Source organism: Legionella tucsonensis, from assembly GCF_001468035.1.
GTDB lineage: Bacteria > Pseudomonadota > Gammaproteobacteria > Legionellales > Legionellaceae > Legionella > Legionella tucsonensis.
The window spans coordinates 2,015,574-2,073,244 of sequence record NZ_LNZA01000001.1 but is presented as its reverse complement, the minus strand read 5'-3'; the positions used below and the strand labels follow the sequence as shown (position 1 = coordinate 2,073,244).

Here is a 57,671-nt window from a genome sequence, read left to right as displayed (position 1 = left end):
CCCTTTCCTCCTTTGAAGTCAAAAAAAACAGGATACATATGGCCTATAACCGCAGCCAAAGCAGTAAATCCTACGGTCGCAGGGCCTGCACCCAAGATTTTAGCAATGAGCACAGGAATAGTACCTTTCAGTAGATCGGCAATCATAACCATGGCCGCATATTGTTTTCCTGCAATACGCAAGACATTAGTAGCACCGGGATTTTTTGAACCTTCTGTACGTGGATCGGGCAAAGAGCAAGCCTTGCAGACAATGACTGCAGAGCAGATAGATCCCATTAAATAAGCAAGAACTACCAAGAATATAAATAATATCACCGATTGCTCCTTTTTCGAATAATAACTTATTATCAATTAATCTTTATTTACAAGCAAGAGCCCCGAAATTTAGGCGTTTAATTAGGGTAAGCGATTTATTGAGCTTACAAATATAAGGCTTGCAAATCGTTGGTGTAACGTCGGCCAAAAGCAGTTACTTGCCAGTATGTATCAGTGAGGGTAATTAGGTTTTTATGCTCTGCTGTTTTGAGTTTAGGGAGTAAATAATTCAATGGCAAGCCCGTAGTTTGCGTAAAAAGTTCTAACGGGATGACTTGCTCTAATCGCGTGGTGTTGAGCATAAATTCAAAAAGAAGATCTTGGGGTTCTACCATCTCTATATTTGCTAAAAAAGGTTTGTCTGGGTCGAGATATTCTTTAGGCTGACGTTGTTTGCGTGTTCTTAGTATTCCATTTCGGGTGGTGATTTTGCCATGAGCACCTGCCCCTATACCCAGGTAATCACCAAATAACCAGTAATTTAAATTATGCTGAGCTTGTCGCGCAGGTTTGGCAAAGGCGGAAATTTCATAGCGTTCAAAACCGGACTCTTTAAGTAAAGCGAGTCCTTTTTCTTCCAGATGCCAGGCTTCATCTTCAGAAGGTAATGGAGGCTTTTCTTTGTAAAATACTGTATTGGGCTCTATGGTTAATTGGTACCAAGATAAATGTTCTGGTTGGTGCGCAATGGCAGTACGCAAATCATCGAGTCCTTGAGCTATGCTTTGCTTGGGTAAACTGTGCATGATATCCAGATTTAAGTTGTTAAAACCGGCAGTACGTGCAGAGTCGATAGCACGATGAGCCTGTTGTGCGTCATGGATGCGACCCAGTGTGCGAAGATGTTCCGGATTAAAGCTTTGAATGCCTAAGGAAAGCCGGTTAATACCGATTTGTCGATACTCAGTAAAGCGTTGCTGTTCTACAGTACCTGGATTTGCCTCCATAGTGATTTCAATATCTTGGGCAAAGGGCAAAAGATACTTTAGTTCAGTGAATAAGATATCGTAGGCATGAGCAGAAAGAAGACTCGGAGTCCCTCCGCCAATAAAAATAGAGCAAATTTCACGGGATTTAACATGCTGCAAATCGGCTTTTAAATCAGCAATCAGTGCTTGAACATAATTTTGTTCTGGTAAAATCTCAGGACTTTTATGGGAATTAAAATCACAGTAAGGGCATTTGCGAATGCACCATGGAATGTGAATGTACAACGATAAAGGAATCATTACTCTTTTTAGACTGGCTTGTTTGGGAATGCAATAGTATCATGTTGGGAGTTTTCTAACAAAAAATGTAATCATTCATGTTGTGCTCTTCCCGCTTAGCGAGAGAGAATTTTCGATGATTACCTGAAAAACAAGAGGAAATCACATGGCAAATAAACGAGTTAGGGTTGCTGTTACTGGAGCAGCTGGACAAATTGGTTATGCATTATTATTTCGGATTGCTTCGGGACAAATGTTTGGTCTAAATACTGAAGTGGAATTAAATTTACTTGAGCTTGAAGCGGCACTTCCTTCTCTGGAAGGGGTTGCTATGGAGCTTGACGATTGTGCCTTCCCCTTATTGAAGCGTGTGGTTTGTACTTCAGATATGAATAAGGCAATGGATGGAATAAACTGGGCATTATTGGTAGGTTCTGTACCTCGCAAGCAAGGCATGGAACGTTCTGATTTATTGCAAATTAATGGCGGAATATTCACTAAACAAGGCCAGACAATTAATGATTATGCAAGCGATGATGTGCGCGTATTTGTTGTCGGTAATCCATGTAATACAAACTGCTTAATCGCTATGAATAACGCTAAAGACATACCTAATGATCGTTTTTATGCTATGACTACGTTGGATGAATTAAGATCACGTACTCAATTGGCTAAAAAAGCAGGGGTTGATATTACTGCAGTCACGCAAATGACAATTTGGGGAAATCATTCTTCTACTCAGTATCCTGATTTTTATAATGCGAAAATCAATGGAGTTTCTGCAGCTAAGGCTATTGATGAGTCTTGGTTGAAAGACACATTTGTCTCGACTGTACAACAGCGTGGCGCTGCAGTAATTAAAGCTCGTGGTTCTTCTTCTGCTGCTTCAGCTGCCAATGCCATTATCACAGGTGTAAATCATTTAGTTACTGATACTCCTGCAGGAGAGTCATTCTCAATGTGCCGTAGTTCTAAAGGCGAGTATGGTGTGGATGAAGGTTTAATCTTCTCTTTTCCTTGTCGGCATGAACACGGTGAATTAAAAGTAGTTGAAGGCTTGTCTTTTAACGCTTATGGCCGTGAAATGTTTGACAGAACTTTAGATGAGTTAAGACAAGAACGTGATACAGTGAAGTCTTTAGGCTTGTTAGATTGAGGATGATTTCTTTATGCAGCCCTGGGTGACGTGTCTGCGGAACCCGGGTTCACGTGTAAACTCGTTAATCATGGGTTCTGGCTTTATTGATACCTATTGATTAAATTTGTGGCTTCGAATACTCATCTTCTACAAATAAAGGATATGCTTGACGATTTTTATATTGTTCACTTTGGTATATTTGAAAAAACTCAGAGCTATCTAAAATTGCTTTGGCTTCAGAATTACGTAAAAGTGTAGAAATTCCGCACCCATGAGTTAATATTACATTCAGTCTAGCTACGAGCTGTTCTACCTGGACGAATGGATCTGGATGCTCTTGCAGTAATTCCGGCAAATAGTGGATTATTGCTTGAGCTATTTGTTTATGAGTTAAATGCAAAATTAAACGCGAACTGGAAATCTCGATAAAATTTTCCTTGGATTCTAGAATCAAGTGCAATAAAAACTCTGGGTGATTTTGCAAGTGAGTCGTTAATTTATCGCTAAATCCATCATATTCACTATATGCAATTAACATAGCTATGATGCCATTCTCTTGCTGCATAAAAGCTTTTTTGGATATAGATTTTAACCAGGAGATAAATTCTTCACCTTGCTGATCACCAAATTGGAATCTTGGTGAAACTTTAGGATGAGTGAGATACTTGTCCCAATTAATGGCGGGCATTTGGTGTTGTGAAGCTAGAGCATCAACCGAACTTTTTATAGGCTCAAAATTAATCCGCCACTTTTCAAAGAGATATAATGCTGCGCCTAATGCTTTTACCAGTCCAATAAACGTAGTTTTTTCACTGTGTTGCCGATAATTGTCTAGCGCTTCCTTGAGCCCCTGAATTTCAGAGTAGATATATTTTCCGTTACTTCTTGGTTTTACCAAATGGAAAACGGATTCAACGGCGTTTGATAGCGCAGAAAAAGGGTCATCCATAGATTCTTCCTCAGCAGGAACAGGCCCTTCTTTAAAAGTAGATTATAAAAAAAGAAAATGCCAAGAGTTTTTACATATTGGCCTCAATAAAATTGAATTTTGCAAAAAAAGCGCTTTATATTGGGTGTTTTCTGGGTGCAATGCAACATAATTTGGGCTTTATTATTGCTCGGGAAAATATGACGAATTAGTGGTGTTGTGCGTATGCTGTAACGTGATTGTTACGAGTAATCCTGATACAATAAGTCTGTTATTTTCTCCGGGTGTGTTGGGATGCCGTCTTTCAAAGTGAGCTGTGTGGTTACTGTTGCCATTGTATTATGGGCTTCAGCATTCGTTGGGATACGCATTGGATTAGCCGCCTATTCCCCAGGAGCACTTGCTCTTTTACGCTTTATGATTGCTTCACTGTGTATGCTGATCATCTACTATAGCCTAGGCATTAAAAAACGAGTGGCTTGGAAAGATCGGTTGCAATTACTTCTTACTGGCATGGCTGGCATAGGTATTTATAATATTTGTTTAAATTATGGCGAGCTGAGTGTTTCTGCTGGTATAGCCAGTTTTATTCTTGGGTTAATGCCAGTGTTGACTGTCATTTTATCATTGATTTTTTTACAGGAAAAACTGGCGCGAGGTGTATGGGTTGGTATCATTATCAGTATATTGGGTCTGGCTTTATTGGCGATTGACAACAACTCAGAGCCTGGAATGCAGCAGGGAATTTTAGCGATTTTGGTTTCTGCTTTGATGGGTGCTATTTTAACAATTATTCAAAAACAATTCGTAAGCGTGTATCATCCTGTTGCGATTATCGCTTGGGTAATGTGGGGCGGAACTTTATTGTTATCTGTATTTTTCCCCGATATGCTTCAGCAAATTCAAGTTGCAGATTTTCAAACTACGGCGGCAGTTGTTTATATGGGTATTTTTCCAGCCGCGCTTGCCTATTTGGCATGGGCTTATGTGCTGAAATACTTACCGGCATCTAATGCATCAATCATGCTTTATGCTCTTCCCATTGTATCAACATTCATGGGATTTCTCTTGCTAGATGAACAACCCTCCTTACTTTCACTTGTTGGATGTTGCATTACTTTGGCGGGTGCTTTTATTGCCAATCGCTTTCAGATGCGCCTTACTTTTGTTCAAAAAGAACGGCTTTCTAATTGAGCCTAGGTAAGCGAAGCGTAATCTGGGTTTAGTGTAATGTTTCGTGTTCCCCCCACAAGTTTCTAACTTATTCTCTGTGAAAAGATGGAAACAGGGTTTATACTTTTGATTTTGATGTTATTTGTGAGAGAGCTCATGGAATTGAGAATTGATAATACCCCGTTTAAAGCCTTATTTCAGCCGTTAGATTTAGGCTTCACTCAATTAAAAAATCGGTTGTTAATGGGGTCTATGCATACGGGTCTTGAAGAGGATAAGGGCAGCTTAAATCGTTTGGCACAATTTTATCGAGAAAGAGCACTTGGGGGAGTAGGATTGATCACAACAGGTGGTTTTGCACCGGATCGAGCCGGACGTTTAGCCCCTTTTGCGGCCAAATTGACAAACAGTAAAGAGCAGCACAAGCATGAATTAATCACTCATACAGTACATGAAGCAGGTAGTAAAATTATTCTGCAAGCTTTGCACGCAGGTCGTTATGGTTATCATCCGTTTATTGTCGCGCCCAGCGGTATCAAATCTCCTATTAGTCCTTTTAAACCCTGGGTCATGAGTCAATATCGCATTAAAAAAACCATTAAACATTTTGCTCGATGCGCTCGTCTTGCCCAATTAGCCGGCTATGATGGAATCGAAATTATGGGCAGTGAAGGGTATTTAATTAACCAATTTATCGTCACGCATACCAATCAGCGCCAGGATGAATGGGGCGGTAGTTATACGAATCGCATTCGCTTTCCTATTGAGGTAGTTCGAAGTGTCCGTGAAGCAGTAGGCGAAAAATTTATTATCATTTTCCGTTTGTCCATGCTTGATTTGATTGCAGAGGGCAGCAATTGGGAAGAAGTGGTGATTCTGGCTAAGGCAATTGAAGAAGCAGGTGCTACGTTGATTAATACAGGCATCGGCTGGCATGAAGCGCGAATTCCAACGATTGCCACCATGGTTCCTGCTGCAGCATTTACTCACCTAACCCAACATGTAAAACCCGAAGTCAAAATTCCGGTAATTACCTCAAATCGCATTAATACACCTGAATTGGCCAATCAATTAATTGAGTTAGGGGTTGCTGATATGGTTTCTATGGCGAGGCCCTTTTTAGCCGATCCTTTATTTGCTGAAAAAGCTAAAAAAGGGGAAAGTAAAGCGATTAATGTATGTATTGCCTGCAATCAGGCGTGTCTTGATCGGGTCTTCGTGAACAAAACAGCTTCCTGTTTGGTAAATCCGCGTGCATGCAACGAAACTGAATTGATTTATGAGGTGACACCTAAACCTAAATCCATTGCTGTAGTGGGTTCAGGGCCTGCTGGGCTTGCTTTTGCTACGGTTGCGGCAGAGCGCGGGCATAAAGTGACTTTATTCGAAAAAAGTGCTCAAATCGGCGGGCAATTTAATCTGGCAAAAAGAATTCCAGGTAAGGAAATTTTTCAACATACTCTGGATTATTTTAATTATCAATTGGAGAAATTTAAGGTAACCATTCTTTTAAATACCGAAGCAACGCTGGAGCAACTGCAGAATTTCGATGAAATTGTTTTAGCCAGTGGAATTAAACCGCGTATTCCTGACATCAACGGCATCTATCATCCTAAAGTGACGAGTTACATTGATGTGATTACTGGAAAAAAAGAAGTCGGTCAACGAGTAGCTATTATTGGTGCAGGTGGAATAGGTTTTGATGTAGCCGAATTTTTAACTCATGAGCATCCAGTTCCCACGGAGCAGTTTTATAACGAGTGGGGGATTGATATCTATGGAACATATCGTGGAGGAATTAAACCTCCTGAAATTACCCCTAGCCTTCGCGAGGTCTATTTATTACAACGTAAAAAAGAAAAAATGGGCAAGCGTCTGGGCAAAACAACAGGATGGATTCATCGTTCAAGTTTGAAGCATAAACAGGTTAAGATGATTTCTGGGGTAAATTATGATGCGATTGATGATGAAGGATTACATGTACAAATCAATGAAAAAGCACAGGTGCTACCCGTAGATACAGTAGTGATTTGTGCAGGACAAATCGAGTTTGCTGAATTGTTCACTCCTTTGAAAGAAGCGGGAAAAATTGTGCATTTAGTGGGTGGTGCTTATAAAGCATTAGAGCTTGATGCGCGTCACGCAATTGATCAGTCATGTCGCTTGGCGGCTCTAATTTAAAATAGTCGAGGTGATAGTGAACCCGTAATTTAAGAAAAACCATGTTATAATCATTCACTTCAATCCCCGGGTTTCGCTGTGTTGACACCTGGGTTATATTTGCTTAATAAGAAGTTCTTTCCTAATCATTTCATAAATATAGTGCATTATTTTGTTTATTTTGTTATTATAATGCTCAATTTTATATCACTCGGCCTTTTTAGGTTATTTTTTAATCGATCAGGATTTTTATGTCTCAAGAAATCACAAGCTTTGCATCCTTTAATTTTTCAGATGCTTTAAACAAAGCACTAGAGGATATGAAGTTTACCACTCCTTCTCCAATTCAAGCGCAAACGATTCCTTTACTTCTGAAAGGTCGGGATGCGATTGCTCTAGCACAAACAGGAACAGGAAAAACTGCTGCTTTTGCTTTACCTATATTGCAAAATTTAGCCCCTAATGTACAAGATACTCAAGCTTTAATTTTAGCCCCTACTCGTGAATTAGCGATTCAGGTTGCAGAACAGTTTGAATTATTAAGTGCCAATCAACGTGGAGTCACTGTTGCTGTTCTATGCGGCGGGCAAGATTACGGTCGTCAATTAAAACAATTAAGAGCAGGTGCTCAGGTAGTGGTTGGAACTCCAGGCCGTATTTTAGATCATATCGATAGACGTACCTTGCAATTAAATAATTTGCGCACATTTATTCTGGATGAAGCAGATGAAATGTTACGTATGGGATTTATCGAAGATATTGAAACCATCATGGCAAAACTGCCGGAGAAGAAACAAATAGGTCTCTTTTCAGCAACTATGCCTCATCGTATACGCCAAATTGCCAATACTTATTTGCATGATCCTGTTTCTATCGAAATACGCTCAGAAACAGCTACAGTAAAAAGTATTGAGCAACGCTTTTTATTTGCTTCGGGACATCAAAAACCTGATGCATTATTGCGTTTATTGGCAGTAGAAGAATATCAGGGAGTTATCGTATTTGTGCGCACTAAAAGCAGCACGGAAGAAGTTGCAGAAGTATTGCAACAACAAGGTCTACGCGCTATGGCCATACACGGCGATATCACCCAGGCATTACGTGAACGTATTATCGCGCAATTCAAACAAGGAGCAATTGATATTCTCGTCGCTACAGACGTTGCTGCGCGTGGTCTGGATGTGGAGCGGGTAACTCATGTGATTAACTATGATTTACCGCATGATAATGAAACTTATGTGCATCGCATCGGAAGAACAGGCAGAGCGGGGCGTTCTGGAGTAGCTGTTTTATTTGTAACTCCTAAAGAAGCACGTTTGATTAGCAACATTGAGCGACATACTCGCCAGCGTATCACCAAAGTAACTGTACCTAATGACCATATGATTCAAATCGCACGACAACAACGTTTTGTGGCAAACATCACTACACGTTTAGAACATGAAAACCTACCTTCTTACAGACGTATTATTGAAGAATACATTAAAGAAAATGACGTTTCTGCTGTGGATGTTGCTGCAACGCTTGCCTTATTGTTAAACAAGGACTTGCCTTGGCAAAAAGAGCTGGCTTTACCTAAATCACCACGTCCAGTTAAAGAGGGCCGTGTCGATCGCGGCGGCAAGTTTGAGCGTTCTCGCGATGAGCGGAAAGGTTTTACTGCAGACAAGAAAGGTTTCCGGGAAGGACGTAAAAAGCTTAACGATGAATTTTCTGGACAAGATTTATTCCGAATCGACGTAGGTAAAATTCACGGTGTGAAACCAGGTAATATTGTCGGTGCCATTGCGAATGAGGCTGGTTTACAAAGTAAATACATTACTGGTCTTAAAATTCATGAAGACCATTCAACGGTACGCTTGCCTAAAGACATGCCTAAAGAGATGATGAGCGATTTAACCAAAGCTTGGGTCTGTGGACGTCAGTTAAAAATCACCTTAATTGGTAGCGCCTAATCACAGCTTGAGTGAAGACGAGGAGTAGGTCACTCATCTCTAGGTTTTGCTGCGCTGTACTCAGGCTACAGCTCTCTTGTTTTGGATGCTTAAACAAGGCGCTTATCCTCCTCGGGTTACAGTTATGCCTTGTAAGCTAATAAAGTAGCTGTTGTCGTAGCGGCAGCCAGTATGACCAAACTTGCTGTGACAGGGGTAAAAAAAGCGTAAGGATTTTCAGCTCGTTCTATTTTATCTTTCAGCGCTGTTTTCATTTGTACAATCTTTTCCCTTACTGAGTCAATCCGGTTATTAGGGTTAGTTTTTTCAGTCAAAACAGATAAATACTGTTCCTGAAATACTGTATTGGCATCATTTATTTCATGCGCTCGTTCCTCATTTTCAGAGTAAAAAGATAAGTTGGTACGGGCAATTGCTTCGAAAATGGAGGCGCCCAAGTACAGTTTATCTTGTGCGCTCCATTGTGATGAGTCGGTAATCTTGGAATTGAGTTGATAGCGCGGATTATCCGCTTTGTTTTCGGTGAAATGACGAATCGCTTCTTCTAATTCTTGGTCATCGAAGAGTATTTGCTCTATATAATCAAGACATTTGAGGATAAAATTTTGTTCAAAAGTCATTTATTTGAGCCTCCATGGCAAAAGATACTGGTATTCGTTTACAATTCTACTGCTCTAGTAGGAGCTTCTTCAATATACTGCTTCAGCTTTTCATAGTCTTCGAAGGTATGAATAACTGAGAATGTTTGATTTAAAGCTGTAGTATCTATCAATTTAATCCTAATATCTTTATTTTTTGCCAATCATAACTTTACCAACAAGAATGTAACTACGCACTTATAACTTTAGTGTCCAGGAAGCGAGAGTGCCCATTGCAAACAAATAGGCTTGCTAACTAATCGATTGCACAAAATAAAAATCATCAGATTCTTCTATACTTTATGTTAAATTTATTATTTTGAGAATCTCCCATGCTTGCTGCGCAAATGTTGCTTTTTGATTCACTCATACGGCATTATTATTCTTACTATTTTCATGATGCTCCCATAGTACAAAGTTTACAAAAGACGAGGTCTGTACTTGATTTATCCTCCCTTAAAAATGATTTTCGCATGTGGGAATGGACGATACAAACGTTAGCCGATAATTCCAAGATAGAATATCTATGGTGTAAAAAATTACCTGAAAATCAGGAAACTACCGATTTTATAAGACTATTAGCGATTGCTTTGTCTAAAAATACACATTTAAAAACTTTAATCTTAAGACTTAATCCCATTGGAAATACAGAAGCCGCTTTTATTGCGGAAATGTTAAAATCTAACTCGACATTAAAGGAAATTGATTTAAGTTATACTCATATTGATCTTCCGGGAATACATAAAATTGCACTAGCCCTAAAGGAAAATAAAGGTCTCAAAATATTAAAACTTGCCGGATATGATCTTAGAAAAGCTACAGACCATTTATTCCAAATATTAAGTACCCACGAATCCCTTCAAGAACTTGACTTAAGCAATGGTTATTTACAACTTGATTCAAGTTTATCGCAGTTCTTGAATGAGAGTGAATCTTTAAAAAAATTAAATCTGAGCATGAACTCTTTTGCCAATTACGATTTAGATTACTTAACCGATGGCTTAAAAAAGAATAAAAATTTAGTCAATTTAAATCTATCCTCCTGTGCATTAGATACATCTACTAATGGGAGATTAAAGAACTTAGCTGAAGTATTAAGTGTTCATCCATCCTTAACCTATTTGGATTTATCCTCAAATGGACTAGATACTGAAAAATATCCGCTAGCTACTGAAATAATTAAGAACAGTTCTTCTATTAAATTTTTAAATCTAACAGCTAATAACATTGGTGACGAAGGACTTAGGAGTTTAGCGACTGGAATTCAAAGCAACAACTCACTAACTACTTTAGTATTAAGAAGAAATCATATAAGTAATGAGGGATTAAGACATTTGAGTGAAGCACTTCAACAAAATAATACACTGGTTCATCTTGATTTGCTCGAAAACGATTTTAATTCAGTCCAGGATTTATGTGACAATTTGCAAAATAATATCAGCATTACTTCAATTGATTTTGACCGAGGAGCAATTTCAGATAACAGCTTGATAGAATTAGAGAAATTATTAAAAAGAAATCAACGAATAAAAAGTTCCTATCTTATTTTATTAAATGAAGCACAAGCCAAAAATGATCTCCATGGAATGCTTGGAGTTCTTAAAGAAATGAAGCGTGAATTTCATAAAAAAGATGAAGGCGTATGGGAGCCTGCCCAACTTGAAATGATTTATAACTCCTCACTAGAATTGCTTAAATCCAAATTAAAAGAAGAGTTAACAAAAAATACAAACCCAGAGCAAAGTTTATTATATTTTATAGATATTTATATTAAGGCGCTTCCTCTTTTGAATGAACTGAAGCCACAACTATTATCCGCGGTACTCGATTACAAAAGTTCCACCTCCCTTCAAGAAAAAGAAATTGAACTATTCAATAAATTAGGTGACTTTTTTGAGCAAAATAGGGAAGAGCATGAGTCAATCAGTGAAGAAAGTATGGATTTCTTTAAAAATGGTTTGGATTTTTTAGCCCAAAAAATTGTTTCCACTTATGATGTAAAAGAGACAGAGAGCACTCCTACCCTCCCAGCTGCGTCTGTAAAAAAATATTATAATCAAGATGATTTTATTGAAAAACTTCTAGATGATAGTAATTATCGCGCACTTAATAGAGCTCGACTAAGATTTTCAGGTCTTTGTGAGTTAATTTGTAATTATATTATCAAAGAAGATCTAATGGGCTTGTATCCTCAGAGTGAATCCGTAGATGACAATGATTTTAACAGAATCTTACCCCCCAATTTAAATGACATTCATTTATTGGCAGGAGTATATCAATTAAACACTGACTGGGTATTAGGAAGCCACATTTTAGATACCAGCAGTCACTTTGAAAAACTAAAAGCCTATTTGTTAAACATATATCCCTACTCCCTCTTTTCTTCAGCGGATGTAAGTAAAGATGGACAGCTAAATCCTCATTTATTCACCAAAAAATTAGACGAGCTTGAGGCCGGTACTTATATAAAATTCATGGCTTTTAGTAAATCATTTGGAAAAATGGAGGGGCACTCCATGTTAATCAAAAAGAATCATAATAATACCTATTCATTTTTTGATCCCAATAAAGGGGAGCAGCTGGAGCTCTCTTCTTTAGAGCTTTGCACTAAATTAAACAAATCATTGAAGTTATATGATGCAACTCATATGGCTTTTCTGGATGGTCTAAAATACATAAAAAACTTAAAGCAACGCTCTTCTAATGAGGACAATGCCTCTTTATCAAGAATGCATCTTAATGTTATGAAAATTGACCCTCTGGATAGGCGTGCAAATATAAAAGCCATTCACAACTTATTATCTGATCCACTATTTTGGAGTGAAGATAATACTTCTCCTCAATATATTAATGAGTTAAGAAATATTTTTAGACAAATAGATTATAATAACGAATCAAATATTGTAAAAAGCATCATTGAAATTAAGAAAATTTCTAAAATGGATCCTGCTCCAGATGAAAACACACAGGTTCATTCATTAAGGGCTGTATTTAATAGTCCTACGTCAACCACCTTTGCCAATATTCGTGCTAATTTATATAAAGATCCGCAGATAAATAAAATTATGGAGGACCTCGATTCTCATGAGCCAAAAACATCACATGGTGGTTCTTAAGTCTACCTACGCTTGCTTATTCATTCACATCGATTTTGACTTCAACACCAGGACTTATTAATTTGCTTAATTTTAACGCATTACAATTCGTCAAACGAATAACTCATAACTTGCCGAACGTCCGATTTTTCCGGGTTATCAGTACCATGAATACCTATACCTGATTTATTTAAACTTATCCAAACCACTCCTACTTGATTGTTCGGTCTCGGGGGAATATTAAAAAAATAGGGAAGAAATTTTTTTTGAGATTGCAGCTTCGGGGTTTTAGGCACTTTTCCAATAAATCATTTATCCGATTCTTTAATTTTATCTTCGGTATAAATAGGATTAATTGCACTCATAGGATCTTTTAGATTTTCCTCTAATAACCCTCTAAAGAACAAGTAAGCCAGGCTGTACTTACTGTGTAAGGTGAATTAATTAGAGCACAATCTAAAAACTTCAAAGGCTGTTTTTTTGTCTATGAAATAAGCATAAATTTGACTTACAGGGTTATTTTTATGGAGTTTGATTTTATTTAACTCATTGATAAATATATAAAAACAACAAAAAATAGGTTTATGTAAAAAAATTGCTTATGAATGATCTTTCATACTATAATGCGGATTGACTTTGTTTTTAAAATAACCAGATACACTCTTCAAAATTCAGTGCAGTAGCCATTCATGATAAGATGTCACTGCTTTTTTAGGATTAGAACTTAAGGGTATTCATGAAACTGTTAGCAACTATAGGGGCATTTTTATTTTCTGGGATTGTTTGGGCTACACCTCTTCATAATATAGTTGTATTTGGTGATAGTTTGTCTGATAACGGTAATTTATATAAATTTATGAAATATCAATTACCTCCATCTCCTCCTTATTTTGAAGGTCGCTTTTCAAATGGACCTGTATGGATAGAACATGTAATTGCTTCTTACTTTCCTGAAAATCCTGCTGTGCATTTATTAGATTATGCTTATGGCGGTGCTGGCGTAACTGAGGAAGAAGGAGCTGACGATGTATTGTTTACTTTGAGAAGAGAGGTGAATAATTATTTATTAGAACATAATGACAAAGCGAGTGAAGATAGTCTTTTTGTTATATGGATAGGTGCAAATAACTATCTAGCATTTCCTTCAGAAATTGAACAAACAATTCATGATGTGCATGCAGGGATTGTACATAGCATTCAGCGTTTGGTAGAGAAGGGTGCAAAACATATTTTGGTGGTCAATTTACCCGATTTAGGACGAACTCCCGCCGCAATTGAATTTGATTCAGTTGAGACGATGACCTATTTCTCTAAGGAACATAATAATTTATTAAGTCGCTCGATTGATGATTTTCGGCAAGAACATCCGGATGTGGAATGGCTCTATTATGATCTGCATCAAGCTTTTGACGAAGTCATGACGCATCCTCAAGATTATGGTTTTACCAATATAACAGGTACCTGCGTTAATTCTGTAGTTGATGATATAACAAAAACATCGGTCTTAAAAATGGTGATATCTGTTAAACCTAAAATAAATACGGATGGATGTACCGGATATTTGTTTTTTGATTTAGTACATCCAACAGCATTGGCACATCAAATCTTAGGGGAAAGAGCCAGAGAAATGTTGGATCAAGCAGGTGTAGAGCTGACGGATTAAAACTTACTTATCGTGTTTTATGCGCAGTAAGCAGGCCTCGATAGATTCGTTGTAATTTTTGAGGAACCCTCGGTAAAATTCGGAATTTTCAGAATTCCGTTATTCTTTGCTATTTGAATTGCTCCCAATCATTTATTAGGATGATATGAAATATATTACAAGGACAACCCTAATCTTTTTTTTAATATGCTCAACTGTATTTGCAGACAAGCTGGCGATCAACGTTGATGGAAAAAACATTGATTTACCTTATTGGCCTGCGAAAAAAGAAAAATATGGGGCTGTTCTCTTAGTCAATGGCGGCGCACAAGCAGAATCCTCTATCTTGTTGGATAATCTGGCAAATGAATTAGCTCAAAAGGGATGGCAGGTTGTATTACTCAATAATGACAGTAGTATTACAGTACCTTGGATCAAACAATTTCCTGAGGTGATAGCTGTTTTACGTAGGCAAAAAAATATACGCGTGGTGACGGTGCATTATGGAGAGCAATTAAAACAAACATTCGATTATTTGGGAAAACCACCTGTGCCCGCAATTGAGGGTCTGATTCTTTTATCTGCTTACAATACTCCTCCAACTGCAGATAAAAAGCTTGAATTAAATATGCCTGTTTTTGATATTGTTGGTCAGTTTGATTTTGATTTGATTAAACAAGAAATGGCAGCAAGAAAAAAGGAATTTGGAAAAAATAAAAACAATTATTTAGCTATAGAAATACCCGGAGCCCATCATGATTATGGATACAGTAGGCAACTTCTTTTTTCATTTATCCACGGTTGGATGGTAAAGCTTCCTAAGCTTCAACCTAAATCTTCGCCGCTGATGTACTCTTATTTGGCCCCGATTGCGTTGTATTTCAAGAGGCAACTAGCAAAAAATAACGAGTCTGATTGGGACAGATATTTTGAGCAGCCACTTGAGATCGATTAAATTGATTATTTATCCTCTTATTTCTTGTATAACTGACATTGATAAATTGCAATACAACGATGAGCGGTTAATTGAAAATATTCGACTAACAATGAGAAGGATTGATGTGTATTCACAGTTTATAACTTATTGTGAAAAAGAACCGGAATTACCATCCTTTACTTGAGCAAATTAATTCATATGCTTTTACAATTTTCTGGGTTTTTTCATTTGCCATTTTAATCATTTCTTGAGGTAAGCCCTGGGAAATCAATTTATCCGGATGATTACGGCTTAACAAACGTCTATAAGCTTTTTTCACTTCTTGTTTGCCAGCATCTTTTGGTACTTCCAAAAGCGCATAAGCATAGTCCAGGTTTGTTTTTGTGGGTTGATAGTTGTATCTACTGTAGGATGAATAAGAGTGAGAAGACGAATAGGATTGTTGCGATTGTTCTGATTGTTGCCTGGTATCATTTTGTGGTTCTGATGAGTAATCTGCACCAAAATCTTCATAAAAGCGATATTGTTTGTGAAGTGGTGCGAAACCCAACTTGGAAAAAATCTTATCCAGTACTTTGATTTTTTTTGTATCCAGTCCATCAGCTTGGGCTGCCCGATATTGAATATCAATAAATAACCTTAGCAAGTCGCGGTTATCTTGGCAGATTTTTTTTAAATTTTCGAGTGCGCTATCTATGTTAAACTGTGATTGCTTTCCTTCATTAAAAAAATGTTTTGCCAGTGTTTTTTGTTCGCTGTTTAGGCGCATTTCATCCATGAATAAACGTGCCATATTCAATTCTTGTTCGCTAACTCGGCCATCGGCTTTAGCCAAATGTCCCATAATTGAAAAGGTGGCTTCAAAAAAGACTTTTTGGATTGCTTTACGTTTTTCAGTATAATATATCCAATGAGGATTAGAAAAATAACTATATAAACCACGATCAAAAAAATTACCTACTAAAAGGCCAAAAATTGCCCCTGTAGGGCCGCCGATTAAATAGCCAAAAAATGCGCCAATAATCTTTCCCCACCAAGTCGATACAATAAAGAATTCTCGAAAAGACATTACAAAGGATTCCTTAAATTAAGTCGTTAAATTCGATTTTATCGCTTATACCACATTTTAAGTATATACTGTCGTTTTTTGGGTTTGGTTTTATATGCGATTTTTTTACTCTTTTTTAATGTATTTGCTGACTCCTTTTTTGCTTATTCGCTTGTGGTGGAAAGGTAGAAGCTTACCTGCATACAGGGAGCGCATATCAGAACGTTTTTTTCTTGGTAAAAGTGAGTATAAACCTTTTGACGTATGGATTCACGCTGTATCTTTAGGTGAGGTTATTGCGGCTATCCCACTCATTGATGTTATGTTGGAGAAAAATTGGTCTTTATTAGTCACTACCATGACTCCAACCGGTTCTGAACGAGTGCAAGCACGCTTTGGTAACAAGGTGGCTCATCAATACCTACCTTATGATCTTCCTGGCATACTTAAACGCTTCTTTAAACAAATTCGACCTCGTGTGGGTGTTATTATGGAGACTGAATTATGGCCGAATTTAATTTATCAGGCCAAGGCAGCAAAAGTTCCTTTATTGCTCGCTAATGCAAGGATATCTGATGATTCTTTGAATGGGTATAAAAAGATTAAGTTTTTAATCAAACCGATTCTGAATCAATTTTCTGCTATTTTAGCACAGGGAGAAGAAGACGCTCGACGTTATATCACGTTAGGGGCAAGAAAAGAGATAGTACATGTTTTAGGGAATATGAAATTTGATTTGCAGACTAATACCATAGACAGCAAGCGCTTTAGTGATTTAAAAAGCCGTTGGGGAGCTGATCGTGTAGCAATTATTGCAGCAAGCACCCATGAGAATGAAGAAGCACAGATATTATCTCATTTGAAACGGCTGCAGCAGGCGATTCCTGGTGTTATCTTATTAATTGCTCCGCGTCATCCTGAACGATTCCAGGCAGTTTATCAATTGTGTATGCAATCAGGATTTAAGACCGGGTTACGCTCTAATTTAAATACTTTAAGCCCTGAAAATGAGATTGTGGTATTAGACAGTTTGGGGGAACTTTTAGGGTTATATCAGATTAGTGATTATGCTTTTGTAGGAGGCAGCTTGGTTCCAGTAGGTGGACATAATGTCTTAGAGCCCATTGCAATGAATGTTCCTGTATTTAGTGGAAGCCAGGTTCATAATTTTAAAGCCATTTGTAACGACTTACAGGCCGCTCAGGGTATTTTATTGGTACACCAGGCAAACGAACTAATCGATGGAATTATTAAATTGCATTCTGCTCCGAAATTTCGTCAGCAGATGATTCAAAATGCTGCTGCTGTTTTTGAAAGAAATAAAGGGTCTGTCATACGCCATTTACAGCAAATTGAAGGGGTGATTTAGGATATTTATACGGTCGTTACTTGCCGTACATATGACCTGAGAGTTCCTCAAAAATTTTGCAAAGAGAAACATATATCCTATAGGCTACAGTGATGTCTGCAATGCGTCATCCCTGCGTAGGGATGACAGCCTTTATGCATCACTGAAATTGTACTAGGAACCTTGATTTTGTTTTTCTTTGATTTCGGACAAAGTTTTACAATCAATACACAAAGTCGCAGTAGGTCTTGCTTCCAAACGTTTTAGGCCAATTTCGATACCACAGGCTTCACAATAGCCGAAATCTTCATTTCGCAAACGTTCTAAAGCATCCTCGATTTTCTTAATCAGTTTACGCTCACGATCACGAGTACGTAATTCAATACTGAACTCTTCCTCTTGACTGGCTCTATCTGAGGGATCAGGAAAATTAGCCGCTTCATCTTTCATGTGCGTCACAGTTCGGTCGACCTCTTCCATCAATGATTGACGCCAAGCCAGCAATATTTGTTCAATATGTGCTAACTGCTTTTCATTCATATATTCTTCCCCTGGAGTTTCCTCGTAAGGGGTAATTCCCATGCTACCTATTGCGTCGTTTTTCACGTTGTGTCGTCTCTCATTGGTTTTATCAATTAATTGTTCGGTCATTTTAGCCTCCGTCCCCAACTTATGTACAACCGTGGGTTTACAGAAGAGCGGTTAGGTATACCAAAAAACTATTGTATCATCAATAAAATTATCGCCAACCCCCACTTACTCTGTCATTTCCCTGAATGTCTTGCCAACACTGTACGTTTTTATACTGTAACTTATTAAGTATAGTCTGTACTTTTAGTTTTTGATCATAACCATGTTCTAGCAAGAGCAGACCGTCAGGTAGAAGGTACTCATAACCTTGTTTAATAATACATTGTAGATCAGCTAAGCCTTCTTGACTACTCACTAAAGCATTTCTTGGTTCAAAACGCAAATCACCTTGTTGTAAATGGGGATCGTATTCTGAAATGTAAGGTGGATTAGCAACAAGAGCATGGTATTTCCGGCGAGGAATGTTACTAAACCAATTAGATTGGTAAAAGCTTATATTCTTTATCCTATGGTTTTGTGCGTTTTCTTCGGCAATATTTAAAGCTTCTTGGCTGATATCACCAGCAATAATGTGCCAATGAGGTCTTTCTTTAGCGAGCGCCAAGGCAATGGCCCCACTTCCTGTACCTAATTCAAGTATGTACCTATCCGGTTGATTGGGAATAAGTTCCAGGGCCAGTTCGACTATTCGTTCTGTTTCATGGCGTGGAATTAAGGTATGTGCATTGACTTTTAAATTGAGCGACCAGAATTCACGTTCACCGATGAGATAGGCAATAGGAACCCCTTGGGCTCTTCGCGACATTAAATTTTGAAAGGTTTCCCATTGTTTTGAAGTTAATAATACTTCAGGATGTGCAAAGAGATAAGCCCTGGTTCTGTTTAAAGTGCGGCAGAGTAAAATTTCTGTTTCCAGATCTGGATTTTTTCCCAGAGCTTTACGAATACTAATCATTTCGTCCTAGTTCAGCGAGTAGCTCCGCATGGTATTCACGTTTTAAGGGTTCAATTACCAAGGCCAAGTTGCCTTCCATCACATCACTAAGTTGATAAATCGTCAAATTAATCCGATGATCCGTTAGTCGTCCTTGTGGATAGTTATAAGTACGAATTCGTTCAGACCGATCACCAGAACCTACCAATGACTTACGTGTTTGTGCCTGTTCTTTTTTCTGTTTGCTTTGTTCTGCATCCAGCAAGCGTGTTTTAAGTAAAGACATGGCTTTAGCGCGGTTTTTATGTTGCGAACGTTCATCCTGGCATTCCACTACAACGCCAGTTGGAATATGCGTGATGCGTATGGCTGAATCCGTTTTGTTGACGTGCTGCCCTCCGGCACCTGAAGAGCGGTATGTATCGATTCGCAAATCGTCTGGATTAATTTGAATCTCATCAATTTCATCCACCTCAGGCATAATCGCTACGGTGCATGCAGAGGTATGGACACGTCCTTGAGATTCAGTCTCAGGAACACGTTGTACACGATGCGCACCGGATTCAAATTTAAGCTGCGAATAGACCGCATTACCACTAATACGCACGATAATTTCTTTATATCCACCATGCTCTCCATGGCTTGCACTAATTAACTCTTGTTGCCAGCCTTGATCTTCTGCATATCGACAGTACATGCGATAAAGATCTCCGGCAAAAATTGCGGCTTCATCACCGCCAGTTCCTGCTCTGACTTCGAGATAAATATTACGTTCATCATCTGGATCTTTGGGAATTAAATGCCATTGTAATTGCTCATCGAGTTCTTCAACTTGTTTTTGAGCGCTTTCCAATTCTTCTGCAGCCATTGATGCCAACTCTTCATCATCACTTTCGAGTAATTCTTGCAGGGATGACAAATTGTTTTGTGCCTCAATGTAAGTTTCATAACATGTTGCAACAGGCTCCAGTTGTGCATATTCTTTGGAAAGCGTTTTAAACTGATTTTGATCTGCAATAACGGATGCTTCAGATAACAGGCGACCCACTTCCTGATATCGTTCAAGCATTTGCTGCAATTTGAGTTCAAGAGATTTCTTCATAGGATGATTGATGTGTTGTTGTATTAAAAAGATATTGTGCCAAGGTAAATAAATCTTCCCGGCCATCTTTAGCTATTAGCCTTAAACCAGCAGTGGGGTTATGTGTGAGTTTATTAACCAGGCGTTCACTAAATTCATTTAGAACGACCTGATGGCATTGTCCTGCAGAAAGTTTTTTTAAGGCTCGCTGCAATTCTTTTTGTGCCAAGTCTTGCATTTGACTGCGGTAATCGCAAATGACTTTTTTCGCTTTAAGCGATCGATGCTTGCGAATATATTTATTCAGTTCCTCATCGATTAATTGTTCTGCATGTATTGCGGCATGGCGCCTTTCTTCCATACCTTTATCGATCATGGTTTGCAAATCATCGATGTTATAAAGTTGTATTTCTCCCAATTCCTTGATGTTTTCTTCTACATCTCGAGGAACAGATAAATCCAAAAAGAACATTGGCTTATGATATCTTTGATTTAATGCCTGTTCGACCAGACTTTTATTAATAAAATGGATAGGACAATTTGTTGCAGAAACAATGACGTCTGCCTGGGGTAAATATTCGGCAATGTCAGTAATTGGAATAGTTTGCCCATTAAACGAATCAGCAAGCTTTTGCGCATTTTCTAGTGTTCTACTTGCGATCATAAAACGTTCAACACCTTGTTGGCGCAAGTATTTTGCAACTAAAGAAGCGGTTTCACCAGAACCAATCAGAAAAACATTTAACGATTTGTAGTCTGTAAAAAGTTGACCTATTAATTGGACTGCTGCATAGGCAATTGAAACGGGATTTGTACCGATACCACTTCGGGTACGCACCCGCTTTGAAGCACTAAAAACATATTCAAAAATTGGACGTAATTCTGTTTTTATTGCACCAAGGTTGCAGGCATGTTGGTACGCTTGTTTCATTTGCCCAAGAATTTGAGGTTCACCAATCATCATGGAATCTAAACCGCTGGCAACACGTAAAAGATGTTTGATTCCCTGGTTGCCTTTATGAATATAAAAAAAAGGGGACAATGAATCCAATGGCAATTGATGTTCTTGAGTAAGCCAATGTGCGATAACCTGAGAATCTTGAGTATCACAGTAAATTTCTGTGCGATTACAGGTAGATAAAATAGCTGCTTCATTCACTTCCGGCAGATTTAACAGGCTATGGAGCAAGAAATCCTGGGTAGCCGGAGATAAGGCGACTTTTTCACGCACGTTTATTGGAGCAGTTTTGTGATTCAATCCGCAAGCAACAAACACCATAAAATATAAATTATTTGAATATGAATTATTGAGCTAATCGAGGGATTGTAAACGATTAGTCATTAAATTTGTAGTGCGAGCAGTCTTATTTCTTTATTCTGATTCAAGGAAAATGATTCTGGAGCCTTATATGAAGCGCAATAGAACCTAAGTTATCACTTTGTGGCTACCCAGACTTCAAAAAATAGTTGTAAAATTAAAGTACATTTTTATTTGGCCGCTAACAATATTAGAGGGTTTTGTACAAAAATCCCAAGTTATGGGGAGAGCATTATGGATATAATCCTGCAAGGTGAGCATAGCAGCGAAGAAGCAGCACAAAGTTTGGCACGTGTATTAGAATTATTTAAAGAACGGTACCATATCGCTGGGTTTCGAGAAATTCATTTAACAGTGACGTTAATTGATGAACAAGGCGATGATGTCGAGTTAGTTGATAGTGAGTCGAATCAGGCTTATCGTATTTTTGAAGTTTATCGTCAAGGTTATGAGTTGAATGGGAGGAAAGGAGCGCCTACATTGCAATTAATCGTTGATAACACGCGCCCGCGGTGAAGGAGTAGCTTATGTTTTTGGCAATTATCGCCATAATTCTTACATTAATTTTGGTAGTGGGAATCCATGAGAGTGGGCATGCAATAGCAGCGCGCATTTTTGCAGTAAAAATCAAAAAAATTTCCATAGGTTTTGGCAAACCGCTGTTGCGCTGGCAAAGTCGAAGCGGTTGTGAATGGGTATGGGCATTTTTTCCTTTAGGGGGCTATGTTCAATTAGAAAATACACGAATTAGTCCTGTAAAGCCTGCACAATATTCCGGATGCTTTGATAAAAAACCTATTTGGCAACGCATTTGTATTTTATTGGCCGGGGCTGTTGCAAATCTAATTGCTGCTTGGGTTGCTTTGGTTTTGGTATACAGCATAGGTCTTACATACACTTTACCAGAAATCAAGGAGGTACTTCCTAATAGCACCGCATTCCAAGCGGGAATGCTTCCTGGTGATAAATTCATCTCCATTAATGGTTCAGCGACTCCAACTTGGAGTGATGTGGGGATGCGGTTAGTTATTCTTTGGGGAAAGAAGGATATTCCGGTGACGCTTATTCGCACCGATGGCAAAGAGTCAAAAGCAACGCTTGATTTAAGCCATGAGCAATTTCATGGGGTAAAAGGATCTTTATTGACTCAACTGGGGGTTAAACCTAATTTATCTGCGGCAAAAAGTACACTGCGTGCTTCATCTTTTATGGATGCAATACAGAAAACGAATAAATTTATGGTCAATATGGTTTATTTTTTTCTGATGATATTGAAACAATTATTTACTGGAGTGATCCCTTTTTCAGTATTATTAGGTCCTATAGGTATTTTTGCAGCTTCTGTGGCCTCGCTTACGCAAGGAGTGGTTGTTTTTCTATTTTTTATAGCCACCTTGAGTTTGGCTGTTGCCGTGATTAATTTGTTTCCTATTCCAGGATTGGATGGAGGTTCTATAGTTTATGCAATTATTGAAAAAGTCCGCGGCAAAGCAGTATCTGTACCTATGGAGCTTTTGTTGCATCGGCTGGTAGTTATTGTGTTTTGTGTGTTATTGGTTCACCTATTGATGAATGATCTGCAGCGAATCTAAGGGCTTTTTTGCTAGAGGGATCGTCAGTTTTTAGAAACCTTGATGTATCGAGCCATTATTCAATAAATATTGAACTTACTACGCCCCGCGGACAAGCAGCAGGTAGGAATAAAAAGATAATGAAAAAACTGACGATACCTCGGAGCTGTTTATCTTTCTACTTGGACCAAACTGTCCTGACTTGCTTAGGCCTTGAAAAGCAATTAAAATCGCGCACAATTTAGATAAAAAAGGATAAATCATGTATCAAAAATTGCAGCAACAAGGGCGAATCGGGAGACAAGGACAAAGTTATACTCTCTTTTCAGGAGAAGAAAAGAAACCAGTACAAAATAATGTGATTCAGATTACCGTTAAAAACAAGAAATTAAATATCGATAAAGGTCATTTTGAAGGCAGCTTAGAAGCGGCTGAAGAAGCGATTCGATCTTTTGCGGATAAGAATGATATAACCTATGAGTCTCATGGACATGGTTATGGAACTTTGTCTATTAACGGTATAAAGCATGGTATTACTCCTTATGGCATTGATGTTCCTATGATGTTGGAATTTTGTTCAATTGATGCATCGACGTTAACTCAACAGTTAGTTATATAATAAAATCATTATTAATGATAGTTTGGGTGAAAGCGTAACCCCTAGCTTTTACCCACGGTTCGTGCACAACACCATACATCGACCTGTTTTACCCCCGAATTTTTTAAAGTGAATGCCAGCTCATTAGCGGTGCTGCCAGTAGTTAAGAGATCATCAACAATTGCTACATGGTGCCAAGGTATTTTTTTTGCCTTAAATGCATGATGTAAGTTTTTTTTTCTTTGTTCGCCGTCAAGACTTGCTTGGGGTTCAGTATTAAGGATTTTTTGGCAACTGGTTAAGTCGTAAGGCAACTGTAATTTTTTTGCGAGTAACCGAACTAAAACTGCTGCTTGGTTAAATCCACGTGATTTGATACGTTGCGGATGCATAGGGACGGGGATTAAACATTGAGGCATAGTTTCATTCTTTGGCAGTGAGTGACATATTAATTGACTTAAAAAAGACCCTAGATAGAGACCATCGTGGTATTTAAATTGATGCAAAAGTTTGCGTAGAGGTTCTTCATAGACGTAATTAATGAATGCACGATCGAAATAAGGTGTTTTTTTAATACAGCGTCCGCAGACCAAAAGATGAGTATCGGGTAAGGGATAGGCACAGTAGCGGCATGCAGGACCTAAGTGAGTCATGAACTTGATACATGAGATGCATACTGCCATTTTGCTGTTATGAAACTGATTGCATAAAACACATATTGAGTACAAGCGCAAACTTTGTGTTAAACTCCATATTTTCTGGCGCACGAGTGTTGGATTCTTTTAATTTTTCCTGGTTTTATAATGGCTGTTATCTACGAAATTAGCAAGACATTTAATCAACATGCCGCTGAATATGAACTTGCTGCAAAAGTACAACAAGAAGTTGGGGTGCGGTTATTAAATCGATTGCAGTATTTGAGTATTAAGCCACAGCGTATTCTTGACCTTGGATGCGGTCCAGGTTTTTTTTCTTATGAGTTGACACAGATGTATCCAAAGGCACAAGTTGTTGGTTTGGACTTGGCTCAGTTCATGTTGATTCAAGCACAAAAAAAGCAAAGTTGGCGACGAAAGTGGCCTTTAGTGGCTGCAGATATGCGGCAAATTCCCTTTGCTACAGGCACATTCGATTTAATTTTTGCCAATCAAGTGATTCATTGGGGTGGTCCTTTGATGCCAGTTTTTCGTGAGTTGAATCGTGTTATGAAAGCGAATGGTTGTTTGATGTTTACTACTTTGGGCCCTGATACATTTAAAGAATTAAAGGATGCTTGGTCTGAGGTCAATCATTATGCTCATGTGAATGAATTTGCTGATATGCATGATATCGGTGATTGCTTGATGTCAGAGCATTTTTTAGAGCCAGTAATGGATATGGAATTATTGGCCGTGCATTATGAAACACTACCCAAGTTATTACATGCTTTAAAAGCCCAAGGAGTAAAAAATATTAATCCTCAAAGAAACCAAGGATTAACTGGAAAAAGGGCTTGGCGACAATTTGAGCAAAACTACTCTGCCCTGCAAACCGAGAAGGGGAAATATCCGTTGACTTATGAAGTCGTTTATGGACATGCCTGGAAAGGAGAGCAAAGAAAAACAGCACTTGGAATAGAAACTATGATTCCACTTTCGCAGATAGTGCGACGCAAGAGCAGTCTTAATGAAACTTAATACTATCTATCCAGCTTACTGCGTTCTTGCAATTCCTTGGTTAAGTTAATCAATGCAAGTGCTTTTTGATCGAATTTTTTTAATGCCTCAAGGGCTGTTTGATAATGCTTGTTAATCTCTTCTTCCAGTTTTTTTTGGGAAAATAGAGTTGCAAACGTTACTTTTTGGTTTGCTAAATCAGAAGAGCGACCTTTACCTAATAACTCGGCAGGAGCATAGCGATCTAAGTAATCATCTTGCATTTGAAAAACCAGACCTAAATGGTTGGCATAGGTTCGTAAAGCCATTTTGTATGTTTCAGGTGCAGAGTGAGCATTCAGAACCATTTCTATGCACGCTAAAATAAGCCGTCCTGTTTTAAGGTAGTGAATTTCTCTTAGCTGCTCTTCGCCAGTAGATGATTTTGCCAATTCGGACAAGTCCAGACTCTGTCCGCTCACCATGCCACTGATGCCGCTTGCTTTAACAAGTTCAAGAGTGATCGCAATGACTTGTTGGGGTTGAAGCAAGGGAGAAAGATGAGTTAATAGTACTTCAATGGCTAAGGCTTGCATGCCATCGCCTACTAAAATCGCGGTTGCTTCATCGAAAGCTTTATGACAACTGGGTTTACCACGGCGTAGATCATCATTGTCCATGGCAGGGAGGTCATCATGAATTAAAGAATAACAATGCGTTAATTCGATTGCTGCAGCAATAACATCCAGAATTTTGAGATCAAGATCAAGTAAATCCCCGGTTAAATAGACCAGAATAGGTCTGATCCTCTTTCCTCCAGGGAATAGGGAATAATTTATTGCAGAACATATCGTTGTCGCAGGTACAGAAGAGTCCTTAATTATTTGTCTGAGAAATTCTTCGTGCCGTTGTATGTAGTTACTTATCACTTAATTGTTCATCCGAGCTGGGTTCTGCAGAGGTTAACGTTTCTATTTTTTGTTCTGCCTTTTGTAATACATCCTGACATTGTCTGGCCAGACTAATTCCTTTTTCAAATTGTTTCAGAGAGTCTTCTAAAGAGAGTTCCCCTTTTTCTAGTTGCCTGACAATTTCTTCTAGTTCCGTGATTGATTGTTCAAAATGCATACCTTGGCTCATAGATTTTGTCCTGATTGTGCAAAATGTACTGATTATACTGAGTTGTTCTCAGGATTCAATGTAAGTAAATTAATTTTTAATAAAATGAAGCATGAAATGATCTAACAAAGGGTTTCGCGGTTTCGCTTTCGCTGCATCCAGCGATACGCTGTACTAACCATCATGATTCGCTAGGATAAATCGTGTATATTAGAACTCATGCAAAGAGCTCTATCAATTGAAACTGAATCGGATGGAATAAGTATGAAAACAAAGACCCAATTTGTCTGCAGTCAATGTGCCGCAATTTTTAAGCAATGGGCTGGACAATGCACTCATTGTGGCGCATGGAATTCGATTGAGGAAGAGGGTATGCCAGTGAATCGTAATTCGCGCAGCAGCTCATGGGCGAATCAACGTTCGGTAATTACTGCTGTGGAAGATGTAGTCATGGACAATGAACTACGCATGGATTGCGGTTTATCTGAGCTTAATAGAGTACTTGGCGGGGGCTTGGTGTATGGTTCTGTGGTTTTGATTGGAGGGGACCCTGGTATTGGTAAGTCCACTTTGTTATTGCAAACTCTAGCTAATCTTTCTATGCAGGAGACTGTTTTATATGTAACAGGTGAGGAGTCCTTACAGCAAGTAGCCATGCGCGCCAAACGCCTGGGATTGCCTTTGGCAGGCTTAAGACTTTTAGCGGAGACGCAAGTTGAATCAATTATTGCTCAAGCGCAAAAGGAAAGCCCTAAAGTGATTGTGATTGATTCGATTCAAACTATTTTCACGGAAACCATAAGTTCTGCTCCGGGTGGAGTAAGTCAAGTGCGTGAATCAGCAGCACAATTAGTCCGTTTTGCCAAATTGACCCAAACAGCGGTATTTCTGGTGGGACACGTAACGAAAGAGGGCGCCCTGGCTGGGCCACGGGTTTTAGAGCACATGGTGGATAGCGTTTTATATTTTGAAGGTCAAAGTGACAGCCGTTTCAGAGTGATTCGTGCTATTAAAAACCGTTTTGGCGCAGTCAACGAATTGGGTGTATTTGCCATGACCGATAAAGGCTTAAAAGAAGTGGCAAACCCTTCAGCGATTTTTTTATCGCGTCAACCAGAGCCTACTTCGGGTAGTGCGGTTATGGTGACTTGGGAAGGATCGCGTCCCATGTTGGTTGAAGTACAAGCACTGGTAGATGAAGCACATGGACAACAATCCAAACGTGTCACGGTTGGCCTTGAATCCAATCGTTTGGCCATTTTACTTGCGGTCTTACATCGACATGGAGGAATTGCTACCTATGATCAAGATATTTTCATTAATGTAGTAGGTGGTGTAAAAGTAACAGAAACGGGCTCCGATTTGGCATTATTAGCTGCTGTGGTATCCAGTTTACGTAATCGGATTTTTGACCGGGAAACCATTATTTTTGGCGAAGTGGGTCTTGCTGGTGAAATTAGACCGGTACAAAGTGGGCAAGAACGATTAAAAGAAGCCGCAAAACATGGGTTTAAGCGTGCTATAGTGCCTTTTGCCAATGCTCCCAAGCAACATAATTCTTCAATGGTTATCGAACCTGTTAAATATTTGCATGAGGTTATGGAAAAAATGTAGTTTTTGATTGTAATCTGGATAAAGTAGAATATGCCTGGATGTTTTTTTCCTGCTTTTTCGGTCGCGCTTCGTTTGAGCTAGTTGTGTTGTAACGACTCAAAAAATTATGACATGATAAAAATACAAAGTCTTTACCTTTTTGATGTTTAATCAACAATAGGAGCAATGATGACTTTTCCAGCCAAGCTAAAATTTGCATTTATGGATATGCTAACCCGCAACAAAATTTCCTATACTCAGGGATGGTCGAATTTTATGGGAAACGTACGCAATCCCTCTGCTGTGGTTGTTGATGTGGAAAATGAAGAGCAGGTCCAATTGATCATGAAAGAAATAAAACGAATGAATGAGAATCGGACTCCAAAAGATAAAATTACCTTAAGAGCTACTGCAGGTTGGGAAAATAAAGATAAACCGGAAGGCTGTTGCTTATTTCCCTGGTCTAAAGTTCAGGACGATAAATATGGTAAAGGGAGCTTTTCTTTTTCAGAAGTAGTAGGAGGCAGAGCTTCAACTCAAGGTGAAGGCACAGACATTATTATTCGCTTCAAAAAGAAATATCATAAGGCAAAAGTACTTGGGCCTCTTGATACGAAACCGGCATGGTTTAATCCTGACAATCCAATTCATCAGCTTCCTGCATCACTGGTTGAAGTAAACGCAGGAATGCAAATAGACGACTATGCAGATTTTTTGCGAAAACATAATTTATCTTCAACAACGCTCAGTATGCTCAGTTGGGCGAGTCTGGTGGGATTAGTGGGTACTGGCGGTCATGGTACAGGCCGTGATGAATCAGCTGTTAGTGGCTTAATTGAATCAATAAAAGTGTGTGATATGGATGGAAACATTCGTGAATTGACTCCTGATCATCCTGATTTTGAAACGTTACGCGCGGCACACAGCGGCTTTTTAGGGGTTGTTCTTAGTGTGAAGATGCGAGCTGTGAAAGCATACAATTTACGGGAGACGATCGCAGTATTCTACAATACTGAAGAAATGAAAGGTAAGCTCGGAGATATATTAAAGAATAATCACTACGTAAGTGTTATGGGAATGCCAAGTTCTTCCAAGTCTAAACTTAGCGAAAACATTCACCAGTGGCAAGTGCGTATGTGGAATTTCACTACTGAGAAACCCACTCAAAAGAGCAAGCCTACTTATACGCCAACAATTACTTCGTTTATTCAGGAACTGGGAACACGATTAGGTGAGGATTTAATGGATTTTCTCGTTAATTCGGAATTAAAGTTTTTGTTACCAGAATTTATGTTACTTGCTGCTGCTCAATCAATTGAAGTACGTGGAACAAACCCTATAGTTGATTTTGAAAACCATATCACGCATCCTCAAGTCGCTTTCCCCGAAGAACTCCGCGATGTAGATTATTTTATCCCTGTAAAAGATGATAAGGCAGGGAAACATTTGGAGCACATTTTGCAACAAATAGAAAAGCAGGTAAACAAGTCGGCAAAGCGAGGGGAATACCCGATAACTTATGCAGTTTATGTTCGCTATTTGAAAGGAACAAATGGGGGATTGTCTACAACCAGTACGAGTACTCAAGATGAACATGTTATTGCTTTGGACGTTGTGACTCATCCTCAAGCACAAGGTATTGTTCGTTTTGAAAAAGATTTTTTAGAATTTTTAAAAGCACAAAAATTAGAAGTCAGGAATCATTTAGGTAAAAATTTTCCAGCCGGCGTGGTTCGTTATGCCCAATTTTTGGACTCTAAAAACATGAGGCAATTTATAGGTGCAGCAGAACGCTGGAATGCAACACCCGACATGGATGATGGCGCAGAGCGTTTGGTGATGGCTCCTTATTACACAAATTATTTCCAAGAAATGCTTGATCTGAGTCCAAGTTTGGAATATGAGTTGGAGAAGAAGAGTATAATAGATGAAAATCTTTCACCAAAAACGAAACCAATAGAATATACTAAAGAGGAATATGTAACATTTTTAACTCATTTATGTGACGTAGTTGATTTAATGCCAATGCAGTGTGAGGCTGCAAAAAATGCCAAGGCAGCTTTTTTAAAGACTTGCCAGCTTGAATTGGAAAATCGAAGGCTACGTGATTTGGTTATTGCTTAAATTTGGAGGATGTTGTTATTCCTGCGGAGGCAGGAGTCCATCCATGGTTGAGCACCTTGCCTGTAAAAATGGATCCCCGCCTGCGCGGGGATGACAGATTTGAGTAACGTTAACTATGAAATGCTATTCCAAGAGACGCAGGGGCAAGGTTAAATTCTTAGCTTAATAGCATGGGGCGAGAATAGGATGATATATGGATATAACTCCTTTTTTTAAATTAATGGTAGATCGCGGCGCTTCCGACTTATTTTTTAGTGTGGGAGCACCACCTAATATTAAAATCGAAGGAGTTATTTCACCTGTAGGTCATGCTCCACTCAAAGCACAGCAAATGGCTGAAATTGCTTTATCGTTAATGAATGATGATCAACGTAAAGAATTTGAGGCTACTTTGGAACTTAATATGGGGCTCTCTATTTCCGGAGTTGGGCGTTTTAGAATTAACTTATTTCGCCAACGCGGTGACATCTCCATGGTGGTGCGTTACATCCAGAACAAGATTCCCTCGATTGAGCAATTAAATTTACCCCCAATTTTAAAATCGATTGTCATGGAGTTGCGCGGCCTGGTTTTAGTAGTAGGTGCTACGGGATCAGGTAAGTCAACTACTTTGGCGGCGATGATTGATTACCGTAATGAAAATCAAAGCGGACATATTTTAACAATTGAAGACCCCATAGAATTTATTCATCAACATAAAAAATCCATAGTCGATCAACGTGAGGTAGGCATTGATACAATGAGCTATGATAATGCATTAATCAATGCAATGCGCGAAGCCCCAGATCTGATTCTAATCGGTGAGATTCGCGAACGTAATTCCATGAAACATGCCATTGCCTATGCAGAAACAGGACATTTATGTATTTCAACGCTGCATGCTAATAATGCGAATCAGGCTATGGACCGGGTTATTAATTTTTTCCCTGAAGATGCACGAAAGCAAGTATTGATGGATCTGTCGCTTAATTTGCGCGCTATTATTTCAATGCGTCTTATTCCAGGCTTAAATACTCAACGCATCGCAGCCGTAGAATTGTTACTCAATACCCCCTATATTTCTGATTTGATTGAAAAAGGAAAGATTGATGACATTAAAGAAGCTATGGAGCGAAGTACGGAGCAAGGCATGCAAACTTTTGATCAGGCTTTGTTAAAATTATATCGAAATGGATTAATTTCCAAGGAAAATGCAATTAAATATGCTGATTCAAAAAATAATGTTGGTTTGCAAATTCGGTTAAATAGCAGCGCAGACTTTGATTCACAAGATGATAATCTGACTATAGAAGGAGATTGATTTTTTTGGTCTTTATGTTAAAATTTCAATCAATTTGATTCCGCTTTATGATTCATGCCTTCTTCATTCCTCCAGATCAACGATATTGAATTAGGCCCTGCTTCACATGCAACGGGCCATGAGACGTATCTATGTGCCGTATACACTCCTCCCGATAAAAGAACCCCTCCTTATCGAATCATTTATAAGAAAAATAAATATGGTCGAGCTGAACTTTCGCGTTTGGAAGTGATGTTTGGTCAATTTGCCCGTCTGTTTTTATTATCTAATTTAACACCTCTTAATAATTTGGTAGTGGATGCTAACGGTAATATTGATGGTTTGGCAGTTGAGCATCTTTGCTATGTCATAACAAACAAGGAAGGCAAAGACACGCTTTTTTATACCTTCAAAGACCCGGAAACAGGGTGTGACTATGCTCCTCCGGCACGATACGTTGATCCTACCCAAATACTCATTTACTTTATGGATAAAGTACCTCAGGGTTTTTATGCGCGTTTAGTCGAAGCGGAGATAGATGGGCATTTAACTATTGACTATGAATCCTTAGCCAGTATTCTCGCTACTTCTTATACGTTAGAGGAGGATGATTTACATAAAGGAAATTATGGTTTTTATCTGGTAGAACGAGAGGGAAAGCCCCACGTAGTATTTTTCAAAATTGATCATGACTTGATGTTTGTAGACAGCATCATGGGGTTTCTTACCCGTCGTCCTTTCCATCTACTGCATGGCAAGCATGCTTTTGACATCACAAAAAATGATCTCAAATCCCTGGTGTGCTTAACCAATTCATCTAATTCATATTGGCCAACAAAATTTGGTTATATTTCTAATCCTTTTGACAATAAAGAATATCATAACTATGCCGATATTAATGCTTTTTCCCGGTTACTCAATAATCCTCAGTTTATCCGAGCGAAATGGAAGTCTTTTTTGAAGCATATTTTAATTCCGAATGAGCTTATTGTGCAGACATTAGTGGAATGTGCTGATATGAAGAAGGCTTCCGATCGGGCAGAGGTTGCTTTAATGACTCAAACTGCTATAGCAAGGCTTGCGCGTTTGCGGGCAGCACTGTTTTCGATAAAAGAATTTCGTAAGTATGTGTGCGCATTGGATCAAGAGCAATTCGATGCTTTATTGAAAGAAATCATTCCGCCGAATTTGACTGAGACGCTTGGGCAACACGTTCAGGAAACTTTTACCCACTATCGAAATTTATGTAAAAATGGCAATGGATTTGAAAAAGGGGATACGCCGCTACATACAGCAATTAGGCTGGGTGAGTATCGTTACGAAGAAACTATAAGTATGTTTGACGAATTTATTAATGTAGAAAATGCCGCAGGTAAAACCCCCTTGGATATTGCATTGGAACAGGTCCGATATGGGAACCCTGATGAACCTGATGTGCAGAAAAATCTAAAACTAATCAGCAAGCATTTAATAGAGAATGGGGCGCAGATCTCAAAAGAATATTCCGATCTTATTCCAATAGTTCAGTCCTATACTTTTAAAAATCCTTATCTGGAAGGAATTGTTGCAAGTATGCATTATAGATCCTTTAAGGATATTTTAACCCGAATAGGAGAGGATCATCGATTTTGCCTCAAATTTAAAAAGAATTTAGCACTTGAATGCATTCAACAGTTTATCAAAGTGAACAAGGAGCGCCCTGATTTTGAGAAGCGATTGGAGCGATTAAGAGACGATATAAATGGGTATTCCTCTGATGAAGAGTCCGCAGGCGTAAAATATATACGTCAGTTACGCAGCAGGTTCTGGATTATTCGCCAGCTGCGAGGGTTATACGGTTGGACCTCAACTCAATGGGAAATTCATACAATGATAAATAGAGCGATGGAAGAGAAAAAAGTTAAGGAACCCAGTTCTTTTTCATTCTTTCCTTGTGGTGATGAAATGGAAAACCGCATTGCTTTTGGGGTGGATCCCTGCTTGGCAGATGTAACCATGTAACCTGTAACAATATAATGTAATGTAGCCTGGGTGGAGGCGAAGCCGTAACCCGGGATCACGGATAAAAATACACTCTATGAACCTGGGTTCCGCTGTGCTTCACCAAGACTACATTAAATCGGGGGCTAATGGGTTTGCATTTGTCCTAAGTGGAAGGGATAATCATGTCGACAACGGGCGTATGCAGCGCCAATCTTGGCAGGATTGGGATAAAATGCATAGTGAGTGGCTTTGTACGCACAGCAGGGGACTGCACTGACAAAACAGCCTCTTTTCGCGTTCCAGCGGTAATGGCCATCTTCTGCAAGCTGCAAGGTTCTGCCGTCAAAACAGACATAACGAGGTTGTGAAGGAATCTCGCCAATGATACACCCTTGAGCATAAGCAAAATGTGTTAATGTTAAGAATAGGCCAAATAGTATGATTTTCATCACTTAATCCTTTAATCTTGCTATACTAATGTTATAACGTTAGTCCATCTTATTGCCTTTATTCAAGCAGGATGTGTATATGCGATGAAAATTTAAGGTTTATTTAATAAAATAAGTTTAAAATAGATACATAATGGTTTGCGGAGTGTGTGATTATGGCTAAGAAGAACAAAGAGTTTTTACTTGCGCTAAAGAATACCAGAGCGTTACGAGGTGCAGTGAAGAACGATAGAGATCGTGCTTTAGAAGCAATATTGATAGCTAATGAAACGGACCAAGCCGCTTTTGAAAAAGCCGTGCTTGATCATAAAGTATTTTGGGGCACAATCGATGGACCAAATCTTTCCAACCTGGTTAAGAGACCTTCGATGATGGGAGGCTATGACTATTTAGAGTTAGGCGACACCACAGATACTTTTAAACTCATGAAACTACAGGCAGCTGAAGAACGCGTCAAATTTGCATTAGAAGGCGCGCCAGACGATGTTTTAATTGGTATTTTAACTGCTGATATGACAGGTAATGGAAAAGAACTCAGAAAATACCTGGAAACAAAACAAAATTCTCTTGGACTTAGATTCGACACGATACCTGGATGGAATCAAGACAACGAGGAAATCTTAACTAAAACTGCGTTGAATAACATTAGAACAGAAGCAGCAAACCAGTTATTACTGAAAGCACTCGCTAAACCAGGAATCACTGATCCTAAGTTATTTGATGACTTAGTCAAAGCACACACACCACCAGCGGACATAGAAAAAATAAAAGCTGCTGCGAAAGCACTTATTGATGCGGGAGGAATTGATCTACATGGAGCACCGCCGGAAGCATTCACCGATGCCTTAACTGTAGACTTATCTCCTGAAATCGTTGATACGGCTACAAAGAATAGGGATAAACTATTAGATGCTGCTGCTGTAGCCAAGTTCTATGAGCAAAAAGTCAAAGATGAGCATATCCTGGGCTTAGAAGCCAGTCTGAAAAAAGCTCCGGAAGCGCTTCTAGATGATTTATTAAATCCGCTAGTTGCAGGGCATTTAGAATTAGATCCAGATACACTTGGGCGAATTAGAGCGCTTCAGGCGGGGGAAAAGAAAACCATAGGCGCGAAAGTACAAAAAGAGTTATGTGAGCGATTTATACAAGCAGAATTGGAGCAGCGCCCTACAATAGCCGATGTCAAACATGTAGCAGACCTGCTTAATAGCAATCTAGGAGGGATTGTTGCACCGTTAAAAGCTCTTGCTCCGAGTCTTGGTGATGATAATATTATTAACAAAGCTATCCCGGATGACAACAACATCGTTAAATTTAAAGTAGCTTTGTTGAAGCATCGTCTTAACGATATGGCTCTTGGCGATCTGCAAACACTGGATAAAGCGACTAAACCCGAAGATTTCGCCAAAAAATTTGCTACTTTACTGGGAAAAGATACCGCGAACCATGATACCAAATTGGATTTTCTCAAACCAGAGCATATAAACGGCGCAGGTGGCCTAAGAGAAATAATTCGTGGGCGATTAGGAAATTTAAAAAGAGACGAACGCACAACTGAATTTGAAGCAAAAGTTGAAGCGTTAGCTCGCTTTGGTAAAGACGCACACCCAGCATTAATTGCTGTATTTAAAGACCTGCCTAATAAAAAACAACTCGAGATATTGAGCGAACCGCAAAAATTGCTCCTCATAATTAATGCAAAAAGTGAGAGTGAAATCCAGTCCTATTTGGGTAAGGAAAATAAAAGCGGGGGTGTGCTTGTCGTTGATAGGCTTATTGCTGAAAATGAACGAGTTGCTTTGCTTAGACAAATTTATAATCCTGCAATAGCTAAAGTTTTGGCGGGACTTGATCTTACGCTTACTCAAACTCAGATTGATAATATAAATGTCGCATTATTAAATCATAGGGCGTTGGATGTAACTGGTATTGCCAATTATAAAACGCTTATTGATGATATTCGCGCTGCTGTAAATGTACCGGCAAATACGGATGCTTTTTATCAAGCTTTTAGTTTTACAGATTATAATGCAAATGTGATGGCTCCTGATACAACAGTAGCAGATGCTGTTAAAGGACAACACCTAAATAATCGACCTTTGCTTGTTGCCCTCCACGGCGCCACCTTAAATGCTGCACAGAAAGAGCTTGTGAAAGTCCTTTTAAGGGTAGGGGAAGCAATTCCTGATATGGATAGTGATGTAAATATCCAGAGTGTCTATAACGATAAATTTAAAGGCTCTCCTAGTGTTCACACTTTTCTTGATAAGTTAATTACAGGAGTAACTCCTCAAGATAAAGCATTAAAAGAAAAAATAAGCAGGGAGCTCACGCCAGATGTATATAGTAAGTTAAGAGGCGACTATTACGATGAAGTTATCGCACGTGGAAGTCAACAACAAAAGCTGTCGCTTGTAGAAGGACTCAATAATTTTCTAAAAGGAGTGCAAGAAAGTAAACCCACGATTAAAGAATATAAAAAACATTTAAAAGCGCTTACACAGAATCTTGAGTCACTCCCTTATTTATACAGTGGGGCAAATGAGGCAAAAGCAAAAAAGAAAGCTGAGAAAATGCTCGGGGATTATAAAGCGTTCGAGAAACAATGTGATACGCTCATAGAACATTTAGCAGCTGCTAAACGCGATCTTCAAGTACGTCTTGACCACACGCCTATCCCTGTTACTGATCATTCACCTGATCGTGAAAAACTAATTAAAGAATTAACAGAACTGCATGCTAAGTTAAAGGCAGAAATAGAATTCATTGATGAGCAGTTGCCTTATTTTCATGAGGTAAAAAAACAAATCTCAGGAAAAGATGGAGCCATAGCAAAAATTGAAGGAATTATGAGTCATAAGCTTACTGCTATGGTGGAGACGACAAATATTAGTTATTCAGAGGTTGCTAAAAGTGAGATAAAAACTGCTGCATTTCAAAAGAAAGCAGGGGCAACTGAGGTTGATTTGACTGAGGGCCAGTCCAATCTGGATACAGATTCTCCGACCTTTAAGTTAGAAAAAATACCCGAAAAAGGTAAAGTTCGTTGTGTGGATATGGTTCATGTCAAAGCCACTCCAACTCAAGCAGACCCAAATAAAACCACTGAATATACGGGGCGCATAGCCATTGATTATCACCCAAGCTCACCTACCTCAACTTTATCAGGTAAAGGTGTAACCCAATCCAGACCTGTAAAAGTCTCAATAGTCACAGCAATGAAAGATAAAGACTATTTGGCGGAACAAATGATGGAAGCAGCAAAAAATTTGTTGAAAGACTGGGATGGTAAGAGCCCTATTAAATTGAAAGGTGTGCATGGAAAGGATACAGAGTTAGCACATTTATGGACAGCAGTCTGCGTTTTAGGCGAGCATCATCCAAAATTTTCTCGAGACAAAGTACAAATTGTAGGTACCTCAAGCTTTAGGCCTGATTCGCAAAGAAATTGGAGAGGTTATACTGAGGGTTCTTTATATAATAAAGTATATAAAGGCTCAGCCAAGGGACTTGTTGAGGAGAAAGTAAACGAATTCAAGCAGCTTGTTGATGATAAGAAAAGAAAAGAAGTTGATGAGGGCTTATCAAAAGCTAATCAGCTCTGGAAAGATAAGCTTAGTGGTATTGAGCAAAAGGTAAATAAGGATGTGGAAGTCCAAGGGCCGATGCAATCTCGGCTTAGTATGAATAGGAGTGAAGAAGATTAAGGGGAAATCAATTGAATTCAAACCAACTGGCGATTGGTGTATTTGACTCAGGGATGGGCGGATTGACTGTTTTGCGTGCATTACGAGAGGGGTTGCCGCACGAATCATTCATTTATTTGGGGGATACTGCTCGACTTCCTTATGGCACTAAAAGTCCGGATACGGTAAAACAATATGCCATGCAAATGGCAAAATTGCTGGTAGAACGACGAATTAAGGCATTAGTGATAGCCTGTAATACCGCAACTACCGCAGCATTGCCCTATTTGCAAGAAATGTTGCCTGATATACCCGTGCTTGGGGTGGTGGCTCCAGGTGCTGTTGCCGCAGTTGCAGCGACTGAAAACAATCGCATTATTGTTTTGGCGACTGAAACAACCATTGCATCGAATGCCTACCAGCAGCTCATTATCCACCACCTGCCCCAGGCAATCATTAATACTCGAGCATGCAGTGTATTGGTGGCTTTAGCAGAAGAAGGAATGGTGACCAATCAAGTAGCTCGCGAGGCTTTAAAGCATTACTTGGATGGTTTTACTAACGAAGATACGGTTCTATTGGGATGTACGCACTTCCCGGTATTTAAGCCTTTATTAAACAAGTTACTCCCTCAAGGGGTCACTATAGTCGATTCAGCACACGCAACTGCACTGGCACTGCAGCAGTTGCTCGAAAAACAGGATTTGTTAAATGATGTTTCTTCCTTAAGCAGTAAAGTAAACTATTTAGTAACCGATTCAATCAAACGGTTCCAGATTGTCGGTGAGATATTTTTGGGCGAACAATTGGCGTTGGATCATATCGAGCTTGTAGATGTTAAGACCTAATATAATTTGTAACCTGGGTGTAGCGCAGCGAAACCTGGGGGCTGGATAAGATTTTAACCCGGGTTTCGCTGCGCTACACCCAAGCTACAGGTGAATCTTCATTGGTGAAAATTATTCTTCCTTGGGAGGGCGGCTCATTAGATTTTGAACTACCTGTTTTGGACTAATTCGTCCTTGTAAAAGTGCATTAATTTGCTCACAAATAGGCATTTCAACGTGATGTTGTTTGGCGATAAAGCAGACTTGTGATGCGTTATATTTTCCTTCAACCACTTGGCCAATTTGCTTTTCTGCTTCAGTGATACTGATATTTTTCCCTAGAAGTAAACCAAAACGGCGGTTACGTGATTGATCATCGGTACAGGTTAAGACTAAATCACCTACACCAGCCAAGCCAAGAAAGGTTTCCGCTCGTGCTCCCAAAGCAAGCCCCAAGCGTTCCATTTCTGCTAATCCACGGGTGATCAATGCTGCTTTGGCATTCGCACCATAACCTAAGCCGTCACTGATTCCACACCCAATGGCCAAGACATTTTTAATCGCACCACAAATCTGCACACCAATAAGATCATCACTCAAGTAAACACGAAGATTATCATGGTGAAGCAATTCACGAATTTCTTTTTGATACTCTGAATCATTAGAGGCTAAAGTCACTGCAGTGGGTAGAAAGTGAGCCACTTCTTTGGCAAATGATGGGCCTGAAACAATCGCTTGAGGAAAAGTGGAGCCAAACGCTTGACTCACTAAATCACTTAATAATTGATGACTCTGTGGATCAATTCCTTTGGTCAGCCAGGTTAAACCTCGAGGTGGTTTTTTTATTTTAGTGAGAGTTTCTGCAAATGCATGAGAAGGTACAGCAATAATGACGTAATGAGCCTCATCGATGCATTGTTTGAAATCAGCCAAGGGTTCCAAAGTATCAGGAAAATCGATGTCAGGTAAATAACGCGAGTTTGTTTTTTTTTCTGTCATAAGAGCAACATGTTGTGGATCATGTCCCCACAACAAAACACGATGTCCCGCCTGGGCTAGGTGAATTGCAACTGCAGTGCCCCAAGAGCCGGCACCTAACATAGCAATGTTTTTTGGGTTCATATTATGCTCATAAATAGGGAATTAGTTTGGATGAAAGCATATATCACTATGATTAAGTGAGAAAATCAGAGCTATTATTCTATGTCCCGAGAACAAGTCGTGGGACATAGTGATAAGATTCGGATCCTTAGCTTATAATGGCAGTGCGATTTTTGCTTTCCCAGGCTACTCTATTTTAATCCATAATTTCCTAAGCTTGACTACTTTCTTTTTGTTTTTCTGCAAGTTGTTGCGCATATAACGCATCAAAATTAATGGGAGCCAATACCAACTGCGGGAAACTGCCGCGAATTACTTGCGAAGTGATTGCTTCACGAGCATAAGGGAACAAAATATTGGGGCAGAAGCTATTTAACAGATGATCTAATTGATTTTCTGGAGCACCTTGGATGGTAAAAATACCTGCTTGTTTTACTTCCACAAGAAATGCAGTAGTTTTTTTGTTGGTTACTGTAGTAGTCACTGTCAATACAACTTCATAAACGCCTTCTTCCAGTTTTGTATTGCTGGTGTTGATTTCAAGATTCAACTCAGGCTCCCATTGCTGTTGAAATACAGCAGGTGTATTAGGCGTTTCAAAAGATAAATCTTTCGTATAAATTCTTTGAATCATGAATTGAGTTTCATTTTGGTTTTGTTGTGTTTGGTTTGCTTGTTCGCTCATGATATTGTTATCCTCTTAGTAATTGGTCGAGTTTTCCCTGTGCATCCAGGGCATATAAATCATCGCAGCCGCCAATATGTTGGCCATTAATGAAAATTTGCGGTACAGTACGTCTGCCGCTTTTAGTTATCATTTCATCACGTAATTCCGGTTGTAAGTCAATACGAATATCCATAAATGGAGTATGCTTTTGTTGCAATAACTCTTTGGCTTTGACACAGTAGGGACAATAGGCAGTACTGTAGATAATCACTTCAGCCATAATTTTATTTCCCTTTAACCAGGGGTAGCTCAGCGTTTTGCCAGGAAGTAATTCCACCACTAAGTATATGAGGTTGATAACCTTGAGTGCGAATTTTACTGGCGATAGTTTGAGCTTCAAAAACTCGTGTGGAGATCAGAATGAGCGGTACATTCTTATACTTATCCATTTTTTGTTGTTCAAAATCTTCGCTTTTGACATTGATTGAATCAATAATATGCCCTTGTTTAAAGACTTCTTTGTCACGTAAATCAATGACTACAGCATTTTCATTATTGATCAAATCAACAGCAGCCTGGGGAGTCAGTTCTTTTGCTTTCTTTTTTTGGGTGACTAACTCGTTGATAAAGATGAGTAGTAAAATCACAATGAGGGCAAGCCATAGCTGCCAATGATTTATGATAAATTGACCTAAATGTTCCATGTTCTCTCTTGATATTTTATTATGTAGCGAATTATCCTCAGAATGAGGCCTTAACGCAAGTAAGGAATTATTTAAATGCAGTCTGGGTGCAGCGCAGCGAAACCCCGGGTTTTAAATGAAGTGTTTTCTTCCGGGTTTCGCTGCGCTGCACCCAGGCTACGATTCTGGAGATTGACCCTTCTTTCTTTTAAGCAGTACATAAACTGCACCACTTCCTCCATCCTTGGGTAACGCGCTATGAAATGCCAAAACCTCTTCTAGCTGTGGTAACCAACGATTCAATAAGTTCTTTATCACAGGCGGTGCGCCAAGATAGCCTCCTTTACCATGAATAATGAGCAGACATTTTTTGTTGCTTTCTGTTTGAGTTTGAATAAACTGACACAAGATGTCACGGGCTTTTTCACTTTTTAAACCATGCAAATCCAAGCGGGCTTCCCATGTGATTTTTCCAAGTTTTAATGCTTTAAATTGCTGGTTGGAAAGACTTGGATGAGCATAGGACAGAATTGTCTCGGAAAAAACTGTATCCACAATCATATCCGATAAGTAATATTCTTTTTTTTCTTGGGTTTCTAGGGATTTATTTTTTTTAGGTTGAATAGGAGGCTTTGGCGTCTCGATTTTTACTCGTTTTGTTTTTTCATTTAATGGTTTTACTGAGCGCATGGATTCGCGAAACAAGGCTTTGTCCTCATCGGATAGAAAATCATCAGCCATTTTTTACTGGAAATAATTAAGTGATAATTGAAGTATAACTCAAGTTGCTATGCTCGTGCTGTATCTTTGATTCCAACGCTATACGATGTTCGAGTCCTATGTACACTACTTTTGTTGATAAACATAGGGTACAATTTGTACTTTTTCTGAATGAGAATTAACATCCAATGAGCAATTATATACTTAAAGAAACGGAAGAATTAGTCACAATTTTGGATTTTTTACGTTTTAGTGTGTCCTGTGCAATTAATGCGAATTTGTATTATGGTCATGGCACTGATAATGCTTGGGATGATATGCATTCATTGATTCTGAGAAGCTTGTATTTGCCTTATGATTTAGAGCCAAACTGGCTTAATGCACGGTTAACCGAAAGTGAAAAAAAACATTTATATCAGCAACTAGAAAAACGTATTAATCAACGAGTACCCGTCCCATATTTGATAAAAGAAGCCTATTTTTGTGATATTCCATTTTATGTAGATGAGCGCGTTCTTATTCCTCGCTCACCTATTGCTGAGTTCATCAAAAATGAATTTTCTCCCTGGATAGAGGCGAGTAGAGTACATCGTATTTTAGATTTGTGTACTGGCAGTGGATGCATCGCTATAGCGTGTTGCTATGCTTTTCCTGAAGCAGAGGTCGATGCCGTTGATATTTCCAGCGAGGCACTTGCCGTTGCTGCAATTAACAGTGAGCGGTTAGGTGTTGAGGACCAACTTACTTTAATTGAATCAGATTGTTTTTCGCAAGTCCCTCAAGCAGGCTATGATTTAATTGTTAGTAATCCTCCTTATGTAGGTAAGGAAGAGATGCAAACGTTACCTGATGAATTTCGTCACGAGCCTGTTTTGGCTTTGGAAACAAGTAATAATGGACTGGCTATTGTTGAAGCAATTCTCCATAATGCACATAATTATTTAAACGAACACGGGATTTTGATTGTGGAAGTAGGGAATAGTGAAACCGCTTTATGTGAAGCTTATCCTCATGTCCCTTTTACCTGGCTTGAAATGAGTCATGGTGGGCATGGGGTATTTTTATTAACAAAGCAACAACTGGAAGAGTACTTTAATGTCCGGTAATACATTTGGAACTTTATTTGCAGTGACAACTTTTGGTGAAAGCCATGGGCCGGCTATTGGTTGCGTAGTTGATGGATGCCCTCCAGGGCTGCAGCTGCGAGAAGAAGATATTCAACCCTTTCTGGACAAACGCAAACCTGGACAATCCAAATACACAACACAACGCAGGGAAGAGGATGAGGTTCAAATTCTTTCTGGTGTTTTTGAAGGTAAAACTACAGGTGCGCCTATTGCCTTGTTAATCCATAATACGGATCAACGATCTCGAGATTATGAAGAAATCAAAAATTTATTTCGACCGGGGCATGCAGATTTTACCTATCATCATAAATACGGTCATCGAGATTATCGTGGAGGCGGGCGATCTTCAGCGCGAGAAACCGCAGCACGTGTAGCAGCTGGAGCAATTGCAAGGTTGTATTTACAACGTCATCTAAACCTGGAAATAGTGGGTTACTTACAGCAAATGGGCGATTTAGTTTTGCACTTTGTGGATGAGGCAGAAATTAGTAATAATCCTTTTTTCTGCCCCAACACGACCCAAATTCAGGACCTTGCTGATGCAATTGAGGACTTAAGAAGGCAAGGAGATTCGGCAGGTGCTCGGGTGAAAGTAGTCGCTAAAAATGTACCTGTAGGATTGGGTGATCCGGTGTTTGATAAACTGGATGCAACATTAGCTTATGCTATGATGTCTATTAATGCAGTTAAAGGTGTTGAGGTAGGTGCAGGATTTTCAGCAGTGAATCAGTTAGGTTCAGTACACCGCGATCAAATGTCACGCCAGGGCTTTCTTAGTAATCATGCTGGCGGAATTCTGGGAGGCATTTCCACAGGACAAAATATAGAGATTAGTATTGCATTAAAACCTACTTCAAGTATAACTACCCCAGGAAAAACGATCGATGTTTTTGGGGATGAAGTGACTGTAGTCACTAAAGGGCGGCATGATCCTTGTGTGGGAATTAGAGCTGTGCCCATAGCTGAAGCAATGATGGCTTTAGTGTTGATGGATCATTATTTGAGATATAAGGCATTAACCCATCATCCTAATCTATAATTGTGCGAGATAGTTATCTCAGTGAAGAAATTTTCTACATCCCGTGGCTTGTCCGCGGGATCAGCTGATGGTAAAAGTTCTCTAGATCCGCAACGAGTCGCAGGACGTAGGGCAAAACTAACTTAATGGCGGTGGGAATTTATAGTTCTTTCCTACAAATAGGAGAGACGCCAAATACAGAAGAGGTAAAAATGAGCAGAGAATTAAATGTAGCCATAGTTGGTGCCACTGGTGCAGTTGGTGAAACTTTTTTAACTGTATTGGAAGAGCGGGATTTTCCTATAAAGACTCTTTATCCATTGGCTAGTTCTCGTTCTGTAGGAAAAACAGTAACGTTTAAAAATAAACAATTGGACGTATTAGACCTCGCCGAATTTGATTTTAGCAAAGTTGATATCGCTTTATTCTCAGCGGGTGGTTCTGTATCTAAAGAATATGCGCCTAAGGCTGCTGCAAGTGGATGTGTGGTTGTCGATAATAGCTCTTGTTTTCGTTATGAAGAGGATATTCCTCTAGTTGTTCCAGAAGTTAACCCACATCGTATTGCTGAATATAAGAATAGAGGGATTATTGCTAATCCCAATTGCTCTACCATTCAAATGGTAGTTGTTCTGAAGCCTTTGTATGATGCAGCAGGAATTACTCGTATCAATGTCGCGACGTATCAATCTGTTTCGGGTACTGGAAAAAAAGCCATTAGTGAGCTGGTTTCACAAGTGGGGGATCTTTTGAATGGCCGGCCTGCCAATGTCAGTGTTTATCCTCAACAAATTGCGTTTAATGCGATCCCGCATATTGATCAATTTGAAGAGAATGGTTATACCCGTGAAGAAATGAAGATGCTGTGGGAAACACGTAAAATTATGGAAGATGACAGTATTATGGTCAATCCTACAGCGGTTAGAGTACCAGTTATTTATGGACACTCCGAAGCCATTCATTTAGAGCTAAAAAAACCTCTAACTGCCAAAGAAGCGCGTCAGATTCTTTCTAAAGCTCCAGGCATTAAAGTGGTGGATAATAATGGGAGTAAAGCAAGTTATCCAACTGCAATAAAAAATGCGATAGGTCATGATGAAGTATTTGTTGGTCGAATCCGGCAAGATATTTCACATCCGAATGGATTAAATTTGTGGGTAGTTGCAGATAATATTCGCAAAGGTGCTGCGTCTAATGCCGTGCAAATTGCTGAAATTCTCCAACGAGAATATTTATAGTTTCAATTGACAATACCTATTTAGAATTCGCCAGATCTCGCGGCCAAGATAGTAGAATTATAAATAGGCCCTAAAAAAATCCTCCTACTTTTTATAACGTACGTTATACTTTGATTAACACGATTGGATTTTTGAAAATATGCTAAATGAATATTATTTAACCGATGATATCGAAGAGCCGGTTCTTGCGAGTAGTATTTTATCTTATGTCACTCCCAATATTTCTGCTAAACGATATCATGAATTAAAAACAGGATATATTCCCTGGGAAGCAAAACTGGACCTTTCTGGTTTACAGCCAGAGAACGCCCGTAATTCCTTGTTGGAATTTATTCAAAAGCAGGTGAAAAATAATAAACTGTGCATACTCATTGTTCATGGTGTGGAAGGCCCTAAAAATACTCTTCCTCTACTCAAGAATTTAATCAATCACTGGTTGCCACAAATCATAGAGGTTGCAGCGTTTCACAGTGCACAACCTAAAGATGGTGGCATTGGCGCGGTGTATGTTTTGCTTAAAACAAAGGATCTTCCGAAACCTACTCGAATCGAGAAAAGTACGTCCTTTTTAGTCGTTGAAACTAAGGCTATGGAACGACAGAGACGTTTGGCCGAACAGCAAGGGGAACGAAGGATCGCATTAGTGAAAGCTCGTGAGCACTCTGACTATGAGGCTCAACCCGGCCCTGAAGGTGAGTTGCAAAATAATATTTTACAACATCCAGCATTAGACAGTCAGCGTTTTGATGGCATTGATACTCCTTTAAACCCTGAACCTCCATTAAATACTGATGCGCGACGAGAATATGATAATGAACGACGCAATCAGGAACAAGAAAAACAACTGCGTTTAGGTCATATGCCAAAATTCACTAATACACCTAAACCTAGAGGTCCTTATTAATGACAATAGCAAGTGACATAATCAGTCATCGAATGCCTGATTTTGAAGCTTACCTTCGAGCAGGAGAATCGTTAGATGACATTGATGAATACGGCTTTACGCCTTTAATTGAGTGTGTGATTACGCATCAAATTGAAATTGCTGAGCAATTAATTGCCCGCAAAGTTGACGTCAATAAAGCAGATGTAACAGGACGTACCCCTTTACATTGGGCTGTAGATAATAATGATGTTGCGTTGGCGCAGTTATTATTAAATAATGGGGCAGATCCCAATGCCTATACGCGCAATGGGCTATCTATTTTGGTTTATCCTGTATTACGTAATCAAGAAACACTCAAGCACTTACTCTATCAAAATGGAGCCAAGCTCGATTTTGCCCTTGATTTTATTAATGGCAAATTGATAGGGCATCGTTTTGAATTGCAAGGTGATGTAGATATAGTCAATGCCAAGGGTGAATTTATTGAACTGGACTATGAGGGATTCATCCTTGAATTTACTGTTGCAGTAATAAGAGATGCCTTAAGGCGTTTTATCAGCAGTTATTCAACTCGTCATTTGCGCGAGTATTTTCCCTTAGCTCACGTTATTATCGATGCATTTTTACTTGCAGAAGAGCTTTTGCAATATCAACACCTGCCTTTTCTGGATAAGCAGCATATGCAGCGACTAAATGAGTTATTAAAAGCGCCTATGTTAATTCTTCCGGCAGCGAGTCGCGGCCATGCCATGGGTTTTATTCGTTTTGGTCAGTGGTGGGCTAAAATTGATCGAGGTGAAAATAGCCTGCAGGAAGGAAGCGTTAATATCTATAAAATTACTTCTCCTGAAGCACTCAATGAGCGTTTTTTACAGAATTTTCTTTATAAAAAACAACCAAGACGTTATTTTCATCAGCAGATCAATCAGCAATTGGGTTTGATTCCACTGACAAAAATGCCGATTAGTTCACAAATCAGCGGCAATTGTTCTTGGGCTAATATACAAGCGATTGTGGCGGTTGCCTATGCGATTCAAGGATTGGAGCAAAGCAGTTTTTTTAATTCTGACTCTGCGATGGCCTTTTATAATGAGTGGGTAGCATGGGATAAAGAACGGGCTGTAGATGAATGCATCCAACGTTTTTATTTGGCTAATCCTGTGCGTAAAGCAAGTATAGCGGCAATGTTAGGGGGGGTTTTATTTCAAGCATGTAATTACGCGAACAAGCGGCATTTAGAAATGGCGGAGAAAATACTTAAAATTTTAACTCTCCCTGATTATGAATACATTTTAAAAAGTTATCTTGAAGAATACTGCATTAAACGATTAACAAAAAAAGGTAATAATTTACTTAAAATTCTCGATGATTGCGGTATCAATCCTAATATTGGTGTGAATCCTGTTGCCACGGATTTATGATTTTGCAGCCTGGGTTTCGTTTTTCTGTACTTAGACTGCAAAGCCCATTACGCTTATTTTTCAGCTATAATCAAAAGGTAAGAATTATCTTATTTAGATAGGGAGATCATTATGTTAAAGTGGGCGCTCATCTTTTTGGTAGTCGCCATTGTTGCAGGTTTATTTGGTTTTCGTGGTATTGCGTCCACGGCTACCAGTATTGCTAAGGTACTCTTCTTTTTGTTTATTATTATTTTCCTGGCATTTTTAATTTTGAGTTTATTTGGTACTGCATCATATACTGCTGTACCGTAACCTGGATGACATAGTGTAAAAAACCAGGATTTCTCATTATTAGCTCCTGGGTTTAAGGCGTGCGCCCTTCACCCGGGATCTTAATTCAAAAAGTCTCTTGCATGACATTTGCCAATAAAATATTTTATGATAGAGATGCTATATCAATAACAAAACGATAACGAACATCACTTTTAACGACGCGTTCAAATGCTTCATTGACTTGCTGTATGGGGATTAATTCAATATCAGATGCGATGTTGTGTTTGCCGCAAAAATCGAGCATTTCTTGAGTTTCTTTAATGCCTCCAATCATTGATCCAGCTAAGCTTCTTCGTCTGGATATCATGGAAAATGGATTAATCGGGATGACCTCTTCTGGAATACCAACAACGACCATGGTGCCATCGCGTTTAAGTAGTTTGATGTATTCATTCCAATCGATTTTAGCGGAAACAGTACAGATAATCAGATCAAAATAATTAGTTAATTTTTGAAAAGTCTCAGGATTCGAAGTAGCAAAGAAATAATCAGCCCCCATGCGTTTACTATCAGCTTCTTTACTCAGTGAATGACTCAATACGGTTACTTCTGCCCCCATTGCATGGGCTAATTTGACGCCCATATGTCCAAGTCCTCCCAAACCTAAAATACCCACGCGTTTTCCAGGACCAACATGCCAATGTCTTAGAGGGGAGTAAAGTGTTATTCCTGCGCAAAGAAGAGGCGCTGCCGCATCCAGCGGTAAATTTTTAGGGATTTTCAGGACGTAATTTTCATCTACTACAATTTGGGTAGAATATCCACCCTGAGTAAGATTACCGCTATTTCGCTCAAGATTGTTATAGGTTAAAGTCATTCCTGTATCACAAAACTGTTCCATCCCTTCATGGCAGCTTTCGCATTGTCGGCAAGAATCAACAAAACAGCCAACACCAACAGGTTCACCTACCTTAAACTGTGTAACGGCTGAACCTATTTGACTGACTACACCAATAATTTCATGTCCTGGAACCATTGGAAATAAGGAGCCGCCCCATTCATCTTTTACTTGATGAATGTCTGAATGGCAAATGCCGCAATAGTGGATGTCAATGAGTACATCATTTTTTCCAACATCGCGCCGATCAAATGAATAAGGGGTGAGTGGAGCTTTTGCACTTTGAGCAGCGTAGCCTTTTACGGGTATCATTTAAAACTCTCCTTGTTTTTAGAATTTTTGTCCGGATGATACATTTATAGGCTGGGGAAACATAGCCTTAACCCCGGAGTGTATTTTTTCCTGGGTTATGGGCATCTTCACCCAGGAAATAAATATATTCAACTTTATTCTTTTATTGCAGGTTCTCTTTTTTTATTGCTTTCTCCTTTGGCAACAGAGGATTTTGCATTTCCTTGCTGCTGGCTTCCTTTTCTACGATTTTGACCTGAAGTTTGATTCGTATTCGCACTGGTTCGTTGCTGTTGATTACCACTGGGCCGGCGTCGTCGGTTTTGTGATCTTCTGTCCCCAGAGCCTTTGGAAGTTTTTGCTTGAGGCTGATTGCGGCCAGGTGTTCTTTTAGATTGACTTTGTGGTGCCGAGCTTAAAGAATCTGTAGTATGTCCGCTGCTAAATAAACTTGACCATAACCGTTTGATAAAACTGGTTTGGGCACTTTTTACAGGTGGATGTGCTGTAAATGATTTGACCGCAGGTTCATCACGTAAAGAAGATTCTGCCTCATTACTGGCAACCTGTAATTCAGGTTGTTGGATTAAAGTATAGCTGGGCTTTTTAGATTTACCCACATTATCTTCTTTTAGTCGCGTGATTGAATACTGAGGTAAGTGCATGTAGGGATTGGCGATAATCATTATTGAGACGCTATGTCTTTTTTCAATGTCTCTAATGAAATTGCGTTTTTCATTGATAATGAAGGTTGCCATTTCCGCAGGAAGTTGTACTTGTATTTCAGCGGTCTTTTCCTTTAATGCTTCTTCTTCAATAAGGCGGGTAATAGCCAGCCCATGAGACTGAATATTACGTACAGTGCCACGACCCTCACAACGTGGACAAACTTCTTGAGCACTTTCACCTAGTGATAATCTGAGACGTTGACGAGACATTTCCAAAAGACCGAAACGTGAGATACGACCAATCTGAATACGTGCTCTATCTGCCTGTAATGCTTCTTTCAAGCGATTTTCTACATCACGTTGATTTTTACTGGAGCTCATATCGATAAAATCGATAACAACCAAACCACCTAGATCACGCAGACGTAACTGACGTGCAATTTCATCAGCTGCTTCGATATTTGTATTGACGGCTGTTGCTTCAATATCTGCCCCGCCTGTAGCTTTAGCTGAGTTTACATCAATTGATACTAGAGCTTCAGTTCTGTCGATCACCAAAGCACCTCCAGAAGGCAACATAACTTGTCGTTGGAATGCAGTCTCTATTTGGCTTTCAATTTGATAAAAGTTAAACAAGGGAATGCTGCTGTTATAGAGCTTTAGGTTTGGTAAAAACTCAGGTTTTACTCGCTCAATATATTGTTTGGCTTTGATATAAGAAATCTGATCATCAATGATGATTTCACTGATTGACTTGCGTAAGTTATCGCGAATAGAACGAATGATGACATCACCTTCTTGATGAATCAAACAAGGAGCAAGCTCTGTATTATAAGCTTGTTTGATTGATTGCCATTGATTGCACAGCATATCCAGGTCATCTTGCAATTCCTCTTGGCTTTTACCTACACCTGCAGTGCGGATAATAAGCCCCATATCTTCGGGCAAAGTCAGTGCATTGAGAGTTTCACGCAGCTCATCACGCTCGTCTCCTTCGATACGTCGCGATATACCTCCTGAGCGAGGATTATTAGGCATCAGAACCAGATAGCAACCTGCTAAAGTAATGTAGGTAGTCAGTGCAGCACCTTTGCTGCCGCGCTCTTCTTTGTCTACTTGGACCAGTAATTCCTGGCCTTCACGGATTAACGAAGTAATCGGAGGTTTTTCATCGCCAAATTCTTCGGGATTTTTGCTTAGATATTCAGGTGCGATTTCTTTAAGAGGCAAGAAGCCTTGACGTTTAGAACCGTACTCTACAAAAACAGCATCGAGGCTTGGCTCTCGTCTGGTAACGGTTGCTTTATAGATATTTCCCTTTTTTTTCACTTCACCAGGACATTCAATATCCAAGTCAAATAAATAACGGTCTTTCACAAGTGCAACACGAACCTCTTCAGTTTGTATTGCATTGATTAACATTTTTTCCATCTATTACCCCATAATTTAGGGCGCAGTCATTTAAGTTGAGATAAGCCTGTTTCAACTCTACTATCTTGGCCGCAAAGACTTGATTTTTTGTGCCCTGATACTCACATACTTATGTATGCTGAGCTTCAGGGCTCGAAAATCAAGTCTTTGCGACTCAATCTAGCGAATTATAAACAAGTCCTAATATAAGGCTCAAAATACCTTAGAGGTTCAATTGGACCAGTTACAACTCTACTGTCTTGAGTCGGAATGCTTTGATTTTCTGAGCTCCGATGCTCACATACTTTGATGTATGCTGCGCTTCAGGGCTCGAAAATCAAAGCTTTGCCCCTCAATCTGGCGAATTGTAAACAGGTCCCAGGATTTACTGATATTTCTTCGCTTTTGGCTGATGTCGGGATTTTCCGTGCTTCGTTGCACACATTAGTATGCTTTGTTGCAATGTTTGAAAACCCGGGTGCTTCACCGCAAGTAGTTAATAGAGCAGTAGAATCTGGAATTGAACAATAAGCGATGTGATCTTTAGGCGAACCCATAGCCTTGTAAACAGACTTTACGCCTGCTCCCTGCTTAATAGACCTCTTTCGAAACGCTACAGCAGAGGACAACAGTGCGGTCGGTACGGTGCTCGAACCCTCATGTACTGATGCGTACATTCCGATTCTGTGCTCCGTCTCACTTCCTATTTGTCTTCCTGCAGAGAGTTTCGAAAGAGATCTGATGAGAGGTGCATACTGTGAAATATACTGGTTACAAATCAAACGGGTTGAAATATGAAGCCAAAGGCGTGCGAAAGCCCTGAAGTAATTCGTAATCGGTATAAAGCATGTCTGGCATGCGTAGGTTTCTGTCAAAAATATGCTCAATTTATCTCTGGCATTTGGGTCGCTTCCTTATATCTTTAAGCTTAAATAGAAGCGCTATTTTTTATTTAACTATATTAAACACGTAATTATTCATTTAGGCTGAGTTAGACCCCATTTCCTCAATGACTAGCATATACTTTAAAGTAAATAGTCACGCTTTTTAATTAAATGCGTTATAATTCGGTTGCATGGAAATTTTCCCACGCTACAGGTGATCATATCAAAAAAATCACGTCCAGCAAACAGGTTTATTGACAATGAGTGAAGTAAGTTATAAAGAAATCAGTAATGAAGAAGAAGGGCAACGTCTGGATAATTACTTGATTCGTATTTTAAAAGGTGTTCCCAAAAGCCATATCTATAGGATTATACGCGGCGGAGAAGTTCGAGTTAATAAAAAAAGAGCACAAGTGAATTCGAGATTGCATGCTGGAGACAGTGTACGCATTCCTCCGATTCGCCTGTCAGAACCAAAAGAGGTATTTGTCGGTGACACCTTGGCAAAACGTCTGCAGGAAAGCATTATTTTTGAAGATTCTTGTTTCTTGGTAATTAACAAGCCAGCAGGTATCGCCGTTCATGGTGGTAGCGGTTTGAGTCTTGGAATAATTGAAGCGTTGAGAAAAACCAGGAATGATTTACATTATTTGGAATTAATTCATCGGCTTGATAAGGAAACTTCAGGGTGTCTTTTGTTAGCTAAAAAAAGAAGTATTCTCAGAGCAATGCATGCGCTGCTTGAGTCACGTGAAGTGCAAAAAACTTATTGGGCATTACTGACACATCGTTGGGAAAATAAAAAACAAGTGACTGTTCGTGCTGCGCTTGAAAAAAACATTTTAAAATCAGGTGAGCGCATTGTATCGGTTAAAGAAGAAGGAAAAGCTTCTGAGACAGCATTTAAGCTTCTTGAAAATTATCAACAGGCATGTTGGGTTGAAGCCAGTCCCAAAACGGGGCGTACACATCAAATTCGTGTGCATAGCGCTCATTTAGGACATGTTATTGTTGGAGATAAAAAATATGGAGCACTTGCAGGAGAAATCGAAGGGATAGATAATAAGAATTATCGTCTTTTTTTACATGCACGATCTATTCAATTTGAATTGAATGGCACAAAGCATTTGTTTCAAGCTGATGCAGATAACCATTTTTCTACCGCACTAAAACAATTACGTGCGAGGAGCGTAGTGAGCAATGAGCAATCCATATGATTTGGTAGTATTTGACTGGGAAGGTACTATTGCGGATACTTTAGGGATAATTTTACATGTAGTTGCTACAGAAGCGAATTTACTGGGGTTTGGTGATTTTGATCCCTCCCAAGCGAGAAAATATGTTGATTTGGGTTTAGTACAGGCTTTGAGGAAAACATACCCCAATTTGACAGCAACGCAACATCAACAATTATTACAGGCCGTACAGTTGGCCTTGAATTCTCGTTCATCTGATGTTTGTTTGATGCCGGGTGTGCGCGAACTGATTTATCAATTGCATGAGGCTAAGATAAACCTGGCAATTGCAACAAATAAAGGACATCAATCCTTGTTTCGCGCCTTGCAGGCTACGGGTCTTGATGCACTGTTTAAAGTAACTCGTTCTGCAGGACAGGTTCCCGCAAAACCTTGCCCGCAAATGTTGGAAGAAATTATTGAAGAATACGGGGGAACTACAGCTACAACTCTAATGATAGGCGATTCACTGACCGATATGGAAATGGCAAAAAGTGCTCAAGTTACTGCTGTAGGAATAGATATTTACCATCAACAAGAAGAGGCTGCCCTTAAGTCCGCTGGTGCAATTGTAGTATTTTATGATTATAAACAAATAGCAGATTTTTTAAATTTATCGAAGAGTAGTTAACCGCTTACATAGCCTTTCTGTAGTTTGGGTGCAGATGAGTCTGTGCACCATTAAGTAAAAAAGTTTCCTCTCCCAGTGAATAGGGGATAACGGGACACTGTTAAGGAGCTTTGGCATTCCCGCGTAGGCAGGAATCCATTTTCTAAATTGACTTTGATTTTCGATTTAGAGTTAGATCCCGCCCGCGCGGGGATGGCAATCTACATACACTTAACTTAATGGCATAGGACTCTGTTTCGCTCATTCAGGCTAGGTTAATTTTGGGGCTACTCATAGGATGGGAGTTGCTTTAATTCGTTTATGTAAAGGGAGTATCAAGCGTTGAGTACATTAACCAGTTTACCGAATTTATTAACATTACTGCGGATCTTGCTGATTCCAGTATTTGTTATTGTCTTTTATTTGCCGGTTTCATTTGCGCATATGTTGGCAGCAAGTATTTTTGCTGCAGCAAGTTTTACTGATTGGTTAGATGGTTATTTGGCACGTAAACTCAAGATGATGTCTCCTTTTGGCGCTTTTCTTGATCCTGTTGCAGATAAATTATTGGTTTCCACAAGTTTACTGCTATTAGTAGGAGCTAAGGAAGTTGATTACATTACTATCCCTGCTATGGTCATTGTTGGACGTGAAATTGTTATTTCAGCATTACGGGAATGGATGGCTGAAATTGGCAGAAGAGCGAGTGTTACCGTAGGTTATGTGGGTAAGATAAAAACATTTTTACAAATGATAGCTTTGTTCTTATTGCTCGCTTTTAATCCGACGGATACTTGGGGTGGTATTTTTGGTTTTGTCTTACTTTATGTGGCAGCAATTTTAACGATTTGGTCGATGATTATTTACTTGGCAATTGCTTGGCCAGAATTAACGAAAAAAAATTAATTTTATTATTGACAGGGTATTAAATTTCGGTAGAATCACACCCCGTAGAGACGCGGGAATAGCTCAGTTGGTAGAGCACAACCTTGCCAAGGTTGGGGTCGCGAGTTCGAGTCTCGTTTCCCGCTCCAAATTAAAGCGACAAAAAGTCGCTTTTTTTTTAGAGTTACGAAAGATCTAGAAGTATTAATTGAGGCTGTGTGGCAGAGTGGTCATGCAGCGGCCTGCAAAGCCGTGTACGCCGGTTCGATTCCGGCCTCAGCCTCCATAATCGATTGCCCAGGTGGCGAAACAGGTAGACGCAAGGGACTTAAAATCCCTCGGTGGTAACACCATGCCGGTTCGATTCCGGCCCTGGGCACCAATTACACATTTTGTAATTGTGCGTAAAGGCTCGAAACAGTACGTAACTGATTGATAAATAATAAAATAACATTGACTTCTTCTTCTCAAATCCTTCTCAACTATTCGTTAATTTTCGCATTTAACCGCGAGAACTTTGGGTAAGATTTTGGGTAAGGTTTTTTACCTCCTCTTCCAAGGTTGTTGCATAGTTGAGGTAAGTTACAATGTTGACTGATTCACAGATTAAATCTTTAAAGATAGAGGATGGAAAACGCCATGCTGATCGTGATGGTTTAGTATTAGAGTTAAGACCAAGCAAAAAGAAACTCAATAAAGTATTTATCTTCCGTTTCCAATGGAACAAAAAGCCGCAGACAATCACAATTGGCAATTATTTAAGCATTGGCTTGGCAGAAGCTCGTAATATCGCCTTAACCTATCGAGACATGCTTAACAAAGGTATTGATCCCAGATCGAATGATTCTGATTCTGAACAAGCAAGAATAACTTTTGAAGTTGTCGCTGATCAATGGTTTCAGAAATACAAAGGCACGTGGAAAGATTTTGCACGTAACCGCCACTCAAAAAGCCTCTCACGGGATATTTTGCCGCTCATTGGTAATAAACCCATAGATGAAATAACCAAAGCTGATTTATTAAATATTATCAAACCACATGAAGACTTACGCCACCATGATGTGGCGCATCGGCTATATGCAAGGCTGCAAGCCACTTTTGAGTTTGCTATGGGAGCATCTCTTACAACAAATTATCCATTCGTGGGTCTTAAAAAAGCTCTAATTCCCAAACCAAAGGCCACAAATCAACCAGCGATCAGCTCAGTTGAAGCCCATGAGATGATGGCTGCTCTCAAAAATAATAACTGCTCAAAAATTATAAAGTTGTATACGGAGATACTGGCTCATGTATTCACAAGGCCATCTGAATTACGTGAGGCAAAATGGTGTGAGTTTGACTTACAAAATGCAGAATGGAATATCCCAGCAGAGCGAATGAAGATGGGGGTGCCTCACTGGGTGCCTTTAACGCCTCATGTCCTGAGCTTATTGAAAGAACTAAGATTAATCACGGGATTTACACCATATCTTTTTAGCTCCCCCGCGCTTAAAAAATCTCAACCTATTAGTGAAACCAGTGTGCGTAAGCTTTTACATAATGCTGGTTATAAAAACCGACATACAGCTCACGGTTTTCGCTCTTTGGCTTCAAGTGTGCTGCATGAACAAAGCAACTTTAGAACCGATGCCATCGAAGCTCAGCTTGCACATAAAGTGCAGGGGGTGCGTGGCGTTTATCTGCGTGCTGATTTTAAGCAAGAGCGTAAACAATTGATGGATTGGTATAGCAACTGGTTATTAGAAAAAGAAAACGTTAATCATAGCTCAATATGCTTATAGGGGGAATACAATGGAGCCAATAATACATGAACATAAATCGGAGTTTGAGCAGACCATACTTGGCCAGCGTTTAGATGAAACCATGATGAAATGCCTTAAGGATACCGCTAAAATAAACGAGAAGACTGGTGAGGAATTAGCTACATTGCTCAATGCAAACTTACCGAGAGAGTTTGTGATGGCATTAACTCGGCCATGGTATAGAGCAAATATGCTGGCTACTTGGTGTGAGCAGCTTAATTTGCCTGAAGAAAAAGAATGGGTGAGAGATGTCATTAAATTACTTAAACAGATGAAAAAGATATTAGTCCGCCACAACCCAGACAATGTTCTACTCTTAATGCTATTTATAACCTCAACAGAGCCAAAACTCGATGAATTTGTGGAAAATTTAGATGAGTTAATATCTTTTTTTGAGTCGTTTTTAAAGCTTGAGTTCAAAAATGGCAAAACATTTTCGCCTAATTACTTCAGACGGTATGCTATCAATAGCTTATTTTGGATGGGCAAAAAAATGGGATTATTGGAAACTGGCTCACCTACGCAATTAAATAAGTATGTTCATATTGTGACAGAGCGAGTATATGAAGAAATCAATAAAGACTATTTGAAATTTAAAAAAAATGACCTATGGAAGCCTCCCAGACAGCAAATGAATGTACCACTTTTATTTATATACAATCCTGATTGCAAAGGAACCAACAACATTCTGTCCAAAATAAGCACTCGCTTTGTAATGGCTTAGTTCAACTCATACCCTTCCCGACAGCTTCGATTTTTCAGGTTGTCGGGCATTATCTTAGCATCCGCCTCCGTTCATAATCACTCCAACGAATACTTGAGAAATATTCGAAGAAGAAGCCAATTTAGGAGATTAGATTATGAATGAATTATCAATATTACTTTATCCAAACCAAGCTCAAAAATTTTTGGGGGTGAAAGCCACAAAGTTTTACGAGTTACTGCAAACCCCAGGTTTTCCTAAGCCTAGATCACCACTCGGCAAGCGTCCAATGTACTTAAGAAAAGAGCTTGAGGAATGGGCTGAAAACCTCGCAAAAATAGAGAATAAGTCAAAAGAGGAGGAATTATGCAAAAGCAATATGCAAAATTAACTCTCCTTTTTTTCGTATACAGGCTTTTAAAGCAGAGCACCAAGTATGGAATGGGGCAGATTTACATCCAAGGCCACCTGAACGAAGCCTGCCACCAATTATGTATGTTACATAGGAGTAACAGAGATGGATTTTAACCAAGTTATTCAAAATTTCCAAGCAGCAATGCTCACAAATGGAGTCACACCCCCAGATTGTATTATTGCTGACGGACAGTTACAGCGATTTTATATCCAAGGCGATAAGCGCGGATCTAAGAATGGCTGGTATACAGTTTTCGCAGACAATACACCCTGTGGCATGTTTGGCAGTTGGAAAGAGGGGGTAACTCATAAATGGTGCTCCAAGAGGCGAGAATCCATGAGTAATCGCCAATACAAAGAATACAAACAACAGATGGAGAA

At 39.3% G+C, this 57,671-nt stretch carries 51 protein-coding genes and 3 tRNA genes (2 of these 54 cut by a window edge); 34 read left to right on the top strand and 20 right to left on the bottom strand.

Annotation, left to right across the window (positions count from 1 at the left end; genetic code table 11):
* Together plsY and hemW are read right to left on the bottom strand one after the other, a co-directional pair.
* Positions 1 to 317: the 5' end (the start) of a glycerol-3-phosphate 1-O-acyltransferase PlsY gene (gene plsY / locus Ltuc_RS09125; protein WP_058520958.1), read on the bottom strand. It extends 520 nt beyond the left edge of the window; only the first 317 of its 837 coding nucleotides appear in the window; the start codon lies at positions 315 to 317; its stop codon lies off the left edge, out of view.
* Positions 318 to 421: 104 nt separating this feature from the next.
* A complete protein-coding gene (gene hemW / locus Ltuc_RS09120) occupies positions 422 to 1,546 on the bottom strand; it encodes a radical SAM family heme chaperone HemW (RefSeq protein ID WP_058520957.1) in 1,125 nt (374 codons plus the stop codon).
* Between the two features lie 145 nt (positions 1,547 to 1,691).
* Here hemW and Ltuc_RS09115 point away from each other — a divergent pair, with 145 nt between their 5' ends.
* Positions 1,692 to 2,681: a malate dehydrogenase gene (locus tag Ltuc_RS09115; RefSeq protein ID WP_058520956.1), complete on the top strand. Its 990-nt coding sequence runs from the start codon at positions 1,692 to 1,694 to the stop codon at positions 2,679 to 2,681.
* A 100-nt stretch (positions 2,682 to 2,781) separates the two neighbouring features.
* On the opposite strand, the gene Ltuc_RS09110 is transcribed toward Ltuc_RS09115, so the two are convergent.
* Positions 2,782 to 3,612: a hypothetical protein gene (locus Ltuc_RS09110; RefSeq protein ID WP_058520955.1), complete on the bottom strand. Its 831-nt coding sequence runs from the start codon at positions 3,610 to 3,612 to the stop codon at positions 2,782 to 2,784.
* A 273-nt stretch (positions 3,613 to 3,885) separates the two neighbouring features.
* Here Ltuc_RS09110 and Ltuc_RS09105 point away from each other — a divergent pair, with 273 nt between their 5' ends.
* The 3 genes from Ltuc_RS09105 (at position 3,886) to Ltuc_RS09095 (ending at position 8,879) form a co-directional block, all read left to right on the top strand.
* Complete coding sequence (locus Ltuc_RS09105; RefSeq protein ID WP_058520954.1) at positions 3,886 to 4,785, top strand: DMT family transporter; 900 nt, start codon at positions 3,886 to 3,888, stop codon at positions 4,783 to 4,785.
* Positions 4,786 to 4,920: 135 nt separating this feature from the next.
* Complete coding sequence (locus tag Ltuc_RS09100; RefSeq protein ID WP_058521654.1) at positions 4,921 to 6,945, top strand: NADPH-dependent 2,4-dienoyl-CoA reductase; 2,025 nt, start codon at positions 4,921 to 4,923, stop codon at positions 6,943 to 6,945.
* A 230-nt stretch (positions 6,946 to 7,175) separates the two neighbouring features.
* The gene (locus tag Ltuc_RS09095) at positions 7,176 to 8,879 is read left to right on the top strand and encodes a DEAD/DEAH box helicase (protein WP_058520953.1); all 1,704 of its coding nucleotides are present in this window, start codon (positions 7,176 to 7,178) and stop codon (positions 8,877 to 8,879) included.
* 122 nt (positions 8,880 to 9,001) lie between these two features.
* On the opposite strand, the gene Ltuc_RS09090 is transcribed toward Ltuc_RS09095, so the two are convergent.
* Positions 9,002 to 9,499: a hypothetical protein gene (locus Ltuc_RS09090; RefSeq protein ID WP_058520952.1), complete on the bottom strand. Its 498-nt coding sequence runs from the start codon at positions 9,497 to 9,499 to the stop codon at positions 9,002 to 9,004.
* Positions 9,500 to 9,849: 350 nt separating this feature from the next.
* On the opposite strand from Ltuc_RS09090, the gene Ltuc_RS09085 reads away from it, so the two are divergent.
* The 3 genes from Ltuc_RS09085 (at position 9,850) to Ltuc_RS09075 (ending at position 15,209) form a co-directional block, all read left to right on the top strand.
* Positions 9,850 to 12,633 (top strand): leucine-rich repeat domain-containing protein, encoded by a 2,784-nt coding sequence (locus Ltuc_RS09085; RefSeq protein ID WP_058520951.1) that lies wholly within the window; start codon positions 9,850 to 9,852, stop codon positions 12,631 to 12,633.
* A gap of 715 nt (positions 12,634 to 13,348) precedes the next feature.
* The gene (plaA, locus tag Ltuc_RS09080; protein ID WP_058520950.1) at positions 13,349 to 14,275 is read left to right on the top strand and encodes a GDSL family lysophospholipase PlaA; all 927 of its coding nucleotides are present in this window, start codon (positions 13,349 to 13,351) and stop codon (positions 14,273 to 14,275) included.
* 145 nt (positions 14,276 to 14,420) lie between these two features.
* Positions 14,421 to 15,209: an alpha/beta hydrolase gene (locus tag Ltuc_RS09075; RefSeq protein WP_058520949.1), complete on the top strand. Its 789-nt coding sequence runs from the start codon at positions 14,421 to 14,423 to the stop codon at positions 15,207 to 15,209.
* Positions 15,210 to 15,357: 148 nt separating this feature from the next.
* On the opposite strand, the gene djlA is transcribed toward Ltuc_RS09075, so the two are convergent.
* Complete coding sequence (gene djlA, locus Ltuc_RS09070) at positions 15,358 to 16,260, bottom strand: co-chaperone DjlA (RefSeq protein WP_058520948.1); 903 nt, start codon at positions 16,258 to 16,260, stop codon at positions 15,358 to 15,360.
* A 94-nt stretch (positions 16,261 to 16,354) separates the two neighbouring features.
* Here djlA and waaA point away from each other — a divergent pair, with 94 nt between their 5' ends.
* The gene (gene waaA, locus Ltuc_RS09065; protein ID WP_058520947.1) at positions 16,355 to 17,608 is read left to right on the top strand and encodes a lipid IV(A) 3-deoxy-D-manno-octulosonic acid transferase; all 1,254 of its coding nucleotides are present in this window, start codon (positions 16,355 to 16,357) and stop codon (positions 17,606 to 17,608) included.
* 153 nt (positions 17,609 to 17,761) lie between these two features.
* Here waaA and dksA read toward each other — a convergent pair whose 3' ends face one another.
* From dksA to hemA, 4 genes are all read right to left on the bottom strand, one after another.
* Entirely contained in the window at positions 17,762 to 18,238 is a 477-nt protein-coding gene (dksA, locus tag Ltuc_RS09060) for an RNA polymerase-binding protein DksA (RefSeq protein WP_058520946.1), read from the bottom strand.
* 88 nt (positions 18,239 to 18,326) lie between these two features.
* Positions 18,327 to 19,133 (bottom strand): peptide chain release factor N(5)-glutamine methyltransferase, encoded by an 807-nt coding sequence (gene prmC, locus Ltuc_RS09055; RefSeq protein ID WP_058520945.1) that lies wholly within the window; start codon positions 19,131 to 19,133, stop codon positions 18,327 to 18,329.
* Positions 19,126 to 20,214 carry a peptide chain release factor 1 gene (prfA, locus tag Ltuc_RS09050; protein WP_058520944.1) on the bottom strand — a complete coding sequence of 363 codons (1,089 nt, stop codon included), beginning with the start codon at positions 20,212 to 20,214 and terminating at the stop codon, positions 19,126 to 19,128. Before prfA ends, prmC begins: the two co-directional genes overlap by 8 nt.
* A complete protein-coding gene (hemA, locus tag Ltuc_RS09045) occupies positions 20,198 to 21,472 on the bottom strand; it encodes a glutamyl-tRNA reductase (RefSeq protein WP_058520943.1) in 1,275 nt (424 codons plus the stop codon). The genes prfA and hemA overlap by 17 nt, the downstream gene beginning before the upstream one ends.
* Positions 21,473 to 21,745: 273 nt before the next feature.
* On the opposite strand from hemA, the gene Ltuc_RS09040 reads away from it, so the two are divergent.
* The 3 genes from Ltuc_RS09040 to Ltuc_RS09030 all read left to right on the top strand — a co-directional run bounded on the left by Ltuc_RS09040 (position 21,746) and on the right by Ltuc_RS09030 (position 23,701).
* Positions 21,746 to 22,027: a hypothetical protein gene (locus Ltuc_RS09040; RefSeq protein WP_058520942.1), complete on the top strand. Its 282-nt coding sequence runs from the start codon at positions 21,746 to 21,748 to the stop codon at positions 22,025 to 22,027.
* 11 nt (positions 22,028 to 22,038) lie between these two features.
* Positions 22,039 to 23,103 carry a M50 family metallopeptidase gene (locus Ltuc_RS09035; protein WP_058520941.1) on the top strand — a complete coding sequence of 355 codons (1,065 nt, stop codon included), beginning with the start codon at positions 22,039 to 22,041 and terminating at the stop codon, positions 23,101 to 23,103.
* Between the two features lie 241 nt (positions 23,104 to 23,344).
* Entirely contained in the window at positions 23,345 to 23,701 is a 357-nt protein-coding gene (locus Ltuc_RS09030) for a hypothetical protein (RefSeq protein WP_058520940.1), read from the top strand.
* Between the two features lie 41 nt (positions 23,702 to 23,742).
* Here the strand turns inward: Ltuc_RS09030 and Ltuc_RS09025 are convergent, their stop codons facing one another.
* The gene (locus tag Ltuc_RS09025; protein ID WP_420798242.1) at positions 23,743 to 24,447 is read right to left on the bottom strand and encodes a ComF family protein; all 705 of its coding nucleotides are present in this window, start codon (positions 24,445 to 24,447) and stop codon (positions 23,743 to 23,745) included.
* 36 nt (positions 24,448 to 24,483) lie between these two features.
* On the opposite strand from Ltuc_RS09025, the gene bioC reads away from it, so the two are divergent.
* Positions 24,484 to 25,356 carry a malonyl-ACP O-methyltransferase BioC gene (gene bioC / locus Ltuc_RS09020; protein ID WP_058520938.1) on the top strand — a complete coding sequence of 291 codons (873 nt, stop codon included), beginning with the start codon at positions 24,484 to 24,486 and terminating at the stop codon, positions 25,354 to 25,356.
* Positions 25,357 to 25,358: 2 nt separating this feature from the next.
* Here bioC and Ltuc_RS09015 read toward each other — a convergent pair whose 3' ends face one another.
* Both Ltuc_RS09015 and Ltuc_RS09010 read right to left on the bottom strand, forming a co-directional pair.
* Entirely contained in the window at positions 25,359 to 26,243 is an 885-nt protein-coding gene (locus Ltuc_RS09015) for a polyprenyl synthetase family protein (protein WP_058520937.1), read from the bottom strand.
* Positions 26,233 to 26,454 (bottom strand): exodeoxyribonuclease VII small subunit, encoded by a 222-nt coding sequence (locus tag Ltuc_RS09010; RefSeq protein ID WP_058520936.1) that lies wholly within the window; start codon positions 26,452 to 26,454, stop codon positions 26,233 to 26,235. The genes Ltuc_RS09015 and Ltuc_RS09010 overlap by 11 nt, the downstream gene beginning before the upstream one ends.
* Positions 26,455 to 26,697: 243 nt before the next feature.
* On the opposite strand from Ltuc_RS09010, the gene radA reads away from it, so the two are divergent.
* From radA to ankK, 4 genes are all read left to right on the top strand, one after another.
* A complete protein-coding gene (gene radA, locus Ltuc_RS09005) occupies positions 26,698 to 28,047 on the top strand; it encodes a DNA repair protein RadA (protein WP_058521653.1) in 1,350 nt (449 codons plus the stop codon).
* 168 nt (positions 28,048 to 28,215) lie between these two features.
* Entirely contained in the window at positions 28,216 to 30,150 is a 1,935-nt protein-coding gene (locus tag Ltuc_RS08995) for an FAD-binding oxidoreductase (protein WP_058520934.1), read from the top strand.
* Positions 30,151 to 30,343: 193 nt separating this feature from the next.
* Positions 30,344 to 31,450: a PilT/PilU family type 4a pilus ATPase gene (locus tag Ltuc_RS08990; RefSeq protein ID WP_058520933.1), complete on the top strand. Its 1,107-nt coding sequence runs from the start codon at positions 30,344 to 30,346 to the stop codon at positions 31,448 to 31,450.
* Positions 31,451 to 31,504: 54 nt separating this feature from the next.
* The gene (ankK, locus tag Ltuc_RS08985; protein WP_065236215.1) at positions 31,505 to 33,430 is read left to right on the top strand and encodes a Dot/Icm T4SS effector AnkK/LegA5; all 1,926 of its coding nucleotides are present in this window, start codon (positions 31,505 to 31,507) and stop codon (positions 33,428 to 33,430) included.
* Positions 33,431 to 33,555: 125 nt separating this feature from the next.
* On the opposite strand, the gene Ltuc_RS08980 is transcribed toward ankK, so the two are convergent.
* Positions 33,556 to 33,861: a hypothetical protein gene (locus Ltuc_RS08980; protein WP_133138367.1), complete on the bottom strand. Its 306-nt coding sequence runs from the start codon at positions 33,859 to 33,861 to the stop codon at positions 33,556 to 33,558.
* Between the two features lie 155 nt (positions 33,862 to 34,016).
* On the opposite strand from Ltuc_RS08980, the gene Ltuc_RS08975 reads away from it, so the two are divergent.
* Positions 34,017 to 37,568 carry a hypothetical protein gene (locus Ltuc_RS08975; protein ID WP_058520931.1) on the top strand — a complete coding sequence of 1,184 codons (3,552 nt, stop codon included), beginning with the start codon at positions 34,017 to 34,019 and terminating at the stop codon, positions 37,566 to 37,568.
* Positions 37,569 to 37,579: 11 nt separating this feature from the next.
* Positions 37,580 to 38,395: a glutamate racemase gene (murI, locus tag Ltuc_RS08970; RefSeq protein ID WP_058520930.1), complete on the top strand. Its 816-nt coding sequence runs from the start codon at positions 37,580 to 37,582 to the stop codon at positions 38,393 to 38,395.
* A 111-nt stretch (positions 38,396 to 38,506) separates the two neighbouring features.
* On the opposite strand, the gene Ltuc_RS08965 is transcribed toward murI, so the two are convergent.
* From Ltuc_RS08965 to Ltuc_RS08945, 5 genes are all read right to left on the bottom strand, one after another.
* Complete coding sequence (locus Ltuc_RS08965; RefSeq protein ID WP_058520929.1) at positions 38,507 to 39,496, bottom strand: NAD(P)H-dependent glycerol-3-phosphate dehydrogenase; 990 nt, start codon at positions 39,494 to 39,496, stop codon at positions 38,507 to 38,509.
* A gap of 190 nt (positions 39,497 to 39,686) precedes the next feature.
* Positions 39,687 to 40,160, bottom strand: a complete 474-nt coding sequence (gene secB / locus Ltuc_RS08960) for a protein-export chaperone SecB (protein ID WP_058520928.1) — start codon at positions 40,158 to 40,160, stop codon at positions 39,687 to 39,689.
* 7 nt (positions 40,161 to 40,167) lie between these two features.
* Positions 40,168 to 40,422, bottom strand: a complete 255-nt coding sequence (gene grxC, locus Ltuc_RS08955) for a glutaredoxin 3 (protein WP_058520927.1) — start codon at positions 40,420 to 40,422, stop codon at positions 40,168 to 40,170.
* A 4-nt stretch (positions 40,423 to 40,426) separates the two neighbouring features.
* On the bottom strand, positions 40,427 to 40,846 hold the full coding sequence (locus Ltuc_RS08950; RefSeq protein WP_058520926.1) for a rhodanese-like domain-containing protein: 420 nt from the start codon (positions 40,844 to 40,846) through the stop codon (positions 40,427 to 40,429).
* Between the two features lie 156 nt (positions 40,847 to 41,002).
* Positions 41,003 to 41,566, bottom strand: a complete 564-nt coding sequence (locus Ltuc_RS08945) for a Smr/MutS family protein (RefSeq protein ID WP_058520925.1) — start codon at positions 41,564 to 41,566, stop codon at positions 41,003 to 41,005.
* A gap of 167 nt (positions 41,567 to 41,733) precedes the next feature.
* On the opposite strand from Ltuc_RS08945, the gene prmB reads away from it, so the two are divergent.
* The 6 genes from prmB to Ltuc_RS08915 all read left to right on the top strand — a co-directional run bounded on the left by prmB (position 41,734) and on the right by Ltuc_RS08915 (position 47,529).
* Positions 41,734 to 42,651 (top strand): 50S ribosomal protein L3 N(5)-glutamine methyltransferase, encoded by a 918-nt coding sequence (gene prmB / locus Ltuc_RS08940; RefSeq protein ID WP_058520924.1) that lies wholly within the window; start codon positions 41,734 to 41,736, stop codon positions 42,649 to 42,651.
* The gene (gene aroC / locus Ltuc_RS08935) at positions 42,641 to 43,711 is read left to right on the top strand and encodes a chorismate synthase (RefSeq protein ID WP_058520923.1); all 1,071 of its coding nucleotides are present in this window, start codon (positions 42,641 to 42,643) and stop codon (positions 43,709 to 43,711) included. The genes prmB and aroC overlap by 11 nt, the downstream gene beginning before the upstream one ends.
* Positions 43,712 to 43,902: 191 nt before the next feature.
* Positions 43,903 to 44,928 (top strand): aspartate-semialdehyde dehydrogenase, encoded by a 1,026-nt coding sequence (locus tag Ltuc_RS08930; RefSeq protein WP_058520922.1) that lies wholly within the window; start codon positions 43,903 to 43,905, stop codon positions 44,926 to 44,928.
* Positions 44,929 to 45,067: 139 nt separating this feature from the next.
* A complete protein-coding gene (locus tag Ltuc_RS08925) occupies positions 45,068 to 45,832 on the top strand; it encodes a Smr/MutS family protein (RefSeq protein WP_058520921.1) in 765 nt (254 codons plus the stop codon).
* Positions 45,832 to 47,235, top strand: coding sequence for a Dot/Icm T4SS effector AnkH/LegA3 (gene ankH / locus Ltuc_RS08920; protein ID WP_058520920.1), 1,404 nt, complete (start codon positions 45,832 to 45,834; stop codon positions 47,233 to 47,235). The genes Ltuc_RS08925 and ankH overlap by 1 nt, the downstream gene beginning before the upstream one ends.
* A 111-nt stretch (positions 47,236 to 47,346) precedes the next feature.
* On the top strand, positions 47,347 to 47,529 hold the full coding sequence (locus Ltuc_RS08915) for a DUF1328 domain-containing protein (RefSeq protein WP_058520919.1): 183 nt from the start codon (positions 47,347 to 47,349) through the stop codon (positions 47,527 to 47,529).
* A 124-nt stretch (positions 47,530 to 47,653) separates the two neighbouring features.
* Here Ltuc_RS08915 and Ltuc_RS08910 read toward each other — a convergent pair whose 3' ends face one another.
* Entirely contained in the window at positions 47,654 to 48,700 is a 1,047-nt protein-coding gene (locus Ltuc_RS08910) for an NAD(P)-dependent alcohol dehydrogenase (protein WP_058520918.1), read from the bottom strand.
* Positions 48,701 to 48,834: 134 nt separating this feature from the next.
* Positions 48,835 to 50,778: an Rne/Rng family ribonuclease gene (locus tag Ltuc_RS08905; protein WP_058520917.1), complete on the bottom strand. Its 1,944-nt coding sequence runs from the start codon at positions 50,776 to 50,778 to the stop codon at positions 48,835 to 48,837.
* Between the two features lie 1,123 nt (positions 50,779 to 51,901).
* Between Ltuc_RS08905 and Ltuc_RS08895 the strand changes: the two genes are divergently transcribed.
* The 10 genes from Ltuc_RS08895 to Ltuc_RS08850 all read left to right on the top strand — a co-directional run.
* Positions 51,902 to 52,858 carry an RluA family pseudouridine synthase gene (locus Ltuc_RS08895; RefSeq protein ID WP_058520915.1) on the top strand — a complete coding sequence of 319 codons (957 nt, stop codon included), beginning with the start codon at positions 51,902 to 51,904 and terminating at the stop codon, positions 52,856 to 52,858.
* Positions 52,842 to 53,507, top strand: coding sequence for an HAD family hydrolase (locus Ltuc_RS08890; protein WP_058520914.1), 666 nt, complete (start codon positions 52,842 to 52,844; stop codon positions 53,505 to 53,507). The genes Ltuc_RS08895 and Ltuc_RS08890 overlap by 17 nt, the downstream gene beginning before the upstream one ends.
* Before the next feature lie 321 nt (positions 53,508 to 53,828).
* Positions 53,829 to 54,392: a CDP-diacylglycerol--glycerol-3-phosphate 3-phosphatidyltransferase gene (gene pgsA / locus Ltuc_RS08885; RefSeq protein ID WP_058520913.1), complete on the top strand. Its 564-nt coding sequence runs from the start codon at positions 53,829 to 53,831 to the stop codon at positions 54,390 to 54,392.
* 52 nt (positions 54,393 to 54,444) lie between these two features.
* A tRNA-Gly gene (locus Ltuc_RS08880) sits at positions 54,445 to 54,520 on the top strand.
* Between the two features lie 63 nt (positions 54,521 to 54,583).
* A tRNA-Cys gene (locus tag Ltuc_RS08875) sits at positions 54,584 to 54,657 on the top strand.
* A 9-nt stretch (positions 54,658 to 54,666) separates the two neighbouring features.
* Positions 54,667 to 54,753 (top strand) — tRNA-Leu (locus Ltuc_RS08870).
* A 205-nt stretch (positions 54,754 to 54,958) separates the two neighbouring features.
* The gene (locus Ltuc_RS08865; RefSeq protein WP_058520912.1) at positions 54,959 to 56,152 is read left to right on the top strand and encodes a tyrosine-type recombinase/integrase; all 1,194 of its coding nucleotides are present in this window, start codon (positions 54,959 to 54,961) and stop codon (positions 56,150 to 56,152) included.
* A gap of 10 nt (positions 56,153 to 56,162) precedes the next feature.
* Entirely contained in the window at positions 56,163 to 56,897 is a 735-nt protein-coding gene (locus tag Ltuc_RS08860; protein ID WP_058520911.1) for a hypothetical protein, read from the top strand.
* 136 nt (positions 56,898 to 57,033) lie between these two features.
* Positions 57,034 to 57,267 carry a helix-turn-helix transcriptional regulator gene (locus Ltuc_RS08855; RefSeq protein ID WP_058520910.1) on the top strand — a complete coding sequence of 78 codons (234 nt, stop codon included), beginning with the start codon at positions 57,034 to 57,036 and terminating at the stop codon, positions 57,265 to 57,267.
* A gap of 126 nt (positions 57,268 to 57,393) precedes the next feature.
* Positions 57,394 to 57,671: the beginning of a toprim domain-containing protein gene (locus tag Ltuc_RS08850; RefSeq protein WP_058520909.1), read on the top strand. The gene runs 613 nt beyond the window's last position; the window shows 278 of its 891 coding nt (coding positions 1-278); its start codon is at positions 57,394 to 57,396; its stop codon lies off the right edge, out of view.

Bases quoted from the DNA above. Each gene is read 5' to 3' on its own strand.
- hemW (WP_058520957.1), bottom strand. From the start codon at position 1,546: ATGATTCCTTTATCGTTGTACATTCACATTCCATGGTGCATTCGCAAA.
- Ltuc_RS09115 (WP_058520956.1), top strand. From the start codon at position 1,692: ATGGCAAATAAACGAGTTAGGGTTGCTGTTACTGGAGCAGCTGGACAA.
- Ltuc_RS09110 (WP_058520955.1), bottom strand. From the start codon at position 3,612: ATGGATGACCCTTTTTCTGCGCTATCAAACGCCGTTGAATCCGTTTTC.
- Ltuc_RS09105 (WP_058520954.1), top strand. From the start codon at position 3,886: ATGCCGTCTTTCAAAGTGAGCTGTGTGGTTACTGTTGCCATTGTATTA.
- Ltuc_RS09100 (WP_058521654.1), top strand. From the start codon at position 4,921: ATGGAATTGAGAATTGATAATACCCCGTTTAAAGCCTTATTTCAGCCG.
- Ltuc_RS09095 (WP_058520953.1), top strand. From the start codon at position 7,176: ATGTCTCAAGAAATCACAAGCTTTGCATCCTTTAATTTTTCAGATGCT.
- Ltuc_RS09090 (WP_058520952.1), bottom strand. From the start codon at position 9,499: ATGACTTTTGAACAAAATTTTATCCTCAAATGTCTTGATTATATAGAG.
- Ltuc_RS09085 (WP_058520951.1), top strand. From the start codon at position 9,850: ATGCTTGCTGCGCAAATGTTGCTTTTTGATTCACTCATACGGCATTAT.
- plaA (WP_058520950.1), top strand. From the start codon at position 13,349: ATGAAACTGTTAGCAACTATAGGGGCATTTTTATTTTCTGGGATTGTT.
- Ltuc_RS09075 (WP_058520949.1), top strand. From the start codon at position 14,421: ATGAAATATATTACAAGGACAACCCTAATCTTTTTTTTAATATGCTCA.
- djlA (WP_058520948.1), bottom strand. From the start codon at position 16,260: ATGTCTTTTCGAGAATTCTTTATTGTATCGACTTGGTGGGGAAAGATT.
- waaA (WP_058520947.1), top strand. From the start codon at position 16,355: ATGCGATTTTTTTACTCTTTTTTAATGTATTTGCTGACTCCTTTTTTG.
- dksA (WP_058520946.1), bottom strand. From the start codon at position 18,238: ATGACCGAACAATTAATTGATAAAACCAATGAGAGACGACACAACGTG.
- prmC (WP_058520945.1), bottom strand. From the start codon at position 19,133: ATGATTAGTATTCGTAAAGCTCTGGGAAAAAATCCAGATCTGGAAACA.
- prfA (WP_058520944.1), bottom strand. From the start codon at position 20,214: ATGAAGAAATCTCTTGAACTCAAATTGCAGCAAATGCTTGAACGATAT.
- hemA (WP_058520943.1), bottom strand. From the start codon at position 21,472: ATGGTGTTTGTTGCTTGCGGATTGAATCACAAAACTGCTCCAATAAAC.
- Ltuc_RS09040 (WP_058520942.1), top strand. From the start codon at position 21,746: ATGGATATAATCCTGCAAGGTGAGCATAGCAGCGAAGAAGCAGCACAA.
- Ltuc_RS09035 (WP_058520941.1), top strand. From the start codon at position 22,039: ATGTTTTTGGCAATTATCGCCATAATTCTTACATTAATTTTGGTAGTG.
- Ltuc_RS09030 (WP_058520940.1), top strand. From the start codon at position 23,345: ATGTATCAAAAATTGCAGCAACAAGGGCGAATCGGGAGACAAGGACAA.
- bioC (WP_058520938.1), top strand. From the start codon at position 24,484: ATGGCTGTTATCTACGAAATTAGCAAGACATTTAATCAACATGCCGCT.
- Ltuc_RS09010 (WP_058520936.1), bottom strand. From the start codon at position 26,454: ATGAGCCAAGGTATGCATTTTGAACAATCAATCACGGAACTAGAAGAA.
- radA (WP_058521653.1), top strand. From the start codon at position 26,698: ATGAAAACAAAGACCCAATTTGTCTGCAGTCAATGTGCCGCAATTTTT.
- Ltuc_RS08995 (WP_058520934.1), top strand. From the start codon at position 28,216: ATGACTTTTCCAGCCAAGCTAAAATTTGCATTTATGGATATGCTAACC.
- Ltuc_RS08990 (WP_058520933.1), top strand. From the start codon at position 30,344: ATGGATATAACTCCTTTTTTTAAATTAATGGTAGATCGCGGCGCTTCC.
- ankK (WP_065236215.1), top strand. From the start codon at position 31,505: ATGCCTTCTTCATTCCTCCAGATCAACGATATTGAATTAGGCCCTGCT.
- Ltuc_RS08980 (WP_133138367.1), bottom strand. From the start codon at position 33,861: ATGAAAATCATACTATTTGGCCTATTCTTAACATTAACACATTTTGCT.
- Ltuc_RS08975 (WP_058520931.1), top strand. From the start codon at position 34,017: ATGGCTAAGAAGAACAAAGAGTTTTTACTTGCGCTAAAGAATACCAGA.
- Ltuc_RS08965 (WP_058520929.1), bottom strand. From the start codon at position 39,496: ATGAACCCAAAAAACATTGCTATGTTAGGTGCCGGCTCTTGGGGCACT.
- secB (WP_058520928.1), bottom strand. From the start codon at position 40,160: ATGAGCGAACAAGCAAACCAAACACAACAAAACCAAAATGAAACTCAA.
- grxC (WP_058520927.1), bottom strand. From the start codon at position 40,422: ATGGCTGAAGTGATTATCTACAGTACTGCCTATTGTCCCTACTGTGTC.
- Ltuc_RS08950 (WP_058520926.1), bottom strand. From the start codon at position 40,846: ATGGAACATTTAGGTCAATTTATCATAAATCATTGGCAGCTATGGCTT.
- Ltuc_RS08945 (WP_058520925.1), bottom strand. From the start codon at position 41,566: ATGGCTGATGATTTTCTATCCGATGAGGACAAAGCCTTGTTTCGCGAA.
- prmB (WP_058520924.1), top strand. From the start codon at position 41,734: ATGAGCAATTATATACTTAAAGAAACGGAAGAATTAGTCACAATTTTG.
- aroC (WP_058520923.1), top strand. From the start codon at position 42,641: ATGTCCGGTAATACATTTGGAACTTTATTTGCAGTGACAACTTTTGGT.
- Ltuc_RS08930 (WP_058520922.1), top strand. From the start codon at position 43,903: ATGAGCAGAGAATTAAATGTAGCCATAGTTGGTGCCACTGGTGCAGTT.
- Ltuc_RS08925 (WP_058520921.1), top strand. From the start codon at position 45,068: ATGCTAAATGAATATTATTTAACCGATGATATCGAAGAGCCGGTTCTT.
- ankH (WP_058520920.1), top strand. From the start codon at position 45,832: ATGACAATAGCAAGTGACATAATCAGTCATCGAATGCCTGATTTTGAA.
- Ltuc_RS08915 (WP_058520919.1), top strand. From the start codon at position 47,347: ATGTTAAAGTGGGCGCTCATCTTTTTGGTAGTCGCCATTGTTGCAGGT.
- Ltuc_RS08910 (WP_058520918.1), bottom strand. From the start codon at position 48,700: ATGATACCCGTAAAAGGCTACGCTGCTCAAAGTGCAAAAGCTCCACTC.
- Ltuc_RS08905 (WP_058520917.1), bottom strand. From the start codon at position 50,778: ATGGAAAAAATGTTAATCAATGCAATACAAACTGAAGAGGTTCGTGTT.
- Ltuc_RS08895 (WP_058520915.1), top strand. From the start codon at position 51,902: ATGAGTGAAGTAAGTTATAAAGAAATCAGTAATGAAGAAGAAGGGCAA.
- Ltuc_RS08890 (WP_058520914.1), top strand. From the start codon at position 52,842: ATGAGCAATCCATATGATTTGGTAGTATTTGACTGGGAAGGTACTATT.
- Ltuc_RS08865 (WP_058520912.1), top strand. From the start codon at position 54,959: ATGTTGACTGATTCACAGATTAAATCTTTAAAGATAGAGGATGGAAAA.
- Ltuc_RS08860 (WP_058520911.1), top strand. From the start codon at position 56,163: ATGGAGCCAATAATACATGAACATAAATCGGAGTTTGAGCAGACCATA.
- Ltuc_RS08855 (WP_058520910.1), top strand. From the start codon at position 57,034: ATGAATGAATTATCAATATTACTTTATCCAAACCAAGCTCAAAAATTT.